General features: G+C 72.0%; 53 protein-coding genes and 2 pseudogenes (1 of these 55 only partly in view). 23 read left to right on the forward strand and 32 right to left on the reverse strand.

Features of this window, described 5'->3' with window-relative positions; translation table 11 throughout:
* Positions 1-1,201 precede the first annotated feature (1,201 nt).
* Entirely contained in the window at positions 1,202-1,816 is a 615-nt protein-coding gene (locus J2X68_RS37045) for a hypothetical protein (RefSeq protein WP_399041737.1), read from the forward strand.
* A gap of 434 nt (positions 1,817-2,250) precedes the next feature.
* Here J2X68_RS37045 and J2X68_RS37050 read toward each other — a convergent pair whose 3' ends face one another.
* The 3 genes and pseudogenes from J2X68_RS37050 to J2X68_RS37055 form a co-directional block, all read right to left on the reverse strand.
* Positions 2,251-2,781 carry a hypothetical protein gene (locus J2X68_RS37050; protein WP_310437007.1) on the reverse strand — a complete coding sequence of 177 codons (531 nt, stop codon included), beginning with the start codon at positions 2,779-2,781 and terminating at the stop codon, positions 2,251-2,253.
* Positions 2,778-3,092 (reverse strand): annotated as a pseudogene (locus tag J2X68_RS40385) (DNA/RNA non-specific endonuclease); the annotation flags it as partial. The pseudogene J2X68_RS40385 and the gene J2X68_RS37050, both read right to left, overlap by 4 nt.
* An 18-nt stretch (positions 3,093-3,110) precedes the next feature.
* Positions 3,111-3,683 carry a hypothetical protein gene (locus J2X68_RS37055; protein WP_310437008.1) on the reverse strand — a complete coding sequence of 191 codons (573 nt, stop codon included), beginning with the start codon at positions 3,681-3,683 and terminating at the stop codon, positions 3,111-3,113.
* Positions 3,684-4,305: 622 nt separating this feature from the next.
* Between J2X68_RS37055 and J2X68_RS40390 the strand changes: the two are divergent.
* Both J2X68_RS40390 and J2X68_RS40395 read left to right on the forward strand, forming a co-directional pair.
* Positions 4,306-4,590 (forward strand): annotated as a pseudogene (locus J2X68_RS40390) (UBP-type zinc finger domain-containing protein); the annotation flags it as partial.
* Positions 4,588-5,106: a DUF427 domain-containing protein gene (locus J2X68_RS40395; RefSeq protein ID WP_399041754.1), complete on the forward strand. Its 519-nt coding sequence runs from the start codon at positions 4,588-4,590 to the stop codon at positions 5,104-5,106. The pseudogene J2X68_RS40390 and the gene J2X68_RS40395, both read left to right, overlap by 3 nt.
* 54 nt (positions 5,107-5,160) lie before the next feature.
* On the opposite strand, the gene J2X68_RS37065 is transcribed toward J2X68_RS40395, so the two are convergent.
* Positions 5,161-7,239 carry a glycosyltransferase family 4 protein gene (locus tag J2X68_RS37065; RefSeq protein ID WP_310437010.1) on the reverse strand — a complete coding sequence of 693 codons (2,079 nt, stop codon included), beginning with the start codon at positions 7,237-7,239 and terminating at the stop codon, positions 5,161-5,163.
* Between the two features lie 211 nt (positions 7,240-7,450).
* On the opposite strand from J2X68_RS37065, the gene J2X68_RS37070 reads away from it, so the two are divergent.
* On the forward strand, positions 7,451-8,755 hold the full coding sequence (locus J2X68_RS37070) for a glycosyltransferase (protein WP_310437011.1): 1,305 nt from the start codon (positions 7,451-7,453) through the stop codon (positions 8,753-8,755).
* A 26-nt stretch (positions 8,756-8,781) separates the two neighbouring features.
* On the opposite strand, the gene J2X68_RS37075 is transcribed toward J2X68_RS37070, so the two are convergent.
* Together J2X68_RS37075 and J2X68_RS37080 are read right to left on the reverse strand one after the other, a co-directional pair.
* Positions 8,782-9,483 carry a DUF2071 domain-containing protein gene (locus J2X68_RS37075; RefSeq protein ID WP_310437012.1) on the reverse strand — a complete coding sequence of 234 codons (702 nt, stop codon included), beginning with the start codon at positions 9,481-9,483 and terminating at the stop codon, positions 8,782-8,784.
* A gap of 100 nt (positions 9,484-9,583) precedes the next feature.
* Positions 9,584-10,285, reverse strand: coding sequence for an SDR family NAD(P)-dependent oxidoreductase (locus J2X68_RS37080; RefSeq protein WP_310437013.1), 702 nt, complete (start codon positions 10,283-10,285; stop codon positions 9,584-9,586).
* Positions 10,286-10,635: 350 nt separating this feature from the next.
* Here J2X68_RS37080 and J2X68_RS37085 point away from each other — a divergent pair, with 350 nt between their 5' ends.
* The gene (locus J2X68_RS37085; RefSeq protein ID WP_310437014.1) at positions 10,636-11,142 is read left to right on the forward strand and encodes a hypothetical protein; all 507 of its coding nucleotides are present in this window, start codon (positions 10,636-10,638) and stop codon (positions 11,140-11,142) included.
* Between the two features lie 198 nt (positions 11,143-11,340).
* Here J2X68_RS37085 and J2X68_RS37090 read toward each other — a convergent pair whose 3' ends face one another.
* Positions 11,341-12,384 (reverse strand): zinc-dependent alcohol dehydrogenase family protein, encoded by a 1,044-nt coding sequence (locus tag J2X68_RS37090; RefSeq protein WP_310437015.1) that lies wholly within the window; start codon positions 12,382-12,384, stop codon positions 11,341-11,343.
* Positions 12,385-12,492: 108 nt separating this feature from the next.
* On the opposite strand from J2X68_RS37090, the gene J2X68_RS37095 reads away from it, so the two are divergent.
* Positions 12,493-13,425 carry a LysR family transcriptional regulator gene (locus tag J2X68_RS37095; protein WP_310437016.1) on the forward strand — a complete coding sequence of 311 codons (933 nt, stop codon included), beginning with the start codon at positions 12,493-12,495 and terminating at the stop codon, positions 13,423-13,425.
* A 174-nt stretch (positions 13,426-13,599) separates the two neighbouring features.
* Here J2X68_RS37095 and J2X68_RS37100 read toward each other — a convergent pair whose 3' ends face one another.
* The 6 genes from J2X68_RS37100 to J2X68_RS37125 form a co-directional block, all read right to left on the reverse strand.
* Positions 13,600-14,490 carry a MurR/RpiR family transcriptional regulator gene (locus J2X68_RS37100; protein ID WP_310437017.1) on the reverse strand — a complete coding sequence of 297 codons (891 nt, stop codon included), beginning with the start codon at positions 14,488-14,490 and terminating at the stop codon, positions 13,600-13,602.
* 226 nt (positions 14,491-14,716) lie between these two features.
* The gene (locus J2X68_RS37105; RefSeq protein WP_310437018.1) at positions 14,717-16,027 is read right to left on the reverse strand and encodes a cyanophycinase; all 1,311 of its coding nucleotides are present in this window, start codon (positions 16,025-16,027) and stop codon (positions 14,717-14,719) included.
* A gap of 13 nt (positions 16,028-16,040) precedes the next feature.
* Positions 16,041-17,267 carry a M20 family metallopeptidase gene (locus J2X68_RS37110; RefSeq protein ID WP_310437019.1) on the reverse strand — a complete coding sequence of 409 codons (1,227 nt, stop codon included), beginning with the start codon at positions 17,265-17,267 and terminating at the stop codon, positions 16,041-16,043.
* Positions 17,264-18,016, reverse strand: coding sequence for an amino acid ABC transporter ATP-binding protein (locus J2X68_RS37115; protein ID WP_310437056.1), 753 nt, complete (start codon positions 18,014-18,016; stop codon positions 17,264-17,266). Before J2X68_RS37115 ends, J2X68_RS37110 begins: the two co-directional genes overlap by 4 nt.
* 8 nt (positions 18,017-18,024) lie before the next feature.
* Positions 18,025-19,005, reverse strand: a complete 981-nt coding sequence (locus J2X68_RS37120; RefSeq protein WP_399041756.1) for an amino acid ABC transporter permease — start codon at positions 19,003-19,005, stop codon at positions 18,025-18,027.
* A 23-nt stretch (positions 19,006-19,028) separates the two neighbouring features.
* Positions 19,029-19,973, reverse strand: coding sequence for an ABC transporter substrate-binding protein (locus tag J2X68_RS37125; RefSeq protein WP_310437021.1), 945 nt, complete (start codon positions 19,971-19,973; stop codon positions 19,029-19,031).
* A gap of 846 nt (positions 19,974-20,819) precedes the next feature.
* Between J2X68_RS37125 and J2X68_RS37130 the strand changes: the two genes are divergently transcribed.
* Positions 20,820-21,026, forward strand: coding sequence for a hypothetical protein (locus J2X68_RS37130; RefSeq protein WP_310437022.1), 207 nt, complete (start codon positions 20,820-20,822; stop codon positions 21,024-21,026).
* A gap of 36 nt (positions 21,027-21,062) precedes the next feature.
* Here J2X68_RS37130 and J2X68_RS37135 read toward each other — a convergent pair whose 3' ends face one another.
* Both J2X68_RS37135 and J2X68_RS37140 read right to left on the reverse strand, forming a co-directional pair.
* Positions 21,063-22,514: an NAD(P)/FAD-dependent oxidoreductase gene (locus J2X68_RS37135; RefSeq protein ID WP_310437023.1), complete on the reverse strand. Its 1,452-nt coding sequence runs from the start codon at positions 22,512-22,514 to the stop codon at positions 21,063-21,065.
* 60 nt (positions 22,515-22,574) lie between these two features.
* The gene (locus J2X68_RS37140) at positions 22,575-22,733 is read right to left on the reverse strand and encodes a hypothetical protein (protein WP_310437024.1); all 159 of its coding nucleotides are present in this window, start codon (positions 22,731-22,733) and stop codon (positions 22,575-22,577) included.
* 169 nt (positions 22,734-22,902) lie between these two features.
* Here J2X68_RS37140 and J2X68_RS37145 point away from each other — a divergent pair, with 169 nt between their 5' ends.
* From J2X68_RS37145 to J2X68_RS37170, 6 genes are all read left to right on the forward strand, one after another.
* Positions 22,903-23,253, forward strand: coding sequence for a hypothetical protein (locus J2X68_RS37145; protein WP_020132562.1), 351 nt, complete (start codon positions 22,903-22,905; stop codon positions 23,251-23,253).
* Positions 23,250-23,930: a DUF5819 family protein gene (locus tag J2X68_RS37150; protein ID WP_310437025.1), complete on the forward strand. Its 681-nt coding sequence runs from the start codon at positions 23,250-23,252 to the stop codon at positions 23,928-23,930. Before J2X68_RS37145 ends, J2X68_RS37150 begins: the two co-directional genes overlap by 4 nt.
* Entirely contained in the window at positions 23,927-24,949 is a 1,023-nt protein-coding gene (locus tag J2X68_RS37155) for an HTTM domain-containing protein (RefSeq protein WP_310437026.1), read from the forward strand. Before J2X68_RS37150 ends, J2X68_RS37155 begins: the two co-directional genes overlap by 4 nt.
* Before the next feature lie 5 nt (positions 24,950-24,954).
* Positions 24,955-25,809 carry a serine hydrolase domain-containing protein gene (locus J2X68_RS37160; protein ID WP_310437027.1) on the forward strand — a complete coding sequence of 285 codons (855 nt, stop codon included), beginning with the start codon at positions 24,955-24,957 and terminating at the stop codon, positions 25,807-25,809.
* Positions 25,810-26,148: 339 nt separating this feature from the next.
* Positions 26,149-26,571 carry a hypothetical protein gene (locus tag J2X68_RS37165; protein ID WP_310437028.1) on the forward strand — a complete coding sequence of 141 codons (423 nt, stop codon included), beginning with the start codon at positions 26,149-26,151 and terminating at the stop codon, positions 26,569-26,571.
* A 48-nt stretch (positions 26,572-26,619) separates the two neighbouring features.
* Positions 26,620-27,078 (forward strand): hypothetical protein, encoded by a 459-nt coding sequence (locus J2X68_RS37170; RefSeq protein ID WP_310437029.1) that lies wholly within the window; start codon positions 26,620-26,622, stop codon positions 27,076-27,078.
* 197 nt (positions 27,079-27,275) lie between these two features.
* Here J2X68_RS37170 and J2X68_RS37175 read toward each other — a convergent pair whose 3' ends face one another.
* Positions 27,276-27,923: a dihydrofolate reductase family protein gene (locus tag J2X68_RS37175; RefSeq protein ID WP_310437030.1), complete on the reverse strand. Its 648-nt coding sequence runs from the start codon at positions 27,921-27,923 to the stop codon at positions 27,276-27,278.
* Between the two features lie 433 nt (positions 27,924-28,356).
* Here J2X68_RS37175 and J2X68_RS37180 point away from each other — a divergent pair, with 433 nt between their 5' ends.
* Positions 28,357-29,271, forward strand: a complete 915-nt coding sequence (locus tag J2X68_RS37180; RefSeq protein ID WP_310437057.1) for an NADP-dependent oxidoreductase — start codon at positions 28,357-28,359, stop codon at positions 29,269-29,271.
* A 36-nt stretch (positions 29,272-29,307) separates the two neighbouring features.
* Entirely contained in the window at positions 29,308-29,787 is a 480-nt protein-coding gene (locus J2X68_RS37185) for a MarR family transcriptional regulator (protein WP_310437031.1), read from the forward strand.
* A 194-nt stretch (positions 29,788-29,981) separates the two neighbouring features.
* Here J2X68_RS37185 and J2X68_RS37190 read toward each other — a convergent pair whose 3' ends face one another.
* The 10 genes from J2X68_RS37190 to J2X68_RS37235 form a co-directional block, all read right to left on the reverse strand.
* Positions 29,982-30,842 (reverse strand): CAP domain-containing protein, encoded by an 861-nt coding sequence (locus J2X68_RS37190; protein WP_310437032.1) that lies wholly within the window; start codon positions 30,840-30,842, stop codon positions 29,982-29,984.
* A gap of 1,063 nt (positions 30,843-31,905) precedes the next feature.
* Positions 31,906-32,100: a hypothetical protein gene (locus J2X68_RS37195; RefSeq protein WP_310437033.1), complete on the reverse strand. Its 195-nt coding sequence runs from the start codon at positions 32,098-32,100 to the stop codon at positions 31,906-31,908.
* 519 nt (positions 32,101-32,619) lie between these two features.
* Positions 32,620-32,742: a type B 50S ribosomal protein L36 gene (gene ykgO / locus J2X68_RS37200; protein WP_310437034.1), complete on the reverse strand. Its 123-nt coding sequence runs from the start codon at positions 32,740-32,742 to the stop codon at positions 32,620-32,622.
* Positions 32,743-32,783: 41 nt separating this feature from the next.
* Positions 32,784-33,044 carry a type B 50S ribosomal protein L31 gene (locus tag J2X68_RS37205; RefSeq protein ID WP_310437035.1) on the reverse strand — a complete coding sequence of 87 codons (261 nt, stop codon included), beginning with the start codon at positions 33,042-33,044 and terminating at the stop codon, positions 32,784-32,786.
* 44 nt (positions 33,045-33,088) lie between these two features.
* Positions 33,089-33,253 carry a 50S ribosomal protein L33 gene (gene rpmG / locus J2X68_RS37210; RefSeq protein WP_310437036.1) on the reverse strand — a complete coding sequence of 55 codons (165 nt, stop codon included), beginning with the start codon at positions 33,251-33,253 and terminating at the stop codon, positions 33,089-33,091.
* Positions 33,254-33,722: 469 nt separating this feature from the next.
* Positions 33,723-33,953 (reverse strand): hypothetical protein, encoded by a 231-nt coding sequence (locus tag J2X68_RS37215; protein ID WP_310437037.1) that lies wholly within the window; start codon positions 33,951-33,953, stop codon positions 33,723-33,725.
* 128 nt (positions 33,954-34,081) lie between these two features.
* The gene (locus tag J2X68_RS37220) at positions 34,082-34,840 is read right to left on the reverse strand and encodes a DUF4142 domain-containing protein (RefSeq protein ID WP_310437038.1); all 759 of its coding nucleotides are present in this window, start codon (positions 34,838-34,840) and stop codon (positions 34,082-34,084) included.
* 291 nt (positions 34,841-35,131) lie between these two features.
* On the reverse strand, positions 35,132-37,603 hold the full coding sequence (locus J2X68_RS37225) for a molybdopterin-dependent oxidoreductase (RefSeq protein ID WP_310437039.1): 2,472 nt from the start codon (positions 37,601-37,603) through the stop codon (positions 35,132-35,134).
* Positions 37,604-37,616: 13 nt separating this feature from the next.
* Positions 37,617-38,093: an SRPBCC family protein gene (locus tag J2X68_RS37230; protein WP_310437040.1), complete on the reverse strand. Its 477-nt coding sequence runs from the start codon at positions 38,091-38,093 to the stop codon at positions 37,617-37,619.
* 216 nt (positions 38,094-38,309) lie between these two features.
* Positions 38,310-39,269, reverse strand: a complete 960-nt coding sequence (locus tag J2X68_RS37235) for an LLM class F420-dependent oxidoreductase (protein WP_310437041.1) — start codon at positions 39,267-39,269, stop codon at positions 38,310-38,312.
* Positions 39,270-39,655: 386 nt separating this feature from the next.
* Between J2X68_RS37235 and J2X68_RS37240 the strand changes: the two genes are divergently transcribed.
* Entirely contained in the window at positions 39,656-40,300 is a 645-nt protein-coding gene (locus tag J2X68_RS37240) for a GAP family protein (RefSeq protein ID WP_310437042.1), read from the forward strand.
* 181 nt (positions 40,301-40,481) lie between these two features.
* On the opposite strand, the gene J2X68_RS37245 is transcribed toward J2X68_RS37240, so the two are convergent.
* From J2X68_RS37245 to J2X68_RS37260, 4 genes are all read right to left on the reverse strand, one after another.
* Complete coding sequence (locus J2X68_RS37245) at positions 40,482-41,846, reverse strand: glutamate decarboxylase (RefSeq protein WP_310437043.1); 1,365 nt, start codon at positions 41,844-41,846, stop codon at positions 40,482-40,484.
* Between the two features lie 243 nt (positions 41,847-42,089).
* Positions 42,090-42,482 carry a hypothetical protein gene (locus J2X68_RS37250; RefSeq protein ID WP_310437044.1) on the reverse strand — a complete coding sequence of 131 codons (393 nt, stop codon included), beginning with the start codon at positions 42,480-42,482 and terminating at the stop codon, positions 42,090-42,092.
* A gap of 232 nt (positions 42,483-42,714) precedes the next feature.
* Positions 42,715-43,929, reverse strand: a complete 1,215-nt coding sequence (locus tag J2X68_RS37255) for an MFS transporter (RefSeq protein ID WP_310437045.1) — start codon at positions 43,927-43,929, stop codon at positions 42,715-42,717.
* A 992-nt stretch (positions 43,930-44,921) separates the two neighbouring features.
* Positions 44,922-45,419, reverse strand: coding sequence for a GNAT family N-acetyltransferase (locus tag J2X68_RS37260; RefSeq protein ID WP_310437046.1), 498 nt, complete (start codon positions 45,417-45,419; stop codon positions 44,922-44,924).
* Between the two features lie 269 nt (positions 45,420-45,688).
* Here J2X68_RS37260 and J2X68_RS37265 point away from each other — a divergent pair, with 269 nt between their 5' ends.
* The gene (locus tag J2X68_RS37265; RefSeq protein WP_310437047.1) at positions 45,689-46,237 is read left to right on the forward strand and encodes a Uma2 family endonuclease; all 549 of its coding nucleotides are present in this window, start codon (positions 45,689-45,691) and stop codon (positions 46,235-46,237) included.
* A gap of 42 nt (positions 46,238-46,279) precedes the next feature.
* On the opposite strand, the gene J2X68_RS37270 is transcribed toward J2X68_RS37265, so the two are convergent.
* Positions 46,280-47,557 (reverse strand): hypothetical protein, encoded by a 1,278-nt coding sequence (locus J2X68_RS37270; RefSeq protein ID WP_310437048.1) that lies wholly within the window; start codon positions 47,555-47,557, stop codon positions 46,280-46,282.
* Between the two features lie 252 nt (positions 47,558-47,809).
* Here J2X68_RS37270 and J2X68_RS37275 point away from each other — a divergent pair, with 252 nt between their 5' ends.
* Positions 47,810-48,874, forward strand: a complete 1,065-nt coding sequence (locus tag J2X68_RS37275) for a hypothetical protein (RefSeq protein WP_310437049.1) — start codon at positions 47,810-47,812, stop codon at positions 48,872-48,874.
* A gap of 156 nt (positions 48,875-49,030) precedes the next feature.
* Here J2X68_RS37275 and J2X68_RS37280 read toward each other — a convergent pair whose 3' ends face one another.
* Complete coding sequence (locus J2X68_RS37280) at positions 49,031-49,720, reverse strand: GAF and ANTAR domain-containing protein (RefSeq protein WP_310437050.1); 690 nt, start codon at positions 49,718-49,720, stop codon at positions 49,031-49,033.
* Positions 49,721-50,446: 726 nt separating this feature from the next.
* Here J2X68_RS37280 and J2X68_RS37285 point away from each other — a divergent pair.
* The 5 genes from J2X68_RS37285 to J2X68_RS37305 form a co-directional block, all read left to right on the forward strand.
* Positions 50,447-53,680 carry a BTAD domain-containing putative transcriptional regulator gene (locus J2X68_RS37285; protein WP_310437051.1) on the forward strand — a complete coding sequence of 1,078 codons (3,234 nt, stop codon included), beginning with the start codon at positions 50,447-50,449 and terminating at the stop codon, positions 53,678-53,680.
* A gap of 79 nt (positions 53,681-53,759) precedes the next feature.
* Positions 53,760-54,245: a hypothetical protein gene (locus J2X68_RS37290; RefSeq protein ID WP_310437052.1), complete on the forward strand. Its 486-nt coding sequence runs from the start codon at positions 53,760-53,762 to the stop codon at positions 54,243-54,245.
* Between the two features lie 217 nt (positions 54,246-54,462).
* The gene (locus tag J2X68_RS37295) at positions 54,463-55,131 is read left to right on the forward strand and encodes a M15 family metallopeptidase (protein ID WP_310437053.1); all 669 of its coding nucleotides are present in this window, start codon (positions 54,463-54,465) and stop codon (positions 55,129-55,131) included.
* A gap of 231 nt (positions 55,132-55,362) precedes the next feature.
* Positions 55,363-55,506, forward strand: a complete 144-nt coding sequence (locus J2X68_RS37300; RefSeq protein ID WP_310437054.1) for a hypothetical protein — start codon at positions 55,363-55,365, stop codon at positions 55,504-55,506.
* Between the two features lie 124 nt (positions 55,507-55,630).
* Positions 55,631-56,184: the beginning of an NlpC/P60 family protein gene (locus J2X68_RS37305; protein ID WP_310437055.1), read on the forward strand. It continues 589 nt past the right edge of the window; the window shows 554 of its 1,143 coding nt (coding positions 1-554); it begins with the start codon at positions 55,631-55,633; its stop codon lies beyond the right edge, outside the window.

Here is a 56,184-nt window from a genome sequence, read left to right on the forward strand (position 1 = left end):
TCCCGTCCGAGGGCAGGCCCGGGCCGCTTGCCAGTGCCCGGCGGCATGCCGGCCGACCGTGTAAAGGCGGGATCGACACTGTGGAGTGGCCGCCGCACAACACCGAAGCAGAGGTGTTCCGTCGCGGGGCGGGCCCCGTCCGGCCGCAGAGAGCCCGTCCTGTCCGCGCGAGCGGACCGACTGCCCGGGCACCGGCCGTGAGGAGAACGGCGTGGAGGTCCACACCGACATGCGCACCCGCTGACCTGTACAGGGACCGTGAACGCGTGCGTCTGTGCGTCTCATCCACGGGTGTGCGCTCGCTTCCTGGTGTGACCGTTCTTCACCAGCGTCGTTCCGTACGTGGACGCGTACCTTTCCCCTGGACGCGTGCGGCAGACGAGCGGCCCGGACCCTGCCCGGTCCGGGCCCCGTTGAGAGTCCGACGAGTTCAGCCGGAGACATTTCGGGGTGAGGGTTGCTCGGGCAGGCGCCGCGTGGCAGGCCGTACCCGTGAGCGTGGCGCGGTTCCCTGCCCGGGCGGACCGGGCAGGGAGCGTGGCGCTACTTGCTGCTGGCGGTAGCGGCGATGAGTGCGGCTATGGCCGTGAGCCATTCGGGGCTCATTCCGGCGCATCCCGCCACGGTCACAGTGATCACGATGGTGATCACGATGTGATGCCACCGGGTTGCGCCGTGTGTGGCGCACAGGGTCGGGTATGCCTCACAGAGAGGTGCGGTCAAGGTACTTCTCCTTCCAGGGTTGCCTGGGGATTGGCCTTCGAGGCAGGTCGGTTGGGAAGCCGTGCGCCTGCTTCGGAGGCCTTTTTGTGTTGCTGATTCCCTACCCGCGTGCGGGCTGTGTCTTCTGCGGTCGGAGCTCTGGTGGCGATGCACGGGGGGGCGCATATGGGCATGCCCCCCACCATCTGGACGGTTGTGTACGCCGGTCCGGACTGTTGGAGGGGCTCACCTGGAACGCTTCAGCGTCACGACTACCGGACTTGCTTGTCCCACAGAGCGGGCCACACCGGCGCCCACCAGCGGCCTGGAGCCACTGGACCGTCGCCTGGCCGCCGCCCGCGAGCTGTACGACAAGGGCATGCACGGCAAGCTCTTGGCCATGTTGCCCGGCCTCATCGCGGATGGGCACCGTGGCGCTCTCTCACGCCAGGACCTCGATCAGGCCCGGCTGTCCGCCGTCTGTACCCTCGCTTCCTCGGTGCTCAGCAAGGTGGGCTCGTACGACCATGCCCGGCTCACCGCAGACCGGGCCCGTACCTGGGCCGAGGTGTCCGGCTCTCCACTCGCGGCGGCCGCTGCCTCCCGGGAACTGGCCATCGTTCCGCGTCACCAGGACCGCCACGGCGAGGCACAGCGTCTCATGACGTCCGCGGCCGCCGACGTGGAGGCGCCTGGCCTGCGCACGGATGCCGCAGCGGCCGCGTACGCGCAGATGCTGTGCACGCTGGCGTACACAGCCGCCCGGGGAGGGCAGCGTGCCCAGGCACTGGCGATGGTCGAGGAAGCCCGCCACTCCGCCCGCCGGCTGCCCCAGGCGCCGCCGCCGGGTCGCCTGCTCCCCATCAGCCCGGCCGCCGTCGACCTGTACGCCGTCGGCGTGCACTGGGCACTCGGCGACGCGGGCGCCGCCCTGGAAGCCGGAAAGGATCTGCGGCCCGACCAGTTCCCGACCGCCGAGCGCAAAGCGAGGCTGGGCACGGACAGCGCGGGCCTGGTGGGCGTGGAACCGGCCCGAGCAGACTGCCCGCGCGCTGCTGGACGCGCACCGGGCCGGCCCCGGCGAGGTCCAGGACCGGCCCGCGACCAGAGATAATCCCCAATGAGCACATCGCCATAGTGGGCGATTAGGCTCTTGTAGTCAGAAGGAAACTCAAGCCCCCAAGCTTGCTCGACCGCTGCCCAGGCCACGGCCGGGCCGCTGCCCGGCCGTGGCCTGGGCAGCAGCTCCGCCAATACCTCGAAGCTATTTCTCGGTTCCATCAATTCCATCCACCTACCTGTACTTACCGGACGGGTAGGATCTCCGTTGCCGTACGCATACCGACTCCTCCTGATCCATGCCTGCGGCCCATCAGGAAAAGTTCAGGCAACAGCAGTCCCGCAAAATACCGAGGCGCGAGTGAATGCCCTGCCCGTCGACGATGAGGTGGTGATTGCTGCCCGGACGTTCTCAGTCGACCGGACCGGGGATGCCGCCATCGCTCATTGGCGCGTGCCGCCGCTCAGAAGCCACCCCCCCCTGCTTCGTCACACGAGCGGACTGTCCGGCATAGATTGCCACAAAGGATTTCCAGTGGGCCACCCCCGGGGGAAGCGTCGTTCCTCTATCAGCAGTCGCAGAAACTCCGTAACCCCTCCATCAATCACGAGAAAGCCAGGACATTGACGGAAAGCCACGGCTACATTCCAATGATTACCAGACCGGTCGGGAACGAGTAGGCACACGTCTCCATTCCAGTCGTGATAAGCCCACGGAATGACACAATCCCACACCGATTGCACACTCGCCGGAATTTCTCGAACATCAAGAAAAGCGGCGTGCAAGTCTCGTTTTTCCTCCTGCATAAAAGTCAGCAGCGGGTCGCCACCCTCGGGGTGCGGAACAAAAAGATGTCCGAACAGAATAGCGTCACCGTATCCGTCGACAAGTTCCCTGTAATCCGCAGGAAGTCCATGTCCCAGCCAGCCCTCCACGGCCTCCCAGGACCTCACAGACGCTGAACGAAAGCGTTCCCGCTCCCCGATCAACGATTCCCAAACACCAGTCACTTCGGTCACCTGCCGTATTCCTCGGAGGAGCACACCGCATCCTCCTCGGTAGCGGAATTTATTATGCAACAGTCGACGTCTATACCGCTCTTCCCATGCGCTTCCATGTGAACCAGGCCAGGGATTCCAGATTTCGGGTTTGTATAGACGGGTGTTACTTCATAATGGACCGCCCGCCCTCCTTTAACTTCATTGGCAATACGATTCTCGATCTTACTCATTGCCGGACTGTTAGCCGCCCGATGCAAGGGTACCAAGTTGCGCAGGTCGGTACCGGACCCACCAAATTGACATCCCGCCAAGTGCCCACGCGCGCGGTTTCGGCCAGGCGGAAGCTTTTAGTAATCGGGAGGCGTGATCATACCTGTTGCGTTATTTCCGGACTGATCGTCACGCCTGTCAGCGTTTCGCGAGTCCCCTCTTGGATTTCGGGCCTCGTCAAGATAAGGGTCGAGCAGGCGATCCCGGAGCTCCTCTGGCGTATATTCCTCGTCGTCAATCAATCCGAGCATGTCAGCCATTTCGAAAATGGCATCCCAACCCTTGCTCAAGTCCCAGAAACCAACAGTGCGATCCCAGTCAGCCTCGGGTTTGTCCCGTGCCGGCGCCGCCGCCGGGTTCGGACCATTGTTGGGATTCTGATCGATCGGTGGCGCTGGCGGAATGATCACGCAGGCATTCGAGCAGTTGCCGCTGCCCCCACCGCTGCCCGTGCCGGTACCGCCGCCCCCGCCAGCACCTGTGCCGGTACCCGTGCCCGGCCCACGGCCATGACCAGTGTCTACGAGACCTGAAGAGCCGGCAGGCTGACTCACGGTTCCGCCGTTCCTCGGGGTAGCCCGGGGCTGGAAAATGGTGATGGTGGGGCGGTCCAGGAAACGCTCGATCGCTTTGCCCGCGAGGTATCCCATGGGACTTCGCTTCCTGAGCATCCGGTACCTGAGCATCCGGTATGCGGCGAGGGCTCCGTAGTACCGGCTCCCCCCGGAGCTGGTGCCGTGCCACGCTGGGCGTGAGGTCGCCGTCCCTCTGGTGGCGAACCTGGTCGCATGCCCGAGAGGGTCGAGGGAATTCAGGGGGTGGCATTGCCGTAGGTGTAGCGGTTGTTGCTCTGTACCGATGGCATCGGGTCCAGCTGCCATGTGTCCCGCGATCCGAAGGTTCCCGTCCCCGGCTGACGCGGCCGCAGATCGTTCGGCACGGGATGCCGACCTGCGCTGACCGTCACGAAGTTGCCAGTCGTTCACCTGACGGTCTTGACCTGCTCATCAGCGAAGCCGATGGCAATCTCTTGGCCGTGGCGCTGGAGGTAGGGGAACAAAGTCCCGGCCGTCCGCGCCGGTTGTGTGCGCCCTGACTGCCGCGTTCGCTCCCGGCCGACACCGACACGACGGCACTCGCCGGCCTCGCTGAACGGCGGCGCACTTGCCCGCCGCCTGCATCTCCTGCACGGGGTGGGGGTGAAGCAAGGGGAGAGACGAGAGACGACGGAGGAGAGATCGTGGACAGCACTGCACCGGCCGGTGATCACCGATGACGAAGTGGGCGCCCCGGCACGACGGCGGACGGCCCTCGGGGAGGTCCTGTTCCCACACCTGGACGGCCGAACCGGCGCCGCTGAGCGAGACATGCACGACGTGCGCGGCAGGCGACCGTGTGCCGGCCGATCTGCTGCTCTGCCTGACCTGCGGCCATGTGGGCTGCAGCGACAGCTCTCCCGGCGCTCACGCGACGGCGCACTTCGACTCCAGCGGCCATCCGGTGGCCCGCGCCCTGGCCCGCGGCCAGGAGTGGGCCTGGTGCTACGAGGACGAGGTGTACCTGGATCCGCTGTCGGAACGACGCGTGCCGCATTCCGCCCCGCGGGCGCCCGAGTCCGTCTGGGACTACCCACGCCCGCCCGCCGTACGGGAAGACGACCGCGTCGTGCGGGTCGAGTGCGCGGGCCAGGTGGTGGTGGAGACCCGGAAGTCCGTCCGGGTCCTGGAGACCAGTCATCCGCCGGTGTTCTACATCCCTCCGGCGGACGTCCGTACGGAACTGCTGATCCCGGCGCTCTCGGGCCGGACCTGGTGCGAGTGGAAGGGCTCGGCCCGGTACTGGGACGTCGTCGTGGGAGACGACGTACGCGCCGGCGCCGCCTGGAGCTATCCCCGTCCCGAACCCGGCTTCACGGCCCTCAAGGACTACTTCGCCTTCTACCCGAGCCGCATGGACCGCTGCACGGTCGGCGGAGAGGACGTCACGGCGCAGGAGGGCGACTTCTACGGCGGCTGGATCACCTCGGAGGTGCGCGGGCCGTTCAAGGGCGGGCCGGGCACACTGCTGTGGTGAGGCCGAGCCGCTGCTCGGCCTCACCTCTCTCGTCGCGGGGCCTGCGCACACGGGTCAGCCGGTGTGCAGGGCGGTGTACTCGGCGGCCAGTTCGTCCGCCATGCGTGTCACGGAGAACCGCTCGGCGACCAGCTTCCTGCCCGCAGCCGCGTAACGGCGCCGGTCGTCGACGGAGGTGGCGGCGACCCGCCGTAGGCCCCGCATCAGGCCCGCCTGGCCGGATGTGTCCATCAGGAGGCCGTTGACCTGGTCGCGGAGGTAGTGCGCGACTCCCCCGCGGCGCGGACCGGCGACGGGAAGGCCGGCGTCCATCGCCTCCAGGACCGCTATCCCGAACTCCTCCTTCGCGCTCGGGCAGACGTACCAGCAGCAGGCGCCGGCCGTGCGCTGTGCCAGGGCACGCTGCAGTCGGCGTACCTCGGTGTTCGGCAGGGCCGGCAGCAGCGCCAGGCGGCGCGCGGCCTGCGGGTGCTGGGCAAGGAGGGTGTCGATGCGGCGGCGGATGTCGTCCTCCACGGCGGTGCCGGTGCCGGGGCTGCCGCCGATGAGGACGAGGGTCGTGGTGTGGTGGGCGCCTGTCGCCAGCCAGGACCGGACCAGGAGGTCCTGCTGCTTGACCGGGTGCAGCCGGCCCACGCACAGCAGGACGGGAAGTTCGCGGTCCCGGGAGTCGAGGGCGTCGGGGCGTGTCCCGTCCCGGTAGAGCCGCTTGAGCGCCTCGCGCCGCAGGTCGTCCTCGTCGGGTGCGGGCCGGTAGGGAGCGATGCCTTCGGGCGGGGCGCTGGGTCCGCGTCCTTCGTTGAGCCGGGCGAGGCCGGGGAAGTGGCGGACGAGTTCGCGGGTGCCGCCGCGTCCGGGGATGCCGACGACGGTGTCCGCGCGCTCGACGAGCCGGTCGGCCAGGAAGACCCGGTGCAGATCGTGCCGGAGGGCGTCCGCCGCCGTGGGGTCGGCGGGATCGCTCGCGGCATGGCGTTCGGCGAGTCCGCGGTGCGGGTCGGGTGTGGCCGTGAAGACCAGCGCGGCGCCCAGGCGCTCAGCGGCGTCGGCGAGGGCCAGGCTGCCGTCGTCGGCGTATCTGACGTGCAGGATGTCCAGGGGCCGTGGCAGGGCGCCGAGCAGGCGGACCGCCCACCAGGTGAGTGCGGGGCGGTGGCGGTGCATCTCAGCCTGCGCCGGGGCCGCGGGGGCGTCCACGGGGAGCCGCAGGACCCAGTGCCCGGGGGCGCGTTCGTGGGCGAGCCGGTCGTCGGCGGCGAGGTCCTCGTGCCCGGCGGTCACGACGGTGACGACGCCCGATATCCCGTCGGTCGCGGCCAGCCGGTCGCCGAGCCCGCCCAGCAGCACCGCCAGTCCACCGCTCGTCCCCTGCCCCGGGGTGTCCAGACCGCCCAGCAGCATGCTCTGGGCGACCAGCCGGCCCGCGGGCCCCTGCCTCTGCGGGCCGAACGCGGGTGCCGGGGGCGCCAGCAGGAGCCGTTCGTAGGCGTCCCCGGCCTGGGAAGGACGGGGCAAATGGGCGGGGCCGCCGGGGAGTTGACTCAGGTACCGCCAGGCGGAGTGGCGTACGGCCCGGTGCGTGGTGGTGCGCGCGAGCGACGCGCTCTCGACCGGGGTGAGGGGATGCAGGCCGGCGGCCACCGCGAGATCCAGGAGGTGGCCTGCGACCGGCCCGTCGCGGGACTCGCCGAGCAGGGCGCGCAGTACCTCCTCGGCGTGCCGGGGGCCTTGCCAGCGAACGGTCTCCGGCCACAGCTCCGTCAGCACGGCCGTGAGGCGGGGGTCGCCCTCCCGGTGGGCGAGCAGGGCCTCCGGCGTCAGCGGTACGCCCAGCCGGGCGGCGCGGCGCAGTCCCGCCACGGCCTTGTCCCGGCGGTCGACCCCGGGTCCCTCGCCGGGCGGGACGACCCGCGGCCGCAGCCCGTACTCGGCTTCCAGCAGTTTCGCCAGTTCACCCTGCGCGTCCGCAAGACGTCTGTCGTGTCTCGCCTCGGGGAGGTGTGCGGTCCAGCCGGAGCCGTTGAAGAACGCGGTGCGGGCGGCCACCAAGGGGTCGCGGGTTTCGTGGCCCGTTCCTCCCGGCCGTGCGGGGTCGTGAGCCGCCGAGGGGGGTGCGGAAGCGGTGCCGGCCACGGGTTCTCCTGTCTCAGGGACGGCGCTGACCTCTGTGGTTCGCGGGGGGTCGGCCTTCTGGATGCACCTGCCTGCGGTGCTGATCGCCACACCGTCCGACCTGCCCGGACGTGGCTACGATGCGCTGGCCCGGGTCTGCTGGACAGCGGGCGGAAGATGCCTTGGCCGAGGGGTTCGCATGTCGCGTGTCGTTGTCGTAAGTCCCCCGTTCATGTCCCACGCGCGACCGCTGTCGGTCCTGGCCGGGGCGCTGCGCCGGCGCGGTGCGGACGTGTACTTCGCCTGCGCTCCGGCGTTCGAGCACCTGGCGCGGGAGGCCGGGGTGGGCTTCGAGCCGCTGTCCGTGACGCGCAACGCCAACACCGGGGTGGCCGAGGCGACCGAGCAGGATGCCCGGGAGGCGGCCCGGCTGGCGGAGTTCCTGGACGCCACCAGGGAGGGCGCCGTGCCGGCGCTGCTGGCCCAGGCCCGCCATCGGCGGGCTGACATGCTGGCCGACCCGGACGGGGTGCTCGACGCGCTGCGCTCGGCCGACCGGCGGCTGCGCCCCGACTGGTACGTCGTGGACCAGCTCAGCTACCCGGTCACCCTGGCCCTGCACTGCCTGGGCGTGCCTTACGCGACCTTCTGCCCCGGGCATCCCAGCTATGTGCTCTCCGGCCCCGACGCCTGTTTCGGCGTCCCCTACGCCTGGCCCGACGCGCTGCGGCCCGATCCGGAGCGGCTGCGGGAACTGAGGGCCGCGGCGCGGCGGAACGACGAGGCCTTCACCGCCCTGTTCGCGGCCTTCGCCCGGCGGCACGCGCCCTCCCGGCCGGCTCCGGGCCGGGCCTTCGCCCTCAGCTCGCCGCACGCCGTCGTCTACGCCTACCCGGCGTTGCGCTGGCTGCCGGCGCCTGCGCCGGGTCCGGTGCGCCTGTTCGCCGGGCACATGGCCGCGGCCCCGGAACCGCTCGACGCGGAGTGGGACGCGCGCCTGAAGATGCTGCGTTCGAGCGGCGAGAGGGTCGTCCTCGTCGCGCTCGGCACGTTCCTGTCCGCGCGCGACGACGTCCTGCGCACCGTCGTCACGGGCCTGCTCGACGGCATGCCGGACGTGTCGGTCGTCGTCGCGGCCGGAGAACGGGCCGCCGCGCTGGCCGATCTCGCGGGCGGACGGGCCGTGGTGGTGCCGTCGGTGCCCCAGCGCGCGCTGCTGGAACAGGTGGACGCGATGGTGCACCACGGTGGCAGCAACTCCTTCACCGAATGTCTGCGGGCGGGCGTGCCCGCGGTGGTGCTGCCGTTCTCCAGCGACCAGTTCTCCGTGGCCCGGGACGCGGAGCGCGCCGGTGCCGGTGTGGTGCTCGACCCGAACACGCTGTCGCCGGCCGACGTCCCCGCGGCGCTCAGGACGCTGTGGCGGACCGTGAGCGCGCGTATGCCCGAACTGGCCGCGGAGGTACGGCGGCGGGGGCCCGGGTGGGCGGCCGGAGAGCTGCTGGCCGCCATGGACCGGCGGAAGCCGGCGGACTGATCGCGGCGCCGTCGTGCCGGGGCAGGTCAGCCGGGCCAGGTGCCGGGTGCGGGCAGGGGCACCGGCGGGCCGAAGAGCACCGGGAGGCCGGGAGCGTACAGAACGCTCACGGGCTCGCCCTGCGGCCTCGACAGCCCGGCCGCCGCGACCAGGTCGTCCTCCCAGCCCAGCAGGGTGCACCTGCGGAAGGACCAGGCGGGGTGTGCGTTGGGCAGATAGTAGGTGCGCCCGAGGAACCGCTCGTGCAGCCCCCAGCGCTGGGTGAGGAACTCCTCCAGCGGCGTGGCCGCCACCGGCTCGTCGGCCACGTCCAGCCACACCTGTGCCCCGGCTCGCGCACCCTGGCGGCGACCGGTGCGGTACAGCAGCCGGCTGTCGGACCACCGGCTGTGGATGCGGGACCACCGGTAGGGCAGGCCGAACGCGCCGCGGGCCGTGAGTACGGGCAGCAGTCGGTCGCAGTCGAGCGAACGGAACACCACCCCGCGCCGTCCCGTGGCGTCGCGGCTGTACAGGCGGACGTTGACCTCGCCGAAGCTTCCCAGGTACGGCAGGGCCGGCGTCCGGCCGAAGGCGAGGTCGTCCATGCGGAAGAAGACCAGGCCGACGTACGCCCGGCCCTGGTGGAGGTCGGGCACGGTGCCGGCCGGCAGCAGCCGGGCCACCTCGAACGGGTCGGCGGGCCAGTGCAGGAACACCAGGTCCCGCCAGCGCTGCCGGAACAGCACGCGCCGCACCGTACGCGGAGCCAGCGGGGTCAGCGCCTCTGCGGGCCGGGCGCGGTGGGACGAAGGGCTGTATGGGAGACGTCTCCTCGGCATGTGCGCCCTACCGCACCACTTCGAGTGCCGCGCCGCTGCCGGGACGCACGCGTCCCGCCCCCTCGGACAGCGCCCGCACGATCACGTCCACCGTCTCCGGAACGGGCAGTCCCCGCGGCAGCGGCGGCGCTTGGCCCACGACGGCGCGCCCGGCGAAGCCCGTCTCCATGTGGGGCAGGTTGATCTCCAGCACGGTCACGCCCCGGCGTCGCTGCTCGCGGCGGACCGCCGTCAGCCAGGTGGCCAGCGCGGCCTTGGCGGCGGCGTAGTCCGCCATCCGGGCCGGGGCCGCCTCGGCGACGGTCCCGGTGACGGCCGCGAGGACGCCGCCCTCGGGCAACCGGTCCCCGGCGGCCCGCAGGAACGCCATGGGGGCCAGCGCGTTCACCGCCATCAGGTGTTCGGACACCGCGTCCTCCACCTCCCCGGCCGGCCCGAAGGCCGCGACTCCGACGCAGACGACGACGCCGTCCAGGCCGCCCAGTTCCGCCGCCGCCCAGTCGACGGTCTTCGCACAGGAGTCGGTGTCCCAGGCGTCGAAGGTGCGTGCGGGAGCGTGCTCGCACGCCGCCGAGACACGGGTGAGTGTCTCGCGGTCACGTCCGGCCAGTGCCGTGCGGGCGCCGAGGGCGTGCAGCCGTACGGCGAGCGCCGCCCCGATCTCCCCGGTGGCACCCGGCACCAGGATCCGTGCACCTCGTAGGTCCATGCCCTGCCTCGCGTTCCGTGCCGACGACCTGGCACTACATGTCTGGTTCGCCGGTCGGCCGTCGGCCGGATGCAGAGGCGGGCACACCGGGAACGGCACGTCGGCCTGCCGGCGGCCTACCAGGGCCGACGGTGTCCCCGGTCAGGGTCCGCCGGCCGGTGCGTGGCCGTGCCGTGCGGCGGCCAGCGCGTCCGCGGGCTCCGGCCGGTCCTGCGCGCTGCGGCTGGGCGGGGTCATCGTCCGCCGGCGCATCGGCGATCGTGCGGGCCCGCCAGCACGTCATGGAGGGCCTTCCGAGGGCGCCTCGGGATCGGTCACCATGGAGGTCCGTCGGCGATCCGAGGGTGGGGATGAGCGAGGGTGGGAACGTTCTGGACGGGCAACAGGGCAGGCCGGAGCAGGTCGGACCCGCCCCGTGGCTGGCGCCGGCCTGTCTGGTCGGGCTGGTTCTGGCCTACGTCGTACTGGCGAACTTCACCGCAGAGCTGCGGGCGGCGCTGTGGGGCGAGCCCGGCACCGTGACCGCGGCCGACTGCCGGACGTACGACAACACCGTGGCCAATGCGGGAACATCGACGTCCTGCTCGGGCGCCTTCACCCCGGACGGCGGCGGCTCGTCGTTCGACGTCCCCGTCGAGGGCGACCTCGGTACCCAACCGGTCCGTGCCTGGCTGGTGGACGGTACGTCCGGCACCGCGTACGTCTCACCGACGGTGTGGGCGGGGGTGCTCCCGGTGGGGCTGTCCCTCTTCCTGGCCGGTCTCCCGGCGGCGGTGACGGTGCAGCACGTGCGCCGGGTCCACGCACAGCGCCCTGGAGAGCGGCTTCAGGGATCAGACCCGGAGTCGAGTGCGTGATCGACGAGGACGACGACGGGTCGGTTTTGTCCCCGGGAACGAGAACGGCGCTGGTTCACACGGGGCCGCAGGGGCCTGGGCGGGCGGAGCCCAGAACGCTTCCTTGAGGATGTAGGCCTCGCACTCCTCGCCGCTATCGGGATCGGGGACGAGAGACCGGCCGCTGAGCGGATCCGTCCGGGCGTGCGCAGGGCCAGGTCAGAAGGCGATGCGGACCTTCAGCGCCTCGCGGGTGTCCATAGCCCGGTAGCCGCCGGGCACGCCGTCGAGGTCGACGGTGCGGTCGAAGACCAGACCCGGGTCGATCGCGCCGGACAGGACGTCCGGCAGCAGCTCGGGGATGTAGGCGCGGGCCGGGGCCACGCCGCCGCGCAGCGAGATGTTGCGGTCGAACATCTCGCCGAGGGCGACGCCGGCGCTGCCGCCGTGCGGGACGCCGACGTAGCCGACCGCGCCGCCGTCGCGGGCGATCGAGATGGCCGTCCGCAGGGACTCCTCGGTGCCGACGGCCTCCAGGACGGCGTGGGCGCCCTGGCCGCCGGTCAGCTCCCTGACCGCCGCGACCGCCGCGTCACCGCGCTCAGCGACCACGTCGGTGGCACCGAACGCTCGGGCGATCGCGGTGCGGTCCTCGTGCCGGCCCAGCGCGATGATCCGGCCCGCGCCGATCCGCCGGGCGGCGAGCACACCGCACAGGCCGACGGCGCCGTCGCCGACCACCGCGACGGTAGCGCCCGGCCGCACACCGGCCGTCACGGCCGCGTGGTGGCCGGTGCTCATCACGTCGGAGAGCGCGAGCAGGCCGGGCAGCAGCTTCTCCTCGCCGGCGGTCTCCTCGGGCAGCCGCACCAGGGTGCCGTCGGCGCACGGCACCCGCACCGCCTCGCCCTGGCCGCCGTCGGAGCCGACCTCACCCCAGAAGCCGCCCTGTGGGCAGGAGGTGTGCAGGCCCTCGCGGCAGAAGTCGCAGGTGCCGTCGGACCACACGAACGGGGCGACCACGAAGTCGCCGGGGCGGAAGTCCCGCACCTCGGCGCCGACCGCCTCGACAACGCCGAGGAACTCGTGGCCGATGCGCTGGCCGGCCGTGCGGGACGCCACACCGCGGTACGCCCACAGGTCGCTGCCGCAGATGCAGGCGTTCACCACGCGGACCAGCGCGTCGGTAGGGTGCCGGACGACCGGGTCGGGCACCTCCTCGATCCGGATGTCGTGGGGGCCGTGGATCACTGTGGCGCGCACGGAACTCTCCTGGCACTGCTCGGGGCCTGGGCTGGAGCAGCCAGGGTCGCCGTACACGCGTTCCCGTGTCCAGCTACATTTCCTACAGCACGTCTTTAAGATGAACTAATGCTCGATGTGCGACGACTCGTCCTTCTCCGCGACCTGGCCGCCCATGGCACGGTGACCGCCGTGGCCGAGCTCCACCGCGTCACGCCCTCCGCCGTCTCGCAGCAGCTTCGACTGCTGGAGGACGAGACCGGGACCCGCCTGCTGGAACGCACGGGCCGCTCCATCCACCTCACCGCCGCCGGAGAGCAGCTGGCCGACGACACCGAGCACGTGCTCATCGCTCTCGAACGAGCCCAAGACCGGCTGCACACCGCCGCCGGGGAGCCGACCGGCGCCCTGCGTCTCGCCTGCTTCCCCAGCGCCCTCGCCCCCGTGGCCGCCCCTCTCGGTGAAGCCCTGGAAAGCACCCACCGCAACCTGCGCCTGCACATCACCGAGGCCGAACCCGAAGCCGCCGTACGGCTGCTGCTCCGGCGGCGCGCCGACATCGCCCTGCTCTACCGCTACACCAACCTCGCCACACCCCCACACCCCGGCGTCGAGACCTGCGTCCTGCGGACCGATCCACTGGTTGCGGTCCTGCGCAGCGACCACCCGGCAGCCGGCCCCGAGGGGAACCCGGTCGACCTGCGGGAGCTCGCGGACACCCCGTGGATCTCCGCCCCGCCGCAGACAGCCTGCGGAGACGCCGTCCTCCAGGCCTGCCGGTCGGCTGGCTTCACCCCTCAAGTACGGCACACCTGCACCGACTTCTCCGCCATGATCGCCCTCGCCGCGAGCGGCGGCCACACCGTCCTCATCCCGCGCATGGCCGCAACCCGTCTCCCGCCGACGCTGACCGCACGACCGGTGACCGACAGGACCCTCACTCGCGCGATCGAGACCGCCGTCCGTCACGGCACAGCGCACGAACCCGCGATCGCCGCCGCTCTCAGCGCACTTCGCGCTCTCGGCGACAGCACGGCAGACCGTGCACAGGACTCCGCGTGACCGCGCGTCGTACTGCGGCGTGCAGGACGGTCCCGTCCGGCTGATCCTGCCGGGCCGCGACGTCGAAACCGATGGCGGCGCACCGGTCGGTCGCAGCGGGCACATCGCGGTACCCGAGAGGGGCGTACAGCCGGCCGCTGCCGGGCACAGGTGGCTGCCCTTGCGGGCACGCGGTCAGACCAGGCCGATGCGGTGCGCGGTGTGCTCGGTGCGTTTGAGGTGCTGATGACCGGCCTCGCCGAGCCGGTCGATGACGGCGGAGATCAGCGTCTCGATGACGGCGAGTGTCGGCGTCAGGCTGTCGTACGGAGAGGTGGTGGCGACCTGGCTGGTGAGGACGACGTCCGCCTGGGCGGCCGTCGGTGACAGCCAGGGGTCGGTGAAGACGATGACCTTGCCGGAGCGCTCCTTGGCGAGCTGGGCCATGACGGTCTTGTCGTTCTCGTACCGTCGGTAGTCGAACAGGACCAGCACGTCCCGCCGGGCCAGTTGGCGCAGCGTGGAGGTGCGCTCCACGGGACGCTCGGACAGCACCGTCACCTGGTCGCGCAGCTGCATGAGATGCAGGGCCAGGTACTGGGCGAGGAGGTGGGTGAAGCGGCCCCCGCAGAGGAAGATCCGTCGGCGGGGGTCGCTGAGCAGGTCGGCCGCTGTACGGAAGTCGTGGGCGGGTGTCTGTGTGAACGTGTCGGCAAGCGCCCGGCCCATCTCCGTGGCCGCCTGGGCGAGGAGTGGTTCACCGGGCCCGGAAGTGTCGGCGGACGACGGCGCCGGGGCTTCACGGCGGGCACGGCCACTGGTCTCGTAGAGCGTGACGGGGGACGCGTTGCGGGCGTCGAGTTCGGCGCGCACCGCGGCCTGGAAGTCGGGAAACCCCGCGAACCCCAGGCGGGCGGCGCAGCGCAGGACGGTCGGGGTGGAGACCTGGGCCCGTTCGGCGATGGCGGCGACAGTCTCGAAGACGGCGGCGGGATAGCCGGCCAGCAGGACCCGGGCCACCTTGCGTTCAGCCGGGCTCAGTTCCTCGAGCTTGTTGCGCATGTGATCGGCGAGCGTGCCGCTCATCGTGAACTCCTTGCGTGGACACCCCCGCTGTCGGCCGAGGGACACCGCATCTCCGAAGGGGAGCCGCGCAGCGGCCGCGGGTCACTGGCGGCACTCCCGGAGACTGCGCCGCTGACACAGTAACGGGCACCGGCGAAGGGCGTGACGCGGCACGGGGAATGGGCGATCATGTGCCCGGCGTGCGGGCCCGCGTGGCTGTGCCGGCCCAAGGCCCGGTCCGCGGTGCTCAGTCGGGTGTGACCGACAGGTGGATGCCGGTGATGCTGGTGGGGCCCGTCTGCCCGGCCCGCCACGCGGTGGGCCGGCCGGGGTGCTCGGTGAGGGTGACCGTGAAGCGCGGGCCGGACTCGTAGGTGGTGGCGGTCGCGGTGCGCTGGGGTCCCTCCGCCAGGGCGGTGGCCGTCGAGAGCAGCGAGTAGGCGCGGCCGTCGGGGTCGGCCGGTGAGAAGAACACATCGGTGTTGGCCGGGACGGGGCCGCCCGTGGGTGTCGGGACGGGGTGTTTGCCCGGTGCCGGGCGGGCGGTGCGGCTGAGCGGGTCGTAGCGGTCGCCGTCGGTGAGGTGGTGGTAGACGACGCCGGTCAGGCGCCAGTGGCCGCCGGTGCAAGACGCTTGGGCGTGGCGGAGGTCGAGGAGTGTGAGGCCGTGGGTGCCGCGTACGGTGATGCGTTCGTCGCGGGCACCCGGGTGGTCGACGACCAGCGCGGTGTCCTCTTCGAGTCCGTACACGCGGTCGTGCCGGGTGTCGGCGGCCAGGCGCAGAGCGCGGCCCTCGCGGCCCTGGGCGCCGGTGTGGGTGTCGATGAGGCCTGAGTCCAAAAAGCCGAATCCGCCTGCGGGGAGGTACCCCAGCCGGGCGGGGTCGTCGAAGTATCCGGGCGCGCTGCCGTCGCGCAGGGCCTGGTACGACTCGCCCCCGGTGACCATGTCGGGGCCGGAGGCTATCTGGGCCCCGGCGGAGGTGCCGGCGACCACTGCGCCGTGGGCGAGCTTGTCGCGGATGGCGGCCAGCACCTTGGAGTCGGTGTGGCGGGGGCCGTGGAGCAGGGTGGTGACGTAGCGGTACTGATCACCGCCGCCGAAGAAGAAGCCGCTCATGGAGCGGACGCGGGCGGCGAGTTCGTCCGAGTCGGCGGCGTCGATGTGGTCGAGGTCGATGGGCAGCCATTCGGCGTGGGCGGCGCCGTGCCGGGTGAAGAGGCTCGCGTAGTACCGGCCGTTGCAGGCGGAGTTGCTGCACCTGTCGGGGTCGTCGGCGTCGGGGTCCTGGCTTTCGGGTACCGAGGCCGCGGTGATGACGCCGATGCGGGCGCGGGGGCCGCCGGCGCGGCGGATGATCTCGCCGTAGACGGAGGTGTTGTCCGCGTCCAGTCCGCCGCCCACGAGGACGAGTGAGCCTTTGACGGCGTGGCCGGGGCTCGGTGCGGCGGGCTCCGCGGCGGCTTCGGCGGTGGTCAGGGGGCCGGTGACGGCCAGTGTGAGGAGCGCGGCCGCCGCCTTCAGGGGCAGCGGACGAGGAGCGGGACGAGAGCGCATGGTGCCTCCGGACTCAGGAGTGGGATGCGGGGGTTGCGCCGTTGCCGAGGGCGGCGACGAGCGTGGCGAGGAGGGCGATGCGGGGGGCGATGGTGGTGACGTCGAGCCATTCCTCCGGCGTGTGGTCCGCGCCGCCGACCGGGCCGAGGCCGTCGAGGACGGGTACGCCGGTTCCGGCGATGAGGTTGGCGTCGCCGACTCCCCCGGTCGCCGCGGCGCCCACCGTCAGGTCCAGGCCGGCGGCGACAGCTTGCGCGGTGGTCAGCAGCGCCCGCGAGGCGGGGGTGTCCTCCATCGGCGGGCACAGGTCGAGCTGCTCCACCACGGCCGTGGTGCCGGGCACGGCCAGGTGCGCGGCCGCGCGTTCGAGGGCCTGCCGCGTCGCGTCGAGGGAGGCGAGCGTCGCGGCTCTGATTTCGGCGCGCAGGACGGCCTGTGGGCAGACGATGTTCGTGCGGGTACCGGCGTTCAGGACTCCTACGTTGACGGTGACGTCCGGCAGGTGGCCGTTGAGGGCTTGCAGGGCGATGGTGAGGTGGGCGGCGGCGAGTGCGGCGTTCGCGCCGCGCTCGGGTTCGATGCCGGCGTGCGCGGCGTGGCCGCGCACGGTGATGAGGAAGTCGGCCACGCCCTTGCGGGCGAAGACAAGGTCACCGTTTTCTCGGGCGCATTCGAGTGCCAATGCGTAGTGCATCCCGTGGGCCGTCGCCTCGGTCAGGGGACGGCTCGCGGGCGAGCCGATCTCCTCGTCGGGGGTGGCGAGGAAGACGAGCTCGGCGTAGGTGTCGATGCCCTCTTCCCGGAGGATCTCCAGCGCGTGCAGACCGGCGAGCAGACCGCCCTTGTCGTCGCTGACTCCGGGGCCGTGGGCGAGGGTGCCGCGTACGTCGAAGGGCCGGCCGGCCGCGGTGCCGTCGTCGAAGACGGTGTCCATGTGTCCGGCGAGCAGGATGCGACGTCCGCCGTGTTCCTCGGCGAGGCCGCCCGTGCGGCGGGCAACGAGCGCCCGTCCTACGGCCACCCCCTCCCGGGGTGGGAAGGTGACCCGTTCGGTGGTGAACCCGGCGCGTTGCAGGCGCTGTTGGAACCAGTCGCCCACAGCGTCGACGCCGGCCGCACTGTAGGAGCCGGAGTCGATGTGGACGAGTTCCTTCAGGTCGTCGAGGTAGAGGCCTACCCGGCGGCGGGCAGTGGCGGCGAGCGGGCCGGCCCCCGTGGCAGGGGGCGTCAGCCGGTTCACAGGACCTTCGACAGGAAGGACCGGGTGCGCTCCTGCTCCGGTTCGACCAGAACCCTGCGAGGGTCGCCGGCTTCCACGACGATGCCCTCGTCCATGAAGACAGCGGTGTCGGCGACCTCCCTGGCGAAGCCGATCTCGTGAGTGACCACGATCATCGTCATCCCCTCGTCGGCCAGTTGACGCATGACGTCCAGGACGTCACCGACGAGTTCGGGGTCGAGGGCGGAAGTGGGCTCGTCGAAGAGCATGAGCTTGGGTCGCATGGCCAGCGCGCGGGCGATGGCGACCCGCTGCTGCTGTCCGCCCGACAACTGGGCCGGGTAGTGACCTCCGCGGTCGGCGAGCCCTACTCGCCGCAGCAGCGCATGCGCTTCCTCGACCGCCTGTGTCCTGGTGCGTCCGGCCACCTTGATGGGCGCTTCGACGATGTTCTCCAGGGCCGTCATGTGCGGAAAGAGGTTGAAGCGTTGGAAGACCATGCCGATGTCCCGGCGGCGCTGGGCGACCTCGCGTTCGCGCAGTTCGTACAGCCGCCCGCCCTCCTGGCGGTAGCCCACAAGGTCTCCGTCCACCCGCAGTTGGCCGGCGTCGACCCGCTCCAGGTGGTTGATGCAGCGCAGGAACGTGGACTTGCCCGACCCGGAGGGCCCGAGCAGGCAGCACACCTGGCCGCGGGCGACGGTGAGGTCGATCCCTTTGAGGACGTCGAGCTTGCCGAAGTGTTTGCGTACGCCTTGGGCGTGGACCATGGATGCGTTCACCGGGTCGTCTCCTTGCGGGGGTTGCTCCGGTTCGGGGCCTGCGTCCGGGCGGTCGGTTTCGGGGCGGACGCGGAACGGGAGCTGAGCAGCCGGGAGAGGACGGATGGCGCGGGGGTCCGTGCGCTGCCGCGGCCGAACCGGCGCTCCAGCCAGGACTGCGGGACGCTCAGCAGGCTGACCAGCGCGAGGTACCAGAGACTGGCGACGACCAGCATGGGGATGACCTGGTAGTTCTGGGCGTAGACCTCCTGGATGTTGGACATGAGGTCGTGCGCGGAGATGACCGACACCAGCGCGGTCATTTTCAGCATGTTGATGGTCTCGTTGCCCATCGGCGGAATGATGACCCGCATGGCCTGGGGCAGAACGATCCGTCGCATGGTGAGCGCGGGCCGCATGCCCAGCGAGTGGGCGGCCTCGCTCTGGCCGGGGTCGACGGACTGGATGCCGGCCCGAACGATCTCGGAGGCGTAGGCCGCCTCGTTCAGGCCGAGCGCCAGGAGCGCCGCGACGGAGGGCGTCAGAACGGAGTTGGTGTCCGCATCGACGAAGGTCACCGTCGTGAAAGGAATGCCGATCTTGATGTGTGAGTAGAGGGCGGCCGCGTACCCCCAGAAGATGATCTGGACCAGGAGCGGGGTGCCGCGGAAGACCCATACGAACAGCGACGACAGCCTCGACAGCACAGGGTTGGCGGACAGCCGCAGCACCGCGACGAGTGTTCCGATCGTCAGCCCGAGGGCCATGGCTGCGGCGGTCAGCCACAACGTGGTGGCCAGGCCGTCGAAGATGAAATCGGCGAAGAGGTAGTGACCGACGACGTCCCAGTGCAGGTTGTCGTTGCGGGCGAGCGACCCGACCAGCCCGAGAAGGGCAAAGGTGGCGAGGGCCGCGGCGCACCATCGTCCGTGATGGCGCACGGGCACGACCGTCAGTTCGCCCGAGGCGGGCGGGGAGGCGGCAATGTCCGGGGAGATGTCCGGGGAGAGGTTCCGCACGGTCAGCTCACCGCCGCGTTCTTCGTCGCCTCGGCGAGGGCGATGGATCCCACCCCGTACTTGTCGCAGATCTTCTTCACCGTGCCGTCGTCCATGAGCTGCTGGAGAGCGCGCTGGATGGCGTCGGTGAGCTGGGGGGTCTTCTTGGAGACGGCGATGCCGTTGGGCGAGGCGTTGTATCCGCCGGTCGCGGCCGGGTCCTCGGCGACGTCGAAGGCCTTGCCGCCGTCCGCGGTCTTCGCGGTCCAGCCGGCGGCCGGCTTGGTCAGCACGTCCGCCACGACCTTGCCCGCGCGCAGAGCGAGCTGGGCGTCGGAGTCTTTGGGGAAGGTCCGGACGGCGATCTCGCCCTTGCCGGCCTTGCGGCACTCGGCCTGGTGGGCTTTCAGCAGGTCGAACTGGTTCGTGGCGGCCTGCACGCCGACCGGCTTGCCGCACAGATCGTCGAGAGTGGTGACCTTCTCAGGGTTGCCCTCGGCGACAAGGAGGCCGGAGCCCGACTGCGAGTAGTCGACGAAGTCGAGGATCTGCTGGCGTTCCTCGGTGTCGGTGATGGCGGACATGGCGACGTCGAATTTGCCCGCCTGGATCCCGGGGATGATCCCGTCGAACTTCTGCGGGGTGAAGACGAAGCGGACGCCGAGCTTGGCACCGAGGGCCTGGCCGAGGTCGTAATCGAGCCCGGTCAGCTCTGGCCGCCCCTCCTTGACGAACATCTCGAACGGCGCGTACGGCACATCGGTGGCCACCCGCACCGTGCCCGCCTTCTTGATCCGGTCGGGCAGGGCTCCGTGCAACTCGGCGTCCTGGGATATCTCAGCTCCCGCGACGGTCGTGGGGCCGGCAGCGGCGCCGGGGTCCGACTCGTCGCCACCACAGGCGGTGAGCGCGGTTACAGCCGCTGTGGCAGCGGCGAGGAAGACAAGACGTCGGTAGGCAACACGCATCGCGGGCGCACCTCATCACGAGCTGGGGAGGGTGGGAGAGGAGGGCGGTCCGTACGCCGGTCCGCCCTCCAGGAAGGTACAGAACATGAGGATGCTTGGCTAGATGTATCGCACGTTACACATCTGGCGGTGGACATACAGGGAAAAGATCCGCGAATCTCTCGCAGAAGAGGGGGGTGTTTCCGTAACAGCGCTGTCCTGCATCAGACGGTGGCCCTCGACGCCACGGCCGGCGTCCGGTCCAGCCGCGCCCGTGACGTCGTCATCCGCATGCGGCGCGGGTCCGTGCGTCTGATGCCGATCGGCGGCCGGGTCGCAGACCCTGACCTCGGTGTGCGGTCCCGCGCACCGCAGGGCACGGGCGAATGGCCGGCAGACGCGGACTGAGGGCATCGCCTTGCCGGTCGCGGATGAGCTGGAGCAGGTTCGCGGTGACCTCCTCCCAGTCGCCGACCTGCGGCCGGCGTGCGCGGCCGTCCCGTTCGCAGGCGAGCGTGGCAAGCGGCACGATCTCTCCGGCCCAGCGGCCGGAGAGGAGACGGTCATAGATGCGGGCGCCGCCGGGCTGCCGGACCCAGGAGTGCAGCAGGCAAACGGCGGCTACGAGCGCGGTGTTGACCTCACGGGCGGCGGCCGGAAAGCAGGGCTCGTGCGCGAACAGCAGGGACGCCTCCGGGCACCGACAAGCCCCGCATACCCCCGCCCCGTGCGGCCTTCATGAGGGTGGCGTCGCGTCCGCGTGCGGCGTGATTCGGCCGGTTGCTCATCTGCCGTGCGCCCAGCCGTAGTTACCGGTGCGTAGAGTAGGACGGTTGCCTGAAGGTCATTGTGCGAAGGGATCATGGAGTGCGTCGGTTGCTTGGCGTGGCGGTGGTGGTGGCGGGGATGACTCTCGCCTTCTGGTTGGTCCTGGGGCCTTCGTCCGACTGGGAGGGTGCCGCGAGGTTCCTGCACTTCGCCCTCCTGCTGTCCTGTTTCCTGGTGATCGGCGGCGGGGTGCGGCTGGTCTTCCCCGACAAGTCCGCGGACGAGGTGACGGAGAGCGCGGGGTGAGCGGCGCTCCGCGCGGGCGGGTCGCCTGCGGACGGCTCACCGCGGTCCGATGTCCGGGGCAGCGTGTATGCCGAACTCGCGGCGCAGGGCGGACAGCGCGGCCAGGTGTCCCGACATGCCGTGGACGCTCGGTCCGGGCGGCGTCGACGCCGAGCACAGGTACACGCCGGGCAGCGGGGTGCGGTACGGATCGAAGCGGGGCACGGGACGCATGAGGGACTGCCAGAGGGTCATGGCTCCCCCGCCGATGTCTCCCCCCACGTAGTTCGGGTTGTACTCCTCGTACTGTGCGCCGCTGATCCCCCGCCGGTGGATGACCGTGTCGGTGAATCCCGGCGCGTATCGCTCGATGCACGCCGTGACCGTCGCGGCCGGGTCGGCGGCGTCGCCGTTGGGGACGTGGGCGTAGGCCCATACGGGACGTCGTCCGGCTCTGGCGCGGCCGGGGTCGGCCGCGGCCGGGTCGACCAGCAGGACGAACGGCTTCTCGGGCCGGATGCCGGCCGCCGCCGCTGTCTCGGCCCGGTACATCTCCGCCTGGGTCCCGCCCAGGTGGACGGTGGCGGCCTGTCCCACGGCGGGATCGGCCCAGGGGATCGGCTCGGAGACGAGAAAGTCGACCTTCGCCGCCGCGGGCCCGTACCGGAACCGGGCGAGACTTCGCCGGTATCGGCCGGGCAGCCGGTCGGCGGCGATCCGGGCGAACGCCTTGGGGCTCACGTCGAGCAGCACCGTCCTGGCCCGGGGGAGCTCCTCGAGCCCGCTCACGTGATGGCCGGTGTGGAAGGTTCCGCCGCTGGCGACGATGTCGGCGGCGAGCGCGTCGGCGATGCGGGCGCTTCCGCTCTCGGGCACCGGCCAGCCACCGGCGTGCGCGAGGTGCCCGAGAAGCACGGCGACCGCGCCCGCGGCCAGGGACGGCAGCCTGCCCACCGCGTGGGCCGCCACCCCGGTGAGGAGGGAGCGGGCCTCTTCGGTGCTGAAGTGGCGGGGCGCCAACGCGGTGCCGTGCACCAGCATGCGGGAAGCCAGCAGCGCCGGGACCGAGAGGCTGCGGGGAAGGCTTCGCTGTCCGGAAAGGATGAAGTCGACCAGCTCCTGGGAATGTTCGAGCAGCGGCTGCATGAGGCGGCGCCAGCGTTCGCCGTCCGGGCCGAGGTGCTCGCAGGTCGCCTCCAGGTCCCGGTAGGCGAGGCCGGCGCGGCCGCCCTGGAGAGGGTGGGCGTAGCTGACGGGCGTGGACAGCATCGTCACCCCCCGGGACGCCAGGTCGAACTGGCGGAAGAAGGGGGACGCCACGGCCATGGGGTGAACCGCGGAACACAGGTCGTGTTCGATCTCGGAGTCGAAGAGCGGCTCGGTCCGCAGCCCGCCGCCGATGGTTTCCCGGGCCTCGTACAGTGCGACTTCGAGTCCCGCGCGTCCGAGAGTGACCGCTGCCGCCAGGCCGTTGGGCCCGGTTCCCACGACGATCGCATCTGGTTCCATACATCCTCCGTGAGCGTTCAGGGCCGGAACGCTACCATTTCACCGTTCAACGGATTCACGTCAATCGCGGACCGATTGCGGCCCCCAGGGAACCGAATAGCGCGCGAACCACTCAGGGGCGAAGGCGCGCGAACACTGCGCTGTGATGATCACCACATGATCACTCCTTGAGATGGCCTTGATGATCTCCATAAGATCATCAGGAATCGCGGCGGGCATGAGGGCTCACTTGCAGATGCAAGCGGGCATACGGGGCGCACGTCGCGAACATTCTCCGTCTCCGTCGGAAAACCTGGTCAGCTCACGGGGGCGAGCGGCCGGGAATGTCTGACCAACATTTCCGGCGCGCCGTCGTCTTCCCCGGACGGCCAGAAAAAGAGGGGAAACAATGAAGAAGAAGAATGCCGCCGTCGTCTTCGGTGTGGCCGTCGCGGGCACGCTCCTGACGGTGTCGATGCAGGGTTCGGCCCAGGCCTCCACCCCGCAGCAGGCCGACGTGAGCCTGAGCACCCAGGCTGCGAGCGAGGGCGCTCCGGTGGCCCCGCGCGCCGCCGCCGGCGCGCGGGCTGCCGCGGCGGCCGGCCGGGCCGCCGCTCGCGCCACCGTGCACGCACGGGCCGCCGCCGGCTCCGTCGCGCACCAGGCGTCCGAGGTGGCCAACAACTTCAGCCTGTTCAGCGCGCCTGCGAAGGTGTCCGTCGACGGCGCCTCCGCTGCGGCGACCGCTTTCGACAGGTGATCGCGCGCCATCGGCGCATCCAGAGGGCGGCACTGCTGGCCGGTGCCGCCCTCCTGGGCGCCCATTTCTTTCTCGCGGCGTTCTCCCAGGCGCCGCTCAGCCCCGCCAAAATCAGGCTTCATGGGCTCATCAGCGGCTACCTGGAGCCGTATTTCACGCAGAACTGGAGTCTCTTCGCCCCGAATCCGACAAAGGACGACGAAGGGATAATAGCTCGCGCAAAATGTTCCGACGGTTCCGTCACGGATTTCTACGACGTGACCGGACCCCTGATCAAGGAAACTCAGGAAGACCGATTCTTCCCCTCCCGCACAGTGCGCCTGATAAGCAACGGGATAAATCAGCTCAACGATTCCGACGACCTGCTGCTGCGACTCCGCCAGAAAGAGGAGGAGAAGAATACCGAGGACTCGCCGGCGAAAAACGGAAAGCGTGATCACGTCATTCCTCTGACTCCGTACGAAAAGAGTCAGCACGAAGACGCCGAGCGATCGCTGTCCCGTTTCTCGCTGACCCGGATGCACGACGTCTGCCCCGACGGCACAGGGCCGGCCGCTGTCCAGGTACGCATGTACATCAAGACGCTGCCTCCCTGGTCGCAGCGGAAGAACTCCGAGGCGAAGAGCAAAGTGGACCTCTACGACCTGCCGTGGAAGAAGGCGGTGGACCTTCGATGAGGATCAAAGAGGCGATCGACACCGCCGCCGGTCGCCCCGTCGCCGCACTGGGCGTGTCGGGGACCCGCGCGCTGCTGGGCTTCGTCGGCCTCATGTACTACGTGAGCCACTACAGCGACCGGAGCTACCTGTTCGGCCCGGGAGCCGACTCGGTCCTGCCCCACCACCTCTTCGTCGAAGAGATCAAAGAGAAGGGCAGCTTCAGCCTCTACGCGTGGACCACCTCCCAGGCCTGGTTCGAAGTGGTCTTCCACCTCGGGCTGTTCGCCGCTGTGGCCGTCACCTTCGGCGTGGGGGGCCGGATGGTCCTCGCGGCGCACGGAGTGCTGCTGTGGTCGCTCTACGAGCGGCAGTCGGCATTCCTGGACGGCGGGGACAACCTCGCTCAGCTCGTCATCCCGATGCTGCTGCTGACCGACTGCTACCGGCACTTCTCCTTCTCGAGCGGACTCGCCCAGCGCGTCACGAGACGACTGCCCGAAGGCCTGCGCTGCCTGCGCGTCCCCCTGCATAATCTCGGCGTGGCTGCGATCGCCGTGCAGATGTGCCTCGTGTACGTGGTGAGCGGTCTGTACAAGGTGCAGGGAGAGGTGTGGCAGGACGGCACCGCGCTCTTCTACATCATGCGCGTTCCCGAGTTCGAGCTGCCGGGATGGTCCAGCCTGGTCTACGACAACGACGTCCTCGTCTTCCTCGGCACCTACAGCACCACCTTGTTCCTCGTGTACTTCCCGATGGGGATCCTGGTGGCGAGGCTGCGCCCGTGGACGGCGGCGGCATCCATCGCCTTCCATGTGTCCATCGGCGTGTTCATGGGACTCACCGCGTTCGCGCTGACGATGATCGCCTGCGACCTGATCTTCCTCTCGTCGGCCCTGGCCCGTGCACGCCGGACGGCACGCGGCATCACAGCACGCTGGACGCCGGAACAGCCCGGAGGCGTCCGGACCGTCACCGAGGAGAGCGCGCCGGACAGCGACCGCACAGTCGATGCCCCCGTTCCCCAGACAGCGAACTGACCGCCATGCGCACCGTCCCCACCTGCATCCTCGGCAGCGCCGACGAGCATCCGATCGTCACCGGCGCACACGACCCCGACACATACGTGGAGGTCGGGTCCTTCACCAAGGTCATCACCGGGACCATCCTCCAACAACTCGCCGCGCAAGGGGTGCTGACGCCTGACGACCCCGTCGAGCGATGGCTCGGCGCCCCGCCCGGAACCGGGATCACCCTGCGTCATCTGGCGGAGCACACCTCAGGTCTGCCCCGGCTGCCCCCTGGCACGTCCCGCCGCGACCCGTACCGGACGTTCACCGACGACCGGCTGCGCGAGCTGCTCGCCGGCCTCGACCTGCTCGCCGTCGCCCCCGCGGGACAACGCCAGGAGTACTCCAACCTCGGCTATGCCGTGCTCGGCGCGGCGCTGGCAGCGGCGAGCGGGCAGGAGTACGAGGAACTCGTCGCCGGACTGGTGTTGTCACCCCTTGGCCTGCCGCCGCACGCCATGAGTGCCACACCGCCGCAGCACAGCCGTCTGCTGCCGACCAGGTGGTTCGGCCGCACGGTGAAACCGTGGACCATGACCGGCGCCGTCCTGCCCGCCGGCGGCCTGTGGGCGACTCCCCGCACACTGGCACGCGTGCTGACGGCTCTCGTGCTCGATCGCTCACTTGGAGACCCGGGGCTCGGATGGCAACGCACGGGACCGCTGCCCGTGATCTGGCACAACGGAGCGACAGGCACGGCATCCGTCTTCGCCGGCGCCGTCCCGGACGGGCGCTGGACCGTGGTCCACCGTCTGAGCGCTGACTCCGACGTGACGGATCACGCCGGCCTGGACTACCTGCGCACGGCACGGGCGCGGCCGAAGGAGTGAAGCCGCCGCCCTCGGTCGCAGGGAGCAGGCCGAGACCCGGGCCGCTGCCACGGGCGAGCACGACGGCACACTGCGGGTGGCGGTCGAGCACCTGCTGCGCCGCAGCGAGGGTGATCTGGCCGGCGGACCGCGGTGCAGGCTGCGATCACGATGCAGGCCCCGGCCACCGCCGCCATGATCAGGCTCTGGTCGTAGCTTCACCGCGGGCGCGCCGGCCTACCCTCATCACCGCCGCACTCGGCGTCGGCCAGGCAGCACCCTGCGGGACGTGCTGCCCTGTCAGTGCCGTCCCTTACGCTCCGTTCCTGATCAAGCAGTTCAGAGGGAGAGGGGACGCGGATGGGCGGCAACGCATGGACTCACACGGGCCCGTATCAGCAGGACCTGGCGGCCGCGTTCCGGCAGGCCCAGGAAGACGAGCTGGCGCGGGACAACCACGGTTTCGAGGGCCGGTCCGTCGAGGAACTGTGGCACGACCCGGAGTGGCAGGAGTACATCTTCACCGGCGGCACGGCATCCGTCCTGGACTTCCCCCTCATGATCGAAGCCGAGGACACCGACGACGGTCCGTTCATGCGGCCGCTGACGGAGGACGAAGTGCGTGCGTGGGCTCCTCACGGCCGGCCCACCTACGAGGAGTGGGACGCCGCTCTCGATTCCGATCGGTTGGAATTCCCCAGCCGCGCCCAGGGAAACTGCACCGTGCTCTACCGCGACGGCAGGCCCACGCACATCGGCTACTGGGGCGTGACCGCCGACTAGGAGCTGTCCGGCAGATGCTGGGCGTGGGCCGTCGGGGATGACGCCCGGGTGAGCATCATCGTCAGGTTCTTCATGGCGCCGGACGACACGTCCGCGGCTCTGACCCTCCGGAGCGGACCAGGGCGGGCATGCGGATCGCTCTCCTTCGGCAACTTCGACCCCGAGGAAGCGGTGGTCGAGTGGGAATGCCTTCTTGCAGGCGGCAGCTTCGAGGAACTCGCCGAAGCCGGCGAACCGCGTGTCGTCGCCGGCGAGGACAACGGCGGCTGTGCCGTCTTCGCGATCTCGCCTCGCCTGTCCACCGCACTCATGGATGCCGGGGGCCCCGAGTTGGGCGAGGTCGCTGCCTCGTGGGTTCAGCTGCGAGCGCAGGAGCACGAAATCATCGACGTGGAGGGCCGGCCGGCGCGCTCGTTCTCGGCCGCGCCGGCCGGCCGGCCGGCCCTCCACGGCGAGAATCGCCTCACGCCGCACGCCTCACGCGTGCGCCTCGTCCGGGACGAGTGACGGCTTCCCGGACCGCTCGGACAGGATCGGTCCGGAGCTGGCGACCCGGTAACCGGGCGGTTTCACTGGGGAGTTGGGGGACGCTCGCCTCCTGATCCTCCGGGTCGGGGCGGCAGGGCTGTGCCGCCGGCGCGGCCGCCGTGCCCTCGCCGTGTGCACATCGCGCCGACCCGCCCCACCCTGCCGCGCCTGTTGTGTCATCTGCGCCAGAAGAGGTGGTGCGTCATACCGCTCGGGCTGGGCACGACCTCCATGTGGAACCGGTCCAGCAGTTCGTCGGGCGAATCCCACAGGCGTAGCCCGGTCCCGAGTGTCACCGGTGCGACGGCCACGTGGAGGGTGTCGACGAGGTCGGCGTCGAGGAACTCCCGGATAGTGCTCACGCCGCCGCCGAGCCGGACGTCCCTGCCCTGTGCGGCTTTCCGCGCCTGTTCGAGGACGTCGGCGGGGTCGCCGTCCACGAAATGGAAGGTGGTGTCGCCGAGCGTGAACGACGGGCGCTCGTGGTGGGTCAGGACGAACACCGGCGTGTGGAAGGGCGGCTCGTCACCCCACCAGCCGCGCCATGTGTGGTCGCGCCACGGGCCGCGCTGGGGTCCGAACTTGTTGCGGCCCATGATCTCGGCGCCGATGTTGTGGCTGAAGTCCCGGGTGAAGTAGTCGTCCAGGCCCCGGCTCCCTCCGGGGTCGGTGCGGTTGGGCCAGCTCGCCGTGGCGCCGGCCCAGGCGAAGAGCTTTCCCGGATCGATGTGGTGGCCGAAGGGCCGCTCCAGGCTCTGGTCCTCGCCGGCGGCGACACCATCGCTGGAGATCGTGAAGTTCTGCACGCGCAGCAGCTGATCCATGACTTCCCTCGTCAGGTCCTGTCGCATCCTCGCAGGGCGATGCGTCTTCCCTCAGGATGTCGAACGGGACGGGGCCGGATCGACAACGGCACGAACATCATCGAGGCCGGGCTGTCCGGGGAGCGCGGGCCGTCCGGGGCGCGGCGGCCACTCCATCTTGCGTCCCGTGTTCACCGTGGTGGCGGCAGGGGCGCGGCCGGGACGCCTGTGTCTTGAGTCGTCTCCCGGCCGCTCGCCGGGATCCGCGACGGCGCTGATCCGGCCGGTTCCAGCAGGTCGGTCCGTGCGGCGGCGTTGGAGCGGCAGCGTGTCCGGCGGGCACGCCGAGGTCCGCTCTCCACAATTACTTGGCCAGCCACATAATCGGTGCTACTTTTATGTGGCTGGCCACAGAAAGTGGTCGGTGCAGCAGCCCCTGAGGAGAACCGCAATGATGAAGGCCATCGTTTTCGACGCGTTCGGCGGCACCGAGGTCCTGCACGAGGCGGAGATCGACATTCCCCGGCCCGGCCCCGGCCAGGTCCGTGTGCGGGTGCAGGCCGTCGGTGTCAACCCGGTGGACGGCAAGATCCGCTCCGGCGTCATGGAGGCCATCTTCCCCACCACGCTGCCCGCCGTCCCCGGCGGGGAGATCGCCGGCGTGGTCGACGCCGTCGGCGAGGGCGTCGACCACCTGAAGGCGGGGGACGAGGTCCTGGGCTGGTCCGACACCGGCTCCTACGCCCAGTACGCCCTGGCACCCGCGACCGTCCTCGCGCCCAAGCCGGCCGGCCTGGACTGGACCCACGCCGCCGCCCTGCCCGTGGCGAGCGACGGCGCCGAACGCGTGCTGGACCTGCTCGGCGTCACCTCGGGCGAGACGCTGCTGATCCACGGCGCGTCCGGCGCGCTCGGCACCATCGCCGTCCAGCTCGCCGTCGCCCGCGGGGCCCGCGTCATCGGCACGGCCGGAGCCGCCAACCAGGAGTACGTCACCTCGCTCGGCGCGACCGCGCTGGTCTACGGGGACGACCTGGTCCAGCGGGTTCGGAAGCTCGCCCCCGAAGGCGTCGACGCCGTCTTCGACGCCGCGGGCAAGGGCGCGCTGGAGGACTCCATCGTCCTGCGCGGCGGCACCGACCGGATCGTCACCACCGCCGACTTCCGCGCCCGCGAACTCGGCGTCGTCTTCGCGGAGGGCCCGCAGCGCCGCTCCGCCGCCCGGCTGGCCGAACTGGCCCGGCAGGCCGCCGACGGCACACTGGTCACCACGCTCAGCGCCACCTACCCGCTGGCAGAGGCCGCGAAGGCGCAGCAGGCCAGCGACGCCGGCCACAACCGCGGGAAGATCGTCCTCACCGTCAACTGAACGACTACCTCCACTCCGGTGGGCAGGGAGCAGAAAATGTCCGACATCACCGCATCGGAGCTGCCGAACGCGGCGCGCGAGGGACGATTGAGCTACGCCGTCTTCCAGCTCGCCCGCGCCCACCGCGGCCACGCCGCCGCCATGCTGCGCGCGCTCAACCTGCACCCGGGACAGGAACTGCTGCTGATGCAGCTCTTCGACCGGGACGGCCAGACGCAGGGAGAACTGCTGGAACGGGTCGGCCTGGACCATTCCACCGTCTCCAAGTCGCTGCGCCGCATGCAGGAGGCCGGACTGCTCACCCGGGAGCCCGCCGCCCACGACCGGCGGGTCATGGTGGTCAGCCTCACCGACGCCGGACGTGCCCTGCAGGAGCCCATCGCCGACATGTGGCGCACCCTGGAGGAGATTTCCGTACGCGATCTGACCCCCGAACAGATCGAGATGTTCACCGCGTGCGCGCACACCATCGAGAAGTCGGTCAGGGACCACAGCCGGCAGGCGTCCGCCGGGTGATCGGGCACGGCCATGCGGTCCGCTCCCCGGACCGCGCGGTCCGCTTCCCGGGCCGACCGCCCCTCCCCCGCACGCAGAGCCAGGGCGCCTCGCGGGCAGCCCTCGCTCTGCGCGGGGCGGCAAGAACCCCTGCGGAGAGGCAACGGCCGGCGTGATGGCCGGCGGGCCGTGACGGCTCCCGGGTCCCGCGAGCGTCAGCGGGCCGTGCCGAAGTCCTGCGTCCAGTAGTTGCCGGGCTGCGCCACCCCCACACCGATCTCCTTGAAACCGCAGTCCAGGATGTTGCGCTTGTGACCGGCGCTGGCCATCCAGCCCGCCATGACCTGCTCCGGCGTGGCGTACCCGTAGGCGACGTTCTCGCCGTAGGTGCTCCAGAGGTAGCCCGCGCGCGTGATCCGCTGCCCCGGGTCGGAGCCGTCGGAACCGGTGTGGGACATGGTGTTGTGGCTCGCCATGTCCGCGCTGTGGGCCTGGGCGGCCTGCGAGAGCTTGGCGTTCAGGGTGACCGGGGAGCAACCGACCTTGGCGCGCTCGCTGTTGACCAGGGCGACCACGCGGGCGACGGCCGAGGTCGCCGCGGTGGCGGGGGCCGTGGTGGCGGCGGGAGCCGTGGTGGCGGGCGGCTTCGGCGCGGCGGTGGCCGTCGAGAGGGGCGCGGCGGTCTGCTTCGGCGCGGAGGTGGTCCTCGTCGGGGCGGGCGGGGCGGTCGTCTTCGCGACGGGCGCCTCGGGCTTGTCCGGGGCGGGCGCCGCGGTCCCGGGAGAGGTCGTCGGCGAGGCCGAGGGCGAAGCGGTCGCCGTGGGCTTCGCGGTCCAGGTGTCCCACCCCCGGCGCCCGTCCCAGGATGTCTTCTCCCCGTCCGTGCGGTGTCCGTTCCAGGACGCCTTCTTCCCGTCCGTCCAGGGAGAGCCGGTCGTGGCGGTGATGGCCTCCGCTCCCCCGTCGCCCATGCACGCCATGGCGGCCGACGGCACCGCGACCGCGCTCATCGCCAGGACGGCGACGGCTATGGGCCGGCGGCGCGTCTTCCTGCGGTGCTTCCGGTGGTTCCTCATACGGACCTCGTTCGGTCGACTCTCCTTACGCCTCCGGCAGGCTCGGTTTCGCACAGACACTGCGCTTGACCTGCGGGGACGCCTTGCGGGGCCGTCATTGTTAAAAGCCGCGTGAGGGCACGGCAACGGGGGCTTCCACTACCTCGCCTAGTAGACGCGGGCGCCCCTTGAATCCGGGCCGGGATTGTGCGGGGCCGCCGCGCCGGACACCGACGGCGCCTCACACTCCGTCAGAAGGACGGCAGAGACAGTCCGGCGGCTGGGGGCCGGTGACCCGGACCGGCGACTCCGGCCGATGTGCCGTGTATGCCTGCTTCCGTATCCCAGATCCGCCTATGTCGACCACGCGCCACGTACTATCGCGGCACGTTGACGGGGAACGGGCACGTGAGGGATGTCACCGGCTTTCCCCACAACCCTTCCGGCCCGGCGTGCGGGGCGATGTCATCAGGCCCGGTGACCGTGCGCAGGAAGGCGGGAGGGGGCTACGGCCTCCTCCTCGCCGCCGACGGCCGGCCTGAACGCCGCTGCGGCCGGCAGCCCGCCCGTGGGGGTGCCGAGGGAACGCCGTGGGGGTGCCGAGGGAGATGCGGAGCGCACTATCGGAGAAGTCAGGTCGGCGAGCGCGGCCGCCGATGGGCCGGTCCGGGGTCAGCGATCGGCGGGAGTCGGCTCCCCCGTGCGGCTGAGGAAGTGGCAGCGTCGCACTGCTCCCGTCGCTCAGGCGCTCAGGCGCTCAGGCGCTCAGGCGCTCAGGAGTGCTGCGCAGCCGCGTTCCGCCCGGAGGACGGCGGGCCTGCGGCGACCAGGACGGAGTGCCTGGCCAGTCGGCCCGCCAGGACGCGCTCCCTTCCCGCGACAGGCTGCCGCGCTGCGGCGGACCGGCCGGCAGTCGTGTGCTCGTCGGGGACTCGGGCCCAGCGGCGCGGCCGAGCGCGAGCGGGCGTCAGTCAGGCGCTGCGCGGCCGGGGTGCAGCGGTATCGGTGTCGTGCGGGTCTCCTGCCGGGGCCGTCCCGCCCCGGGCTGGTCCGCCCCAGGCTGGTCCGCCCCTTCCCGCCCTGCTCAGGAAACGGGTTCGGGGACTTCGCCGGGTCTGACCGGCACGATCTCAACGCGGGTGCAGCCCACCGCTTTCAGTTCGGTGCGGCGGTGCTTCGCGGACCGCTTGTCGTACCTGCCCGCGGACGCCTGCGGGGTGCCGTCCGGGTCGGTCCACAGGAGGCTGTAGTTCTGCATCGCGCTCGTCATGGAGATCATCACTTCCCCGCCCCCGGCAGCCGTAAGCACGCCGCGAGCCGCTCGTGGATGATCACACGTTGCCGATCCCCCGGCGGGGGCATCCGGGAGCTGCCCCTGGCTGGCTCTCCTGCACTTCGGCGGCTTCTTGGAACGGGGCGCGGCGGCACATTGGCGGGCGGGTGCGGGGGCTTCCCGGCTGGGGCGGGCCGGCTGGGGCGGGCCGGTCCCGCCGCGCGTCGGCGGCGCACACGTCTGCGGCCCCGGGCCGGCGAAGGACGCCGGCCCGGGGCCGCAGACGAAAGAGCGTGGTCGTGAAGGGCGGTCGCCTTCGCGGCGAAACGCTCTGCGGGGCTTCAGCCGGACGATCGTCCCCGCAGGCAATAGGTGAGGCCCGGGGACACTGTCCCCTTCACCACCACACCGTCCACAACACGGCCCGCCGCACCGGCATTCCCGCGCCCTTCACCGGCCGGGCGGGCTCCCGGGCCGGGTCGGCTGCGCAGCGTGCGGGCCGGCCAGCCGGACGGACGGGTGTTGTCAGCCCTGGCGAGCCTTGAAGCGGGGGTTCTTCTTGTTGACGACGAAGACCACGCCCCGGCGGCGTACCACCTGGGCCCCCGGTCGGGACTTCAGCGCACGCAGGGACTTGCGTACCTTCATGGTCTGCTCCTCCTGTTCGGACGACGGACGACGGACCGCGGTCAGGGGCGGGCCGGGGCGGTGCGGCCGTAGCGGCGCTCGAACCGCTCGACCCGCCCGGCGGTGTCCACGACCCTCGAGGTGCCGGTGTAGAACGGGTGACTCGCCGATGAGATGTCGACGTCGATCAGCGGGTAGGTGTTGCCGTCCTCCCACTCGACCGTCCGGACCGAGGCCGCTGTGGAGCGGGTGAGGAAGAGGGCGTTCGCGGCGCGGTCACGGAAGACGACCTGCCGGGATTCGGGATGGATGCGGGGCCTCATGGGGTTTCCTTCCTTATGGCTGTCCGCCGGGGCGGAAGCGTGGTTCAGCGTTCTTCGCGGAAGGCGGTGTGCTTCCCGGCGACCGGGTCGTACTTGCGCAGGACGAGCCGGTCGGGATCGTTGCCGCGGTTCTTGCGCGTCACGTAGGTGACGCCGGTCCCGGCCGTCGATCTCAGCGTGACGACGGGACGCATGTTGCTGCGTGCCATGAGGTCCTCCTTTCACCCACACCCCCCGGATTGACCGGAGCATGTCAGTTACATGGTGGGGAACACGCGCTCCGGCCTCTTCATTCCCGACCGGCGCGTAGCTCCGGCACCGCAGGTCCTTCGGCGCGGCTGTCCGCACTCAGGTCGTCAGCACGACCACCGGTGCGCCGCCCGTGCGCGCGGCCTCGGCAGGGCGTCGGCACTGCCGGGCGAGCACGGCAGGGCCCAGTCCCCCCCGGTCCCCCGCCGGGCCCCAGTCCGCCGCCGTCGCCGCCGGGCCACCGGCCTCGGTGCCTGTGGATCCGGCGATCGCGGTCGGCAGCGAGGGCAGCGTGGGCAGACACCGCACCACCGCACCGGGGACGCACCCGGCTCAAGGCACCGCTGGTCCGGTCCGGTGCACCAGGAGGCGAACCCGCCCCGGGGAGGGCCGCCCCCGAGTAGGGCTATCCCGGGGCGGGCCGGTGCCTCAGGGATAGACGGGCGTCAGGGCGGGTTCGCAGTCGGCGCCGCAGCTGACATCGGCCCACAGTCCCAGGCCGATGACCAGGAAGAGCACGGCGAGGACCAAGACGTAGAGCAGGCGCCAGGGCAGTTCCAGCGCCTCGGGGCCCCAGAGCCACTGCCTGCCGATGACCAGCATGAAGACGGCGACGGGCAGGAGCAGTCCCGCCACGATACTCAGCAGCGCCGAAAGCACCGACGGCCTCCCCCGAAGAGCGCCTGACAACCGGAAGTCGAGCACCGCAACCCCGCTGCGACATCAAAGAGGTCGTCTCTGGCTGCGGGACGGTTCCCGGCGTCGGCGCTGTCCCGCTGCCGCCCGGCCTAACTGCCGTTGGCGGCCGGGCCGTTCATGGCCGGGCCCAGGTCCACCGGGGTGGAGGTGGCGTTCGGCGGCGGGGGCAGGACGACCAGCGGCTGGCCGGCGGGCGGGACCGGCGGGGTCATGTCCGACTTGGGCAGCTTCGGCGGCGTGGTCTGGGTGAACAGCGTGGTGTCGAAGTCGACCAGACCGGTCTGCTCCATCACCGTGATGTGGTCCAGGACGGTGTCGTTGGCCTGGTCGGCCAGCGCGCGCACCAGCGTGTTCTTCGTCGTCGAGCGGACCTTCGCCACCGTGTTGAAGATCGAACCGTGCGTCATGCGCAGGATGTTGGCGAAGTCGACGTCGAACTGCTTGCCCTGGTCCGCCTTCAGCGTGTTGACGAAACCTTCCTGCTGCGGGCTGGCGATGTTGGGCAGTGTCACGTTCAGCATCGGCGCGATCTTGCGGCAGGTCTCGTCCAGTGCCGCGTGCCCGTCGACCAGGTGCTGACTGGCGGTGAGGACCCCTTTGCTCTGCCCCTTCTGCAGCCCGATCAGCCCGACCGGGTGCTCCCACAGGCCGGCCGCGCGCACCGCCACGACGAAGGCGCGGTCGCTCTCGGTGAAGGGGCCCCACTGGGTGTTGGCGATGATCCGGTCGCCCGAGGTCGACACGGTGTCGAGGCCGAGCATCGACGGGTAGGCCAGCGCCCCCAGGGTCAGCGCCAGCGCGCCCCCCACGACGACCGTGCCCACCATGTTCCGCGAAAGTTGCACCATTCCTCCTGCCCGTGGAACCCGCTGACCTGCCGTCACCCCGAGCCCCGGGGAAGGCGGACGAAGAGAAGTACGCGTGCGGAGCCGTGGGGGCTCACCGCCCCGGCAAAAGATTCACAGGCGCCGCACAAAGAGTCCGCCGGCCGGTGCCCCGGTGCTCCGCGCCCGCCGGACCGGCGGGGCGGCGGGGCGGTTTCCGCCGTGGTGGTGGGCGGGGGCAGGAGGGCGGCCGTGCCGTCTGCAGGGGCCGTGCCCTCTGCCGGGGGCTGTGCCGTCGGTCAGGGGCTGTGCCGTCTAGCGGGGGTCCTGGGGGTGGGTGTCACGGGACGTGGCGAGGGCCGTGGGGCCGCCGGCCGTGGGCGGTGCGGTGCCGGCGCGCGAGGGAGCCGACGCGGTGGTGGTCGGGGCGGGGGCCGGGCTGCCGTCGCCGCGCCGGACGAGGCGGAGGGCGGCCGCGGCGGTCTTGAACAGCGGCTGCTTGGAGGCGGGGTCCCAGTCGGTGGCCGTCGTCTCGTTCGCGGCGCGGCCGGGCACGTCGCCGTCCGGGCCGTGGCCGCCCCCGGTGTCCCAGTAGCCGTAGTGGAAGGGGACGAACAGCAGCCCCGGCCGGATGCCGCTCACCCGCAGCCGTCCGCGCAGGGCGCCGCGGCGGGTGGTGACCTCGACCAGGTCGCCTTCCTCGAGGCCGAGCGCGTCGGCGTCGCCGGCCGCCGCTTCCACCCACACGTCGGGCGCGGCCGCGTTCAGCTGGGGCGCTCGTGCGGTCTTCGTGCGCGTGTGGAAGTGGTAGAGGGTGCGGCCCGTGGTCAGCTGGAACGGGTAGGTGCTGTCCGGCTGTTCGTGCGGCGGACGGTAGTCGGCGGCCCTGATCACGGCCTTGCCGTCCGGGTTGAGAGCGCGGTAGGCGGCCTCGTCGTCGGCGGCGCCGGTCACCATGTCCTTGCCGTAGCTCTCGCACAGGTCGGGGTGGGCCCAGCTGATCCCGTCGGTGTAGAGGCGCGGGGTGCCGTCCGGGCACTGCGCGGTGCAGGGCCACTGGATGCCGCCCCGGCGCAGCGTGTCGTAGGTGAGGCCGGTGTAGTCGCAGGGCCGGCCGGCGCTGCACGCCTTCCACGCCTCGAAGGCGGACTGCGGGTCGTGCCAGCCGATCAGGGGCCGGCCGTCCTTGTCGCGGAAGTCCATGCGGGCCGCGTAGTCGAGGAAGATGTGCAGGTCGGGCCGGGCCTCGCCGGGCGGTTCGACGGCCTTGTCGCACAGGTGCACGGTGCGGTCGGCGTTGGTGAGCGTCCCGGTCTTCTCCCCCCAGGTCGCGGCCGGCAGCACGACGTCGGCGAGCTGGGCGGTCTCGGTGAGGAACAGGTCCTGCACGACGACGAAGAGGCGCTCCTGGGCCAGGATCGCGCGGATGCGGGACAGCTCGGGCAGGGACACCGCCGGGTTGGTGCCGCTGATCCACAGCATGCGGATCGAGCCCTGCTCGGCGTGGCGGAACATCTGCATCGCGTGGGTGGGCGGGGCGTGGTGTGTGAGGAGGGCCGGTTCCACGTTCCACACCCGCGCCAGGTCGGCGACATGGCCGGCGTTCTGCCAGTTGCGGAAGCCGGGCAGGTCGCCGTCGGCTCCGCATTCGCGGGTGTTCTGGGCGGAGGGCTGGCCGTTCATCTGGAGCACCCCGGCGCCCGGCCGCCCCAGCATGCCGCGGATCAGGTGGAGGTTGTTGATCTGCACGGCCGTGGCGGTGGCCTGGTGGGACTGGTAGACGCCCTGAAGGACCGTGGACAGGAGCCGGTCGGCGGTGCCGAGGAGTTCGGCCGCCGCGCCGATCGAGGCGGCCGGTACGTCGCAGATCCGCGCCGCCCACCGCGGGGTGCACTCCTCGAGGCGGCGGGCCAGTTCCTCGAAGCCGACCGTGTGCGCCGCCAGATGGTCGCGGTCGGTGCGGCCGGTGCGGATGACCTCGTGCAGGAGCGCGTTGAGCAGCGCGAGGTTGGTGCCGGGCCGTGGGGCCAGGTGGACGGCCGCCCGGCGGGCCACCGGGGTGGGGCGCGGGTCGACGCAGAGCAGGCGGGGCGGGTCGGCGCCGTCCAGCCGGTCGAGGATGCGCATCCACTGCACGGGCTGTGTCTCGGCGATGTTGTGCCCGAACAGCGCGATCACGTCCGCGTGGTCGATGTCGTCGAAGCTGCCCGGCTGCCCGTCGCAGCCGAAGGACTGCTTGAGCGCTTCCGCGGCGGTGGCCGTGCACAGGCGGGTGTTGCCGTCCAGATGGTTGGTGCCGATCCCGGCCCGGGCCAGCACCGCGAGCGTGTAGTACTCCTCGAGGTAGAGCTGCCCGCTGGTGTAGAACCCGATGGATTCCGGGCCCCGCTGCGCGAGCAGTTCGCGGGAGCGGCCGGCGAGGTGTTCCATCGCCGTGTCCCAGTCGCACTCGGTCAGGTGTCCGCGGACGCGCAGCAGGGGGCGGGTGAGGCGTTCCCGGGAGGCGTTCGCCTGCCAGCCGAACAGGTCCTTGGGGCCCAGCCGGCCGTGGTTGACGCGGTCGTCCGCCCGGCCGCGCACGCCGGCCATGCGGCCGTCGGCGACCGCGATGTCCATGGCGTCCCCGTCGGAATGCAGGACCGACGCGGCCGGAACCCAGCGCTGCACCCGGTCCGGGTCGACGCCCGGTGCGAGGTAGGTGTCCACGCGCGTGGGCCACCGCCCGTGGCGGCCGTACGGGGTACGGCCGCCCCAGGGGTGTGCGATGCGGTCGACGGGGCCGTCCACGCGCGCGGACCGGTCAGAGGGCCGGGCCGGGGTCGCCGGGCCGGATGCGTCCGCGCCAGGCGCCTGTCTCGCCGCCGCGCTGCTCGATGTAGTCCTTGAAGCGGTGGAGGTCTCCCTTGACCTGGCGGTCGATCATGCCGAGCAGGTCCGCCCCCTTCTCGGCCATGCCGGTGGGCTCGACGTCCATCGTGAGCTCCACCCGGGTGTGGGTGTCGTCCAGGCGCTCGAACCGGACCGATCCGCGCTGGCGGGACTCGCCGTCGACGACCCGCCAGGTGATCCGGTCGTCCTGGAGCTGGTCGACGATCTCGGTGTCGAACTCGCGCCGCACCCCGCCGATCTTGGTGGTCCAGTGGTTGTGCCGCTCGTCGAGCTGGCGCACCTCCTCGACGCCCTCCATGAAGTTCGGGAACTCCTCGAACTGCGTCCACTGGTTGTAGGCCGTGTGGACGGGGACGTCGACGTCCACCGCTTCCTTCACCCTGCTCATCGCCGCTCCTCGCTGGTCGTCACTGGTCTTGGCTGGTCGTCACCGGCGTCGTTCGGTTCCGCAGGACGCCGCAACGCCGGGTACCCGGGGTTGCGGGAATGAAAGATCCGCATGCGGGGCGGTGGGGCCGCGCGGCCGGTCGCGCAGGACGACCGGAGCCACGTCACGCCACGCCGCCCGCCCCCGTGCCGCTGCCGGGCGCCGGGCTCGGCGTGGTCAGCCGCGCAGGCGCGGCAGGACCTTCGTGCGGTAGAAGTCGAAGAAGCCTTGCTGGTCCTTGCCGATCTGGTTGACGTACACGGTGTCGAAGCCCGCGTCGACGAACGCGGTCAGTGCCTCGAGGTGCGCGTCGGGATCATCGCCGCACGGTACGGAGCCGGCCACCTTCTCCGCGGTGACCAGCTCGGACGCCTGCTCGAAATGGCGCGGGGTGGGCAGGATCTGCGGGAGTTCCCCGGGCAGTTGCTCGTTGGCCCACAGACGGTGCGCCGTGCGCAGCGCCTCCTGCCGGTCCGTGCCCCAGCACACCTTCAGCCCGCCGTACACCGGCTTGGCGGCGCCACCGCCGCGGCGGAAGCGCTCGACCAGGGCGGGGTCGGGCATCATCGTGATCAGGCCGTCGCCGATGCGCGCCGCGACCTCGGCGGCCTGCGGGCCGAAGGCGGAGACGTCGATGGGCACCGGCTCGTCGGGCAGGGTGTACAGCCGGGCGTTCTCCACCGTGTAGTGCTTGCCGCGGTGGCTCGTCTGCTCGCCGGTGAACAGCTGCCGGATGATCTGGAGCGCCTCCTCCAGCATCTCCAGCCGCACCGACGCCTCGGGCCACGCGGTGCCCAGGATGTGCTCGTTGAGCGCCTCGCCGGTGCCGACCCCCAGCCGGAAGCGGCCGCCGCCCAGCTGCGCCGCGCTGGTGGCGGCCGCCTGGGCGATCACGGCGGGATGCGTGCGGACGAGGGGGCAGGTCACCGCCGTCTCGACGGGCAGCGAGACGGCCTGGGACAGTGCGCCGATCACCGTCCACACGAACGGACTCTGGCCCTGACGGTCGTTCCACGGGTGGTAGTGGTCCGAGATCCACAGGGACTCGAAGCCGGCCTGCTCGGCCATCCGGGCCTGATCGACAAGTTCTGCCGGGCTGTGCTCCTCGCACGACAGGAAGTACCCGAAGGCGGCCATCGTCTCTCCCCAGGTGAAGCGGGTGGTGGCGGGTGCGCAAACGCGCTGCCGAGTACCCGGCGGCCCGGGAACGTAACAGGGGGGCTGACGGGGCTGACGGGGCTGACGGGGCTGACGGGGCTGACGGGGCTGACGGGGCTGACGGGGAGCATGCTCCGGGGGCGGCCGGCCGAGGGCGCATCAGGGTCGTCGGCATGACCAGGACCACGCCGCCGGGCCCGTGTCGGGCAGCCGGTGCCGCCATGCGGGCGTGGCCGCTTGACCAGCGGGGTCGTCGCTTGCAGAGTCGGGATGCGGCGCCGCGGCAGCGCCGCGTCCCGCTGCCGACCGGTCCGCTCGTCCACAGGGCGGCCCGACGGTCCTGACACCCAGGAGTGGCTGCTCCGATGGTCCTCGACCTGGTTGTGATCGGCCTGGCCATCAGCCTGGGACCTCTGCACAACAGCGCCTTCATCCTGCTGCTCTCCTCGCGGCACGGTGTCCGCCAGGGTCTGGCGTTCCTGTTGTCGTGGCTGGCCAACCTGATCGCGGTGATCGCCTGCGTGGTGCTGGTGACCGGCGGTCAGCCCCCGGCCCGGCACAGCGCGCCCTCGACTGCCGTGATCGTCGCGAAGCTCGCCATCGGCCTGGCGCTGGTGCTGTACGGCGCGTACCGGCACCGCCGACCGCCCCGCCCGCACGGGCCGCCGCGCTGGGCCGCCCGGATCGACAACGCCTCCCCCGTCACGGCGGCCGGTCTGGCCTGGCTGCTGCAGCCCTGGGCGCTGGTCGGCGCCGGCGCCGCGACCGCCGTCGACGCGGACCTGTCCACCCTCTCCGACTGGCTCGCGCTGACCGGCTACTGCCTGCTGGCCACCCTCAGCCTCATCGTCATGGAGATGTACGTGGTCTGGGCGCCGGCGGTCGCCAACGCCCGGCTGAACGCCCTGCGGAGCTGGCTGGAGCGGCACCAGGAGCAGCTGGTCGTCACGCTCTCCCTGCTCCTGGGCCTGTGGCTGACGGCCCGGAGCATCGCCGAGCTGGTCGCCTGACGCGGACGGCCCCCGGGCGGCGGGGGCAGCCGGGGGCGCAGGAGGCCGGCCGGGGGCGCGGCCTGGCGGCGGGTCGAGGACGGCCGGTGACCGGCCGGGCGCCGGTGACTGCCGGGGGGGCGCCGGCGGGCCGGGGGCGCCGTGGCCGGTCGTCCGGAACCGCTGTTCCGTGCCCGTGGCGTCAGTAGCCGGTGCCGCGTTTGACCTGGGTGCGTTCGGTCTCGTGGGTCGCGCCCTTGTCGTCCAGCGTGCGGCACGCGTCGGCGATGTCCTGGCTGAGGCGATCGACCTGCTCGCGGCTCAGCGTCTCCTTGACCAGGGCGCGCAGGATCTTCACCCGCTGCGCGTCGGGCGGGAGCGTGTAGGCGGGCACCATCCAGCCCCGCTCGGCCGAGAGCTGCCAGGCGATGTCGGACTCGTCGTAGTCGTGCTCGCCGGCGAGGCGGAAGGCGACGAGCGGCAGCTGCTCGAGGTCGCTCCCGATGACTTCGAAGCGGCCGGTGCTGCGCAGGTTGTCCGCCAGTGCGCGGGCGTTCTCCTGCATCATCTTCATGACGTAGGTGTAGCCCTGGCGGCCGAGCCGGACGAAGTTGTAGTACTGGGCGAGCACCATCGACGCGCCGGTGGAGAAGTTCAGCGTGAACGTCGCGTCGGTCTTGCCCAGGTAGTTCTCGTAGAACACGAGGTCCTCGGCCAGGTCGGACTCCTCGCGGAAGACCAGCCATCCGATGCCGGGGTAGACCAGGCCGTACTTGTGTCCCGAGACGTTGATCGAGCGGACCTGTTCGAGCCGGAAGTCCCACTTGGAGTCCGGGTAGAGGAAGGGCCACACGAACGCGCCGCTGGCGCCGTCGACGTGGATCGGGATGTCGAGGTCGCGCTCCTCGCGGATGTCCCGCAGCAGCTTGTCGATGCCGACGACGTCGTCCTTGTGGCCGGTGAACGTGGTGCCGAGGACGGCGACGACGCCGATCGTGTTCTCGTCGAGGTGGGGCTCCACGTCCTGCGGGCCGATCGTGTACTTGCCCTCGGCGAGCGGCACGATCCGCGGTTCGACGTCGAAGTAGCGGCAGAACTTCTCCCACACGACGTGGACGTCTCCGCCGAAGACCAGGTTGGGCCGGTCGGCCGGCAGGCCGGCCGCCCGGCGGCGCTCGCGCCACTTCCACTTCAGCGACAGCGCGCCGAGCATGATCGCCTCGGACGAGCCCTGGGTACGGCATCCGGTCGTCCTGCCCGGCGCGTGGAAGAGGTCGGCGAGCATGCGCACGCAGCGCTGCTCGATCTCGGCGGAGATGGGGTACTCCGCGTGGTCGATGAAATTGCGGTGGAGGTTCTCGGCGATCAGCCGTTGCGCCTCCGGCTCCATCCAGGTGGTGACAAACGTGGCGAGGTTGCGCTGGGGGTCGCCCTCCATGGCGAGGTCCACATCGACGAGCCTCATGGCGTCCGTCGCGGACATGCCTTCCTCGGGGAAGGTCTCCGAGGGGGCGGGCACGGTCAGGAACCGGTTTCCGAAAAGAGAAGAATCGTCACGCTTTGTCATGCGGTGATTCAAACAGCGCGGGAGCCCGCCGGGGGCCAGGGACACACCGGCAGGGCCTCGGGCGCCGGTCGGGAACGGGGCCCCGTGCGGCGAGTCGGGCGCGGGCCGGCTTCGTCCGGGGACGGCGGCGGCGATTCGTCCCGGGCGGCGGCGGCGATGTCGGCGTCGGCGTCGGCGAAGTACCGGAGGGGCTTGCGGGTTCTTCCGGGTACTTCGAGGTGCTTCCGGATTCTTCCGGGTCTTCTACACGCGCGCTCCGTGCACGTGCCGCGGCTCGGCCACCAGCCCGTAGATGACCAGCACGGAAACCAGCATGGTGGCCAGGGACCAGAACGGGTACACCGGAAGGAAGATCATCTGCCCGACCAGGCAGAACGCCGCCAGGCAGATGCCCGTCAGCCGCGCCGCCCTGGAACCCACCAGCACGCCGATGCCGGCCAGGGCCATCACGATGCCGATGGCGACCCAGATCCAGCCCCAGGCCGTGTAGTTGAGGATGAGCAGACGGTTGCCCTGGGAGTAGACGGTCGAGTAGTAGCCGTGGTTGAAGATCGCCACGAATCCGTTGAGCAGGTTGAACAGAGCGCTGACCAACAGCAGGATCCCCGCGAAGGCCACCCAATGCGAGCGCTCCATCGGGGGGATGGCGTCGTCCGGCGCAGAGACACGTTGCTGCATGAGGTCCATGAGACGCAGCGCCGCGGCAGGCCGCAATCGGTGGGATCCGTTCGGGCGGCGGCCTGCACCGCCTGGACCGCTGCCCCCCGAGAGGGAGGCGGCGGCCGGCTCCTGGGTGCTCCGGGCGAGGGTCGGCCCGGATCGGGCAGTGCGGGGCCGTCGTCCGCGGTGTCCGTGCGTGCGTGGGGTGTCAGGCCGTCGGGATCTGCCGGGCTTGCGTCGGGGTTTCGGCCGCCGACGAGGTGATCAGCTCGGAGGTCCCGCTCCCGCGGTCCGTGAAGCCCGCGAGGAGGGCCAGGCCGAGGCCGGCCGCGGCCAGCGTCGCGCCCACCAGCGCGGGCGAGGCCCAGCCCCAGCCGGCCGAGATGGCCAGACCGCCGAGCCAGGCGCCGCCGGCGTTGGCCAGGTTGAAGGCGGAGTGGTTGGAGGCCGCGGCCATCGTCGGGGCGTTCTTCGCCTTGGCCATGAGCAGCATCTGTACGGGCGTGGTGACGAGCGCGCCCATCGCGCCCATGAAGGCGAGTGTCACCAGGGCGGGAACCGTGCTGTGGACGGTGAAGTAGAACGTCACGAGCGACGCGCCGAGCAGCGCGAGTCCTCCGTACAGCGTCGGGCGCAGGGCCCGGTCCGTCAGCGGGCCCGCGATCAGCGTGCCCAGCGTCATTCCGGCGCCGTAGAGCGCGAGGACCCAGGTGGTCGAGGAGTCGGAGAAGCCCGTCAGGTGGGTCAGGATCGGCACCAGGTAGCTGTAGACGGCGAAGAAGCCGCCGAATCCCACGACGGCGGTGGCCAGGCCGAGGGCGACCTGCCGGTTGCCCATGGCCCGCAGTTCGTGCCGGATGCCGGCCTGGTCGCTGCGGGGCTGGTGGGGGACGAAGGCGGCCAGCGCGGCCAGCGCGACGAGGCCGATGACGGCGACGGCGCAGTAGGCGTACCGCCAGCCCAGCTGCTGTCCGAGAGCCGTGCCGGCCGGGACGCCGACGATGTTGGCGATGGTGAGTCCGAGGAACATCCTCGACACGGCCCGTCCGGCGCGTTCGGGGGCGACCAGCCGGGAGGCCACGACGGCGCCCACGCCGAACAGTGCTCCGTGGGGCAGTCCCGCCAGGAACCGGGCGGCGAACAGCAGGCCGAAGCCGGGGGCCAGGGCGGACGCCACGTTGCCGATCACGAACAGGGCGGACAGCAGGAGCAGGAGCCGTTTGTGGGCGATGCGCGCGCCGATGCCCGTCAGCACGGGGGCGCCGACGACGACGCCGAGCGCGTAGGCGGAGACGATGTTGCCGGCGTGCGGCACGGACACGCCGACCCCGTCGGCGATCTGGGGCAGCAGCCCCATGGTGGCGAACTCGGTCGTACCGATGCCGAACGCGACGAGGGCAAGGGCCAGCAGGGCCAGTGGCATGGAGCGGAAGTACCTTTCGCGGGCGGCGGTCCGGGTGCGGCGGAGCAGGCGGGACCATGAACGTCCTGCTCCTGTGGCCAGTCGCGCCGGCCACCGTTGCCCGGTGCGCCCCCCAGGGCAGGGGAGGCCCACAAGCAGTGCAGCGGCGGTGCGGACTCACGCATTCCAAGATCGGCCGACAGGATTTATGGCCTGCGTCACACCCCGTCGGGCGGACTCTCCCCCCGGGCGGACTCCCCCTGGGCCGGTCGACGCGCTCCGCGATCGGCGTCCTGTGTCGGCGTACCGGTCATGTCCGGGGCACCGCAGCGGCGGTCTGCCGGGGGGCGTGGTCCGGGGGTGGGGCCGGAGCGACGGTGCTCCCGGCTCCCGGCTCCCGGCTCCCGGACTCCGACTCCCCGTTCCCGGCTCCCCGCTTCTGGATCCGGTTTCACAGCCGCCGGTGTCCTGGCCGGGCGTCGGTGATTTCGTGCCGGGCTGTGCCTGCAGGCCGCGCGGCATGGGGGTGTCGGGTCGGCGGTGCCGGACTCCGAGTTGGTCCGCGGCGGCGTCGACGGTCCGGGCGAGCAGGACGGCGATGATCATGGGGCCGATGCCGCCGGGAGGAAAGGGTGGGTCGTGAAGGGGCGGTCGCCTGCGCGGCGAAAGGCTCTGCGGGGCTTCAGCCGGACGATCGTCCCCGCAGGCGATAGGTGAGGCCCGGGGACACTGTCCCCTTCACGACCACGTGCCGGACAACACGGCCGCCCGTGACGGCATTCCCGCGCCGATCACCGGGCGGGTGCGGGCCCCCGTCCCGGCTCGGGGGAATCACGGGACAGGGGCCCTACCTCGTCTTCCCCGCAGCGCGGGCGTACGGATGCGTCGGGCGCCGCCCAGTCTGCGTGTCCGCCCCGGGGCCGGGTCGGAGCGCTCCCGGCCGGGCGGACCGGCTTCGTGCCGGTGGGGTCTACGGGGCGTGCGCGGACCGCGGCGCGGGTGGTTGCGGCTGCTCACACGGCGCGCTCCATGCAGACCAGTTGTTCCCGTGTTTCCCATGAGGAGGCGATGGTGAAGCCGAGCCGCTCGTACAGGGCGATGGCGCCTGTCCGCCATTCCCACACCGACAGGCGTACCGTGCCGACGCCGTTCTCCGCGGCGTGCGCGAGTGCGGCGCCGATCAGGGCGGACGCGATGCCGCGGCCGCGGAACGCGGGGTCCGTCCAGAGCCTTTTGATCTCCGATCGCCCGTCCGCGGGGGCGGTCAGCACGAGACAGCCCGCGGCCGTGTCGCCGCTCATGGCCATCAACACGGTGTCGTCGGCGAACGCGGCCCCCGGGTCGCGGACCTCTGCCCGGTAGCGGTCCGGCAACGCGTCCGCGTCGGCGACGGCCTCGCCCTTCTCGGCCTGCGTCCGCAGGTGGTAGGCGGCCAGCAGCCCGGCGAGCCGGTCCGCCGGGAGGTGCTGGACCGGCAGGTGGACGATGGCTACCTCGCGTGAATCGGTCATTGCGCCAGCATCCACGACCTGTACCCGGCACCCGATGTGGGGCAGAGCATGGGCAGGACCTGTTCGACGTCTGTCCGGGATCGTGGGGAACTTCGCTTTTCCGCTCCCCGATGCCGAGTCCACCATGCCGTTCCGACCTGCCATGAGCCTGTTGCCAGGGTGTCCGACAGCAGGAGGGCATGCGTGAGATCAGCGTGACGGACGGATGGCAGACAGTACGCTCGATCCAGCGGGATCAGGCCCGCCGCATAGTGTCCGGGAGGTGCTTTGTGACGGCCGAGATGGTGGCCCCGGCGTGGATGCATGAGCAGATCACGGCGGAGGAGTACGACTCCTGGTCCGAGGAGCAGTGCACCGGCATCGAGGTCGTGGACGGGATGGTCGTCGTGAGCCCGAGTGCGTCCAAGCGGCACAGTCGGCCGGCCCGGATTCTGGCCAACGCCCTGGATGCCGCTGCGGGCCCGGAATGGAATGCCGACACGGACTTCGACGTCCGGCTTCAGGACGTCCCGCTCACCAATCGCCGCCCGGACGTCGTCGTGTACCGCGCGGACACGATCGACGTCACCCCCACCCGCCCTGAGCACGTACTGCTGGTTGCGGAGGTGGTGTCGCCGGGCTCGGAGACCACCGACCGGATCGTGAAGGTCGACCAGTACGCCAAGGCAGGCATCGGCTTCTACTGGCGGATCGAGCAGGCCGCTACAGGCGTTCCTCTGGTGTACACCTACATTCTGGACCCCGCGACAAGGACCTACCGGGACGCGGCGCTCCTCACGCCGCATGCCCCGCCCGCCGGCCCTGCTGTCCCGGGGTGACGTCCCCGGCCGGCAGTGCCGTGCTCGAAGGCGTCAGAAACGTCAGAGACCGCGGAAGTCCTTCGCGTCCGGGTAGGTCACGCCGGTGCAGCCGCGGCGGCTGGTGATGTCGTCGACGTAGGCGCGGAAGAGGGCGTCCAGCCGCCGGGAGCCGAGGATGTCGTCGTAGGTGTAGCTGGAACTGAGGGTGTGCAGGGCGGGCTGGCCGTCGCAGACGGAGGAGGCCCACCAGGCTCCGGCGGTGTGTCCGGCGGTTCCGGCCTTGATGATCGCGTCCTCGGCGCCGGGAACGTCGTATCCGACGGTGTGCGCCTCCGGGCCGAAGTAGGAGGCGGTGCGCAGCCACCAGGGCGAGTGGGTGAGCGCGCTGCGGGCGTAGTCGCGCTGGTCCTCGTCGAGGCCGCCGGCGATCCGGCCCACCTGGTCGGGGCTGACGGCCAGCAGGCAGCCTTCGAGCGGGTTGGTGGTGCGCGCGGGTACCGCGAGAGCGCGGTCGGGCAGCCGGTCCTGTCCTTGCCGCGTGAGGTGTGCGGCGAACCAGCGGCAGGAACCGTCCGCGGTCTTCGCGGGGCGCAGGGCGGACGGCACGGAAGCGAGCTGCCGGCCGGGCAGTTCGGCCAGCCGGGTCCGGCAGCCGATCCGGTCGGCTGCCGCCCGGGCCGCGGTGCGGGCGAGGCGGGCGAGGCGTTGGCGGTCGGCCGCGGAGACGTCGTCGTAGTCGGCGCGGGCGGTGACGTTCAGCAGGCCGGGGGCCGTCGCACGGCTGCCCGGGCCGCACTCGGCGCGCACGGTCGTGTACCAGTTCCCGTAGCGGCCCAGGGTGCCGTCACCCACCGGCCACGGTTCGGGGCGCCGGTCGGCGACCGCCGTGACATCGCTCTTCCCGTCGCCGTCGCCGTCGCCGTCGGCATCGGCGTCGTCGGCGGCGTCGCTGTCGTCGTAGTCGTGGCCGAACGGCTCGAGTGCGCTGTCGTCACCGATCCGGTTCATCGGCTCGGTGGTATCGCTGCTCCGCACCGTCAGCGTGAACAGAGCCGTGGTCCTGCCGGGGCCCGGCACCTTGTAGACGGTGCAGGAACTGTACGGTTCGCGCGTATCGATCCGGTCCTCGTCGTAGTCAGCGGCCTTGGCCCGGACCGTCCCGCCCTGCAGGTCCATCACCGCGGCCCCCGGCACGAGCCCGCCGCACGCCGCGCTGATGTCGCGTTCGCTGGACGCGCGGTCGCGGATGTCGTCGGCCGTCAGCCAGCCCGCGTACAGGCTCAGCCCTATCCCGCCCCACGCCGTCCACCGCCACAGCCCGATCAGTCCCCCGTGCACCGCACACTCCCCCCTCTGCCGAACCCGTCCGGTTCGGCTGAACCCGTCCGGCGTGGTCCATGCCGCGCCGGTCGACGAGCGTAGACGGCCGCCGGCAGGCACGTTGAGGGCGGGAGACACGTTCCGCGCAGACCCGCGGGCGCGCGGGGGCGGCTCGTAATCTGATCGGGTCTCATCGCCTGTGGGAGGACGTGTGCTCGTGCCGCCGTACGGGGAAGGCGCTTCCGGCCGGGCCGCCCGATGCCGTCGGCGGTGAGCATCGCGCAGCGCCGCCGTCGCCGCGCGTTCGAGCGGCTGCCCCGGCTGACCGTGCAGGAGGTACGGGGCGGGGCCCGGATGGTGGTGTGCGCCACGCTGTCGTGGTACCTGTCGGTCGCACTGGGCATCAGCAGCGCCCCCGTCGCGGCCGTGCTGCCCGCGGTGTTCACCCTCTCCGGGATCCCGCTGTGGGCCCCCCGGCTGGGTCTCTACCGGCTGGGCGGTGTCCTGCTGGGGGTGGGCATCGCGGCGGTCGCCCTGCGCTGGCTTCCGGTGTCCACTTTCTCCCTCGCCGTCGTGGTGAGCGCCGGATACCTCGCCGGTCTCCTGCTGCGCATCGACGGTGTGCCCAGCCAGCAGGTGCTCGTCAGCGCCGTGCTCGTCTTCGGTGTGCCGGTCTCCGGCTATCCGGAGCAGCGCGTTGTGGAGAACCTGGTCGGGATCGCGGTGGTCGTCCTGCTGGGTCCCCTGCTGTGGCCTCCCGACCCCTGCCGCCTGCTGTCCGGCCGCCTCGACGCCTACCGCGACCGTCTCGACCGGCTGCTGCGGGAGGCGGGCGGCCACCCCGGCCGGGTCCCGATCGGGCGGGAGGCGGGGCGGGGACCGGCCGGGGGGCTGTGGCAGCAGCCCTACGACCTGGGGAGGGATCTGGACCGGGCCCGCAAGGCGCTGCGCTGGAGTGTGACGCACCGTCACTCGGCCGCCGCGCTCGACGAGGTCGGGCACCGTATCCGTCTGGCCGAACGCACCGTGGCTCCCTTGCACTGCCTGGCCGCGCGGCTGCCCGGCGCGGGCGGCGGCCCGCCGCCGTCGGCCGGTGTTCGTGACGCTCACGCCGGGGACGGACAGGGCCCGTTGCTGGAGGCCGTGCGGCACGCGCTGTTCCGTGCGCTGGAGGGAGCCGATCCCGCGGAGCCGGTGGCCCGGGCCCGGGCACTCGGCGGCCCGGGCGGACCTGCCCGGGACAGGCCCGGCCACGACACTCTGCTTCGCGGCCTGCTGCTGCTGGTCCTCGACCGGCTCGACGACTACCGCGAGGCGCACTTCACCGGCCGCTGACCTGCCGGGGACCGGCGACCGGCGCAAGGGGCCGGGCGCAGGAGGGCCGGCGCGACGGGCCGGGTGCCGGCCGGGGTGGTAGGCGGGGCGCCGGCCGGGGTGGTAGGCGGGGCGCCGGTTCCGGGTTACGGGCCGGGGAGTGCCGTTCTGCCGCGGTTACGGCAGGCAGCCTGCTGCGCAGACCAGGCGGGCCACTTCACGGAGTTTGACGTTCTTCTCCTGCGAGTACCGGCGCAGCGCGTCGAAGGCCTGTTCCTCGGTGATGCGGTGGCTGCCCATGAGGATGCCCATGGCCTCGCCGATGGTGTGCCGGGTGGCGACGGCCTGTTCCATCTGGGCGTGGGTGCGGGCGTGGGAGAGGGCGACCGCGGCGTGCGAGGCGAGCAGCCAGCCGGCCGTCTCGGCGTCCTCGGTGAACGCGCCGGGCTTGCGTGAGTAGAGGTTCAGCGCGCCGAGGTCCTCGTCCTCGGTGAACAGCAGGAAGCCCATCATGCTGCCCACGCCGAGCGAGTGGGCCCGGGGAGCGTAGGCGGGCCAGCGCGGGTGCTCGCCGGTGAGGTCGGCGATGCGGAAGACCCGTTCTCCGCGCGCGCTGTGGGCGGCGTCGAAGCAGGGTCCTTCACCGAGCCGTTCCTGGAGCCGGTCGCTGTCGACGACGAGCCGACCGGTGGGTGCGAGGGACCGCACCTGCGCGGCGTGCCGTACGAGTACGCCGGCCGCGTCGCAGCCGTCGACCAGCTCGGTGGCCGACGCCGTGATCCGCTCCAGTGTGTCGTCGACCGAATCCTGCGCCAGCAGATCGCGCGCCATCGAGGCCATCTGCTGGGCGAACCGACCCCAGTCCACTTCGACTCCCGTCCATCACCCGCCTGGACAAGCCTCATACCCAGCCTTTCACGCAACCTGCACAGCGATGCCTGCGGGGGGGGCGGCGCGCGGGACAGGCCGGTCGGGCGGCGCGGCCGGGCAAGGGGCGCGCGAGGCGGGCGTGGCCGGCCCGGTGGTCCGGCGTCCGCGCCGCCGTCCTCTCCGGTGCCGGGGCCCGGCGGGCCGGGGCCGGGGCCGTGTCCGGTGGCGCTTCGGCGGGTGCGGGCACGGCGCGGCGCCACTGCGCGGACGGACGGCACGGACGGCACGGACGGCACCGACGGCACCGACGGCACCGACGGCAGGGACGGCAGGGACCGAGCTGTGGCCGGCACAGGGGCAGGCGGGCGGAGCGGTCGCAGGGGGTGGTGCTTTCGAGCCGTTGACGCCGGGCAGGTGCGCGCGCACGGCGTCCGCGGCGCAGGACCCTTCCGGGCGGGACGGGTCGTACGGGTGCCGCGTGTGCGCTGCCCCTGGCACAGGCGGCCCCGGTCCCGCCGCCCGGATCCGGCCAGGTGCCGTGGGGTGCAGGGCCGGGGCGGGCAACTGCCGTCACCGGGGCGGACGCCCGCCCGCGGGCGCTGCCGGGCCGGGGCACCGGCGGGATCCGGCCAGGCGGGCCGCGCTCGGGCATCCCGCGGGCGGCGGCCGCCGATATCGTTGTCGCGCTCCGTGGTGCGGGAACGGTACAGCGATCGGGGACTCATGCTCGAGGTGCGTCTACTCGGTCCGGTCGAGGTGTGGGAGGGGAGCCGGCGGGCCCCGCTCGGTGGGGTCCGGCCCCTGGCCGTGCTGTCCGCGCTGGTCGTCCATCTCGGCCAAGTGCTCTCCACCGAACGGCTCGTGGACTTCGTCTGGGACGAACAGGCTCCCGCGACCGCCGGCGCCCTCGTCGCCACCCATGTCTCCGCCGTGCGCCGGGCGCTGGCCCGGGTCGGCGGGGCCGAGGCGATCCGCACCCGGCCGCCCGGCTACCTCGCCGAACTCGACCCGTCGCAGATCGACGCCCGCCGCTTCGAGCAGCTGCTCGCGGCGGGCCGGGCGGCGGCCGCGCGCCGCCGCCCGCAGGACGCCGCCGACCTGCTGGCCGAAGCCCTGGGGCTGTGGCGGGGCCAGGAGGCCCTCGAAGGGCTCGGCCAGTCGTTCGCCCGGATCGAGGCGGCCCGGCTGGCGGAGCTGCGCCTGCTCGCCCAGGAGGAGCGTTTCGCTCTCGACCTGGCGCTCGGACGCGCGGACCGCACGATCGCGCCGCTCCTCGCGCACGTGGCCGCCCACCCGCTCCGGGAGCGGCCGCGCGCCCTGCTGATGACCGCGCTGTTCCGCACGGGCCGGGTCTCCGACGCCCTGCGCACCTATCAGCAGGGGCGCACGGCGCTGCGCGACGAACTGGGCATCGACGCCGGCCCGGAACTGCGGGCGCTGCACCGGGCGGTGCTGACCGGCGACACCGCGCTGCTGGGCGCCGACCCGCCGCCGGTACCACCGCACGGCGACGGGACCGGGGCCGGGACCGGGGTCGGGTCCGGGGTGGTGAAGGGGGCAGGCGCTGCGGCGCCGACCTCCGGGGCGGGGGTGCGGCCGGGGCCCGCGCCGTCCCATGTGCCGCCGGACATCGCCGACTTCGTGGGCCGCACGGAGCAGATCGGCTGGGCCACCGCGCTGCTGCAGGGGGTCGGTGACGCCGGCCGTACGGCGCCGCCGATCGGTGTGATCTCCGGGCGTTCGGGGACCGGCAAGACGGCGCTGGCCGTGCATGTCGGGCACCGCACCGCCGGACTCTTCCCCGACGGCCGCCTGTTCGTGGATCTGCGGGCCGCCGACACCGCGCCGCTCCAGCCCGCCGACGCGCTGGCCCGGCTGCTGCGCGCGATGGGCGCCGATCCCGAGACGCTGCCCGGCTCGGTCGAGGAGCTGACGGGGCTGTACCGCACGCACATCGGGCACCGGCGCGTCCTGCTGATCCTCGACAACGCGGCCGGGGAGGCACATGTCCGGCCGCTGCTGCCGCCCAACCCCGGCTCGGCGGTGCTGGTGACCAGCCGCCGCCGGCTGGTGGCCCTGGAGGGGGCGGCGCATCTGGACCTGGCCGTGCCGGGCGAGACGGAGGCGCTGGAGCTGCTGCGGCGGGTGGCCGGCGGCGACCGTACGGGTGCGCAGCCGGAGCGGTCGGCCGAGATCGTCTCGCTGTGCGGGCGGCTGCCGCTGGCCGTGCGCATCGCCGGGGCCCGGCTGGCGGCCCGCCCGCACTGGGCGCCCGGTCAGCTCGCCCGGCGGCTGCGCGACGAACGCCGCCGGCTCAACGAACTGCGCGCCGGGGACCTGGAGTTGCGCACCAGTCTGGAGCTCGCATACGCCGACCTCGACCCGCAGGAACGCCGGGCGCTGCGCCGGCTGGCGCTGCTGGACCTGCCGGACTTCGCGGGCTGGATCGCCGCCCCTTTGCTGGACATCGACGGCGAGGAGGCCGAGGAGGCGGTGGAACGGCTGGTGGACTGCCACTTCGTCGACGTGATCGGCGTGGACGACACCGGCCGCAACCGCTACCGCATTCACGACCTGGCCCGCGAACACGCCCGTGAGCGCTGTCTGTCCGAGGAGAGCGCCGAGCAGCGCGAGGCGGCCGTGCTGCGCCTGGTGGCCTGCTGGCTGGGGCTGGCCAAGAAGGCGGCTGCCCGCGGGCCGGGCGGCGCGGCCCGGTACTTCCCCGAGCCCGCGGCCGTACGGCCTCTCGGCGCAGCGGTCGAGGAGGTGCTGCTGGAGCGTCCGGCGGCCTGGTTCGCCGCCGAACAGGCCTGTGTGCTGGCGGCGGTGGAGTACTGCGCCGACCACGGCCTGGAGCGGCCCGCCCGGGATCTCGCCGGGGCGCTGATGGCGAGCTCGGCAGCGCTGTACAACCAGTTCGACGCCTGGTCGCGCTCGCATGCGGCGGCGATGGCGGCGGTGCGCCGCGGCGAGGACGGCGAGGGCGAGGCGTGGCTGCTCGCCGGTCTGGGCCAACTGCGGTACGAACAGGATGAGTTCGAGGAGTCCTACGCCCGGTTCGGTGAGGCCCTGCGCCTGTTCGAGGAGCGCGGGGGCCCGGCGCGGGGGGCGGCGACGGCGCTGGCGGGCATGGGCACGGCCCGGCGCGAGCAGGCCCGCTACACCGAGGCGCTCCACCTGCTCGACGCGGCCCTCGAACGGTTCGGGCCGGACGGCGAGCGCGGCGCCCGGGCCCGCGTGCTGTACGGCATCGGGTACGTGCACCGCGAGCAGGGCCGCGGAGCGCGGGCCCGCACGGCCCTGGAGCGGGCGCTGGAGCTGTACCGGGCGGAGGGCGACCGGCACGGCGAGGCGCTCACGCTGCGGTCGCTGGCCCTGTGCCACCGGGCGGAGGGGGAACGGGCGCAGGCCGCACGGCTGCTGCACGACGCGCTGCGGATCTTCACCGGTCTCGGGGACACGTTCGGCGTGATGTACACCGAGCAGTCGCTGGCCAAGGTGGAGCTGCGGGAGGGCCGGTTGGAGGTGGCGGCCGGCCGGCTGCGCCGGTGTCTGGAGGTGGCCCGCGAGCGGCAGGACCGGTTCGGGGAGGCGCTGGTCCTGCGGACCCTGGGCGAATGGCATCTGGCGGCGGGGGATCCCGGCGCGGCCCGGGAGCCGCTGGAGCGGGCGCTGGCGGGCTGGGAGGCGCTGCGGCTGCCGCTGTGGCGGGCGCGCACGGTCCGGGACCTGGCCGAGGTGTGGGCGGCGGACGGCGACACGGCCCGGGCGCGGACGGCCCGCTCGGAAGCGGCCGCGGTCTTCGCGGGGCTGGACTGCCGCGAGGCACACGAGCGGGGCGGGGACGCGGGCGGGAGCTTGGGCGGGGACGGGGGCGGGGGCGCGGGCGGGGGCGGGGGCGGGGGCGCGGGCGGGGGCGGGGGCGGGGGCGGAAGCAGCGGGCCGGGAGCGTCGTAGCGCTGTCAGCACCCCTCGTTAGAGTGCCGATCACCTCACCCGCCATGCCCCACCGAGGGCCCTGGAAGGACGTAACGGCATGTCCATGTGGCTCGCCCTCGTCAAGATCGACCCCGCGATGCTGTCCGCCGTGCGGGAGCGGCCGGAGTTGACCGGCGCCCTGTTCTTCGAGGACGACGTGCCCGAGCCGCTCGTCTCCGGCGTGCACCCCACCGGAGACTGCTTCCACTACGACTACCGCCTGCTGTCGGACATGGCCGAAGGCCGGTCGGAGGCCGAGGAGGGCACCCCGAAGTGGCATACGGCCTACCCCTGGCTGGCGCGGGCCACGGGCGAGAACTGTTCCACCGTCGAGGGGTCCGAGCTCGGCTACGGTCCCGCGCACTTCCTGACCCCGCACGAGGTCGGACAGGTCGCCGCGGGGTTGGCCGGCGAGCACTGGACGAGCCGGGCCTCGGCACCCCACTGGGACGCCGAGGCCGAGGATCGGGACTTCGACGACATCGTCCCGTTCTTCGCCCGGGCGGCGGCCGAGGGCAAAGCGATACTCGGCGGCGTGTACTAGGGCGTGCCGTCCGGACCGACAACCGGCTGATCCGCAAGCGGCCTCGCAGGGGGCTGCTCCCGGGGGGCTGGCAGGTTCAGTGGTCCTGGCCGGCTCCGTAGTCCTGGTCGGCTCGGTAGTCCAGATCGGCTGAGAATCCTGGTCGGCTCGCGGCCCCGGCCGGCTGCTTGCAGGCAACCTGCAGAGCATTTGCAGGGGGGCCGGTGACGCTGTTCCCGTGACAGACGACATCATCACGCTCTCGGACCCCCGGGTGGCCGCGGTCGTGGAGGACGAATGCGGTGAGCCGCTGGTCGATCTGCGCGGGTCCGGCTCTCTGTGGCTGGATCACCGGCAGGCCGACGACGACGGCAGCTTCGCCCATCTGCGGTCGGGTGCGCTGCGCCGGCTGGTGCGGGCGCAGCGGCTGCTGCCGGCCGGTGTGCGGTTCCTGGTGGTGGAGGGGTACCGGCCGCCGGGTCTGCAGCGGCGCTACTTCGAGCAGTACGCGGCGAGGATGTGGCGTGAGCATCCGGACGCGCCGCCCGAGCGGATACGGGAGTTGGCGAGTGCCTACATCTCCCCGCCGGAGGTGGCCCCGCACGTGAGCGGCGGAGCGGTCGATCTGACGCTGTGCAACCAGGACGGCCGTGAGCTGCCGCTGGGTACGGAGGTCAACGCGACCCCGCAGGAGAGCAGGGGCGCCTGCCGTACCGGGGCGGGCAACATCGGCGACGAGGCGCGAGCGAACCGGGAGCTGATGGCCTGGGCGCTGACGGCGGCCGGTTTCGTCAACTACCCGACCGAGTGGTGGCACTGGTCGTACGGCGACCGGTACTGGGCCCTGCTGCGCAAGGCTCCGGCCGCCCGTTACGGCCCCGCCGCCCCGCCCCGTTCGGCGGCCTGACCACCGCGAACGGAACACGGCGGGAACGGCGGCCCGACAGGCAGACCCGGCAGGACCCGGCAGGACCGGCACGACGAGCACGACGAGCACAGCTGGACCAAGGGGGAAGACATGCAGATCGGCAACGCGTCCTTCACGACCGGCATACCGCGGCCGCGCAGACGGCTCCCGGCGCCGACGGGCCCCGCGCCAGCGGTCCCTGCGTCGGCATGCCCCGCGTCGGTGGGCCCCGTGTCGGTGGGCCATGCGTCGGTGGGCGCCGTGTCGGTGGGCGCCGTGTCGGTGGGCCCTGCGTCGGTGGGCCCTGCGCTCGACACCGACGGCCTGTTGCAGGAGATACGGGCCGCGCGGCGGGCCACGCTCGCCGCCCGCTAGTGCCCGTGTCGCACCTCCACGGGGGTGGGGTGCGGCGCGGCACCGCGCGTTCCGGCCGTCACCGGCCCGTCACCGGCCTTCATCGGGGCGCCGGTGACCTCGACGTCGACGAAGGAAGAGTTCCTTGAAGAACACCACCACCACTACCCGCCGCCGGACGGGCGGCGCGCTGCTGGGCGCCTGTGTCCTGGCCCTCTCCGCGTGGTGCACCGTGCCGGCGCACGCCGCGCCGGACGCCTCCTGCCAGGTTCTCGCGCCGGGCGCCTCGGCCACCGCGCAGGCAGCCGTGGCCGCGGCCTGCGCGCAGACCGGCGTCTGGTACAGCTGGGGCGGTGGCCACGGCGCCACGCCGGGCGCCACCTACGGCTACTACGACGGCTCGGACCCGGACAGCCTGCACGACGACGAGCGCCTGGGCTTCGACTGCTCCGGCCTGATGCGGTACGCGTACTACCGGGCGACCGGCAGGGACCTGCTCAACGGCACGGCCGACGACCAGTTCCACAGCGCACAGGCCTCCGCCCGTTTCTCCGCCGCCGAGGGCACCGGTCCGCTGCTGCCGGGCGATCTGATGTTCTGGGGCAGCGGGCACATCCACCACGTCGCCCTGTACCTGGGTGCCGGGCAGATGGTGGAGGCGTACGAGTCGGGCACCCGTATCCGGGTCACGCCGGTGCG

It is taken from the genome of Streptomyces sp. 3330, from assembly GCF_031456635.1.
Taxonomy (GTDB): domain Bacteria; phylum Actinomycetota; class Actinomycetes; order Streptomycetales; family Streptomycetaceae; genus Streptomyces.

Coding starts and splice junctions, on each gene's coding strand:
- ykgO (WP_310437034.1), bottom strand. CDS start 32,742: ATGAAGGTACGCAAGTCCCTGCGTGCGCTGAAGTCCCGACCGGGGGCC.
- J2X68_RS37250 (WP_310437044.1), bottom strand. CDS start 42,482: ATGGAGCGCTCGCATTGGGTGGCCTTCGCGGGGATCCTGCTGTTGGTC.
- J2X68_RS37255 (WP_310437045.1), bottom strand. CDS start 43,929: ATGCCACTGGCCCTGCTGGCCCTTGCCCTCGTCGCGTTCGGCATCGGT.
- J2X68_RS37160 (WP_310437027.1), top strand. CDS start 24,955: ATGCGCACCGTCCCCACCTGCATCCTCGGCAGCGCCGACGAGCATCCG.
- J2X68_RS37165 (WP_310437028.1), top strand. CDS start 26,149: ATGGGCGGCAACGCATGGACTCACACGGGCCCGTATCAGCAGGACCTG.
- J2X68_RS37190 (WP_310437032.1), bottom strand. CDS start 30,842: ATGAGGAACCACCGGAAGCACCGCAGGAAGACGCGCCGCCGGCCCATA.
- J2X68_RS37135 (WP_310437023.1), bottom strand. CDS start 22,514: ATGGAACCAGATGCGATCGTCGTGGGAACCGGGCCCAACGGCCTGGCG.
- J2X68_RS37245 (WP_310437043.1), bottom strand. CDS start 41,846: ATGACAAAGCGTGACGATTCTTCTCTTTTCGGAAACCGGTTCCTGACC.
- J2X68_RS37195 (WP_310437033.1), bottom strand. CDS start 32,100: ATGATCTCCATGACGAGCGCGATGCAGAACTACAGCCTCCTGTGGACC.
- J2X68_RS37260 (WP_310437046.1), bottom strand. CDS start 45,419: ATGACCGATTCACGCGAGGTAGCCATCGTCCACCTGCCGGTCCAGCAC.
- J2X68_RS37125 (WP_310437021.1), bottom strand. CDS start 19,973: ATGCGTGTTGCCTACCGACGTCTTGTCTTCCTCGCCGCTGCCACAGCG.
- J2X68_RS37105 (WP_310437018.1), bottom strand. CDS start 16,027: ATGCGCTCTCGTCCCGCTCCTCGTCCGCTGCCCCTGAAGGCGGCGGCC.
- J2X68_RS37145 (WP_020132562.1), top strand. CDS start 22,903: ATGAAGAAGAAGAATGCCGCCGTCGTCTTCGGTGTGGCCGTCGCGGGC.
- J2X68_RS37175 (WP_310437030.1), bottom strand. CDS start 27,923: ATGGATCAGCTGCTGCGCGTGCAGAACTTCACGATCTCCAGCGATGGT.
- J2X68_RS37140 (WP_310437024.1), bottom strand. CDS start 22,733: ATGCCCGCCGCGATTCCTGATGATCTTATGGAGATCATCAAGGCCATC.
- J2X68_RS37180 (WP_310437057.1), top strand. CDS start 28,357: ATGAAGGCCATCGTTTTCGACGCGTTCGGCGGCACCGAGGTCCTGCAC.
- J2X68_RS37095 (WP_310437016.1), top strand. CDS start 12,493: ATGCTCGATGTGCGACGACTCGTCCTTCTCCGCGACCTGGCCGCCCAT.
- J2X68_RS37290 (WP_310437052.1), top strand. CDS start 53,760: ATGTCCATGTGGCTCGCCCTCGTCAAGATCGACCCCGCGATGCTGTCC.
- J2X68_RS37220 (WP_310437038.1), bottom strand. CDS start 34,840: ATGGTGCAACTTTCGCGGAACATGGTGGGCACGGTCGTCGTGGGGGGC.
- rpmG (WP_310437036.1), bottom strand. CDS start 33,253: ATGGCACGCAGCAACATGCGTCCCGTCGTCACGCTGAGATCGACGGCC.
- J2X68_RS37055 (WP_310437008.1), bottom strand. CDS start 3,683: ATGGGATACCTCGCGGGCAAAGCGATCGAGCGTTTCCTGGACCGCCCC.
- J2X68_RS37240 (WP_310437042.1), top strand. CDS start 39,656: ATGGTCCTCGACCTGGTTGTGATCGGCCTGGCCATCAGCCTGGGACCT.
- J2X68_RS37230 (WP_310437040.1), bottom strand. CDS start 38,093: ATGAGCAGGGTGAAGGAAGCGGTGGACGTCGACGTCCCCGTCCACACG.
- J2X68_RS37155 (WP_310437026.1), top strand. CDS start 23,927: ATGAGGATCAAAGAGGCGATCGACACCGCCGCCGGTCGCCCCGTCGCC.
- J2X68_RS37235 (WP_310437041.1), bottom strand. CDS start 39,269: ATGGCCGCCTTCGGGTACTTCCTGTCGTGCGAGGAGCACAGCCCGGCA.
- J2X68_RS37115 (WP_310437056.1), bottom strand. CDS start 18,016: ATGGTCCACGCCCAAGGCGTACGCAAACACTTCGGCAAGCTCGACGTC.
- J2X68_RS37185 (WP_310437031.1), top strand. CDS start 29,308: ATGTCCGACATCACCGCATCGGAGCTGCCGAACGCGGCGCGCGAGGGA.
- J2X68_RS37285 (WP_310437051.1), top strand. CDS start 50,447: ATGCTCGAGGTGCGTCTACTCGGTCCGGTCGAGGTGTGGGAGGGGAGC.
- J2X68_RS37070 (WP_310437011.1), top strand. CDS start 7,451: ATGTCCCACGCGCGACCGCTGTCGGTCCTGGCCGGGGCGCTGCGCCGG.
- J2X68_RS37205 (WP_310437035.1), bottom strand. CDS start 33,044: ATGAGGCCCCGCATCCATCCCGAATCCCGGCAGGTCGTCTTCCGTGAC.
- J2X68_RS37100 (WP_310437017.1), bottom strand. CDS start 14,490: ATGAGCGGCACGCTCGCCGATCACATGCGCAACAAGCTCGAGGAACTG.
- J2X68_RS37085 (WP_310437014.1), top strand. CDS start 10,636: ATGAGCGAGGGTGGGAACGTTCTGGACGGGCAACAGGGCAGGCCGGAG.
- J2X68_RS37080 (WP_310437013.1), bottom strand. CDS start 10,285: ATGGACCTACGAGGTGCACGGATCCTGGTGCCGGGTGCCACCGGGGAG.